Origin of the sequence: Candidatus Defluviibacterium haderslevense (assembly GCA_016712225.1) — a bacterium.
GTDB classification, from domain to species: domain Bacteria; phylum Bacteroidota; class Bacteroidia; order Chitinophagales; family Saprospiraceae; genus Vicinibacter; species Vicinibacter haderslevensis.
In genome coordinates this window covers 1,320,069-1,372,500 of sequence record JADJRL010000003.1, presented here as the reverse complement: position 1 = coordinate 1,372,500, position 52,432 = coordinate 1,320,069, and the positions used below count along the sequence as shown (strand labels likewise).

Genomic DNA, 52,432 nt, shown 5'->3' with positions numbered 1-52,432 from the left:
AACCAGGGAACAGGCTCACAACCGTTTTCTTCATCGTTCAAATAGTCAAGAACTTGTTTTGAGTTTGTGTCACTTTCAAACAAACCGAATTTGTTTAAAGTCAATCCAAATTTGTCTGAAAGTTCTTTACCAATGTCATGGCAATGAAAAGTATGAAAACTACCACCACTTTCAATTCCTATGTAGTCATATCCTATAAGCACTTCACTTTCTTGTTCTTCTATTTCTTTTAAAAGTGTCAACCGCAGTCCGATTTCACCAAACTTTTCAGATTGCGGTTTAAATTCTTTGAGTATGTCGTTTCGTTCCTTTGTGTCAAAGTATAGTGCGAATACTTTAACGTCTTTCATATTGTCAAAGAATTTTCTTTTGTATTCAATTGCTGTTTCAAGGTCTGTAAAGACATTTAAAAATCCGATTTTATTGTCATTAGATTTTTGGTCAACCCAAGTTCTTATTTCATCTATTTGTTTGTTCGAAAAACCGTAATCATTTTTTACTTCATCTATTTGTTGGTTATTGTCGGTTGTCCAACTGTAAGACCAAACGTCAAGAATGTGGTCATTTATGCACTCACTACAAGTATATATCAGATGACCTTTCTCGTCCCCATAAGTTTTAGGTCTAAGTCTGGTCAGGTAGTAGCCTCCTAAATAATATTTTGCTTCTGTCTCGTTCATTTGTTTACGGCCGTCTTTTACACTTGCCACTAACATTTCGCTTTACGCATGTTTTTATAAAACATGCGTTTATTTTAAATAAATAAACACTGTTAATAATTTGATATTCAATTATTTAAATAATTTTAATACCAAGACCAATCCAAACTTTTATAAACATAAATTTGCGCGTCACTCAATAAGTAAATGCCCTTATCTGGTCTTAGTAAGCTATGAAATTCATATACTGGATTTTGTAACAATTTACATCTAAATTCAACATCATTCGATCAACTGAGAACTACTAAGGAAAATACTTAAACGTCCAAATTTATATATTAATACCAATCCCTTCTCCCGCCTTACAAATATATCCAAACTTATTTGGTTGTTTTGTATGTCGTACAGTTTATATTTATTTAAACAGAAACAGGATGCAACTTTTCTTCTGTATTCTAAAAAATTTAACGGTTTTAGGTTTTGTGGAGGGTTTGTATTAGGATTTTTTGAATAAAGGGAACATCAGGTGCTTAAAAACGCCCAAATTTCAGAAATAATTAAGTACAACTCACAAGCAAGTATCTAGGGTCGCTCTACCCTCGAGGTACGGCTGAGGTACTAAGCCTCAATATGCATCTAAAAACGAACTACTAAATCCACAAATCTGTGTGTAAGTAAAGAATTAATCACAAATATACAGGGACTTACTTTCTCACCTAATCACCGTTAAATCTCCCTTGAATATTTCTTGCTTTCCATTATTCGGGTTGAAGTATTCTATAACGACTACATAAACTCCTTCGACAACGCGCTTACCATTAAACTGTCCATCCCAAATGGTATCTCCATCATGACTTACAAAACATTGGGCTCCATTACGATCATATACAGCCCAGCGCAAAATGTTTACCCCTAAGTGAGTGATCATGAATTGATCGTGTTTTCCATCTCCGTTGGGGCTAAAGATATTGGGAATATAAATTCTGACTTCGTTGCGAATACAGATCGATCTTGAAAATTCATCAATGCAACCTAAATCGTTCTGAACTCGCTGTATTATAACGAATTTGCCTGTGTCCAGATATTCATGAGTTAATAAACCAGGTTGCAGAAGATCAAGCGGTGGAGAACCATCCCCAAAATCAATACTACCACTCGTATATCCAGTGGCAAGATCTATGATCTCTATAAGGTTGTTAATATTGTCAATACACTCCTGATTAGGAATCAAATTGAAATTCGCAGCTATAGGGTCTGCACCCGGTAATTCTATATTCTGTTCCTGGCGACAACCTGTTGATTTCTGAATAATTTCTGCCAGATATACGCCCGGTAAATCTTTGAGTCTATTTCCACGCTTTATAGGACTAGTTTGCCATTCTATATCAAAGAATGTAGTATCCAGTTTTAGTTCTACAAAAGTGGTTTCTCCAAAACAAACTTCAGGTCCCTGAATGGTATCCACTACAAATTTTGGATGAACTTTTACAAGAACACTATCGACTAATGGATCTGAACAACCATCCGTTACTGTTACCCTATACCAACTATCTACTAATGGAGAAACGACATGACTGCTTCCAAATCCCAACCCCTGATCCCAATTATATAAAAATGATCCTTTACCGCCAATGGCATCAATTTCAATGGAAGTCCGTTGTCCGGCACAAATCGTGTCGTTTCCACTAAATAATTTTTTACTGATCGGAGGAAGTATACTGATTAATATTTTTTCAGAAGAACTACAATTGCCTTTACCTCGGGTGTAGCTTAGTTCCCAGTTTCCTGATCCAAGCTTAGAAGGATTAATTACCGGAGGAGATAAAATGCCATTAATGTAAAAATCACCACCCGGAGGGTTTAGAATAACGGGTATATCCTGGTCTTTAAAACAATATTGGGCATCCAATCCTGTGATACTGACTTGTGTCCAAGCTTCGACTTTTACTACGGTATCCTCACGACAACCTGCAGGACTAATATAACTAACTCTATGTGTTCCGATTCCAGAAAGACCCGGATCAAACAAACCCTGCAATTCATCTAAAAATCCTGTTCCCTCCCAATGTCCACCCGGAGGTTGGATCTGCAAAATGGTTGGTGGACTTCGGTCACACAATTCATAATTTGAAAACATTATTGGAGTTTCTACTACAAGTTCAAGCGTATCCTGACATCCAAAGGCTGAATAATAGATGGAATGCTTACCGGGTCCCGCCCATTGAGGTACCCAGAAATACTGACTATCTCTAAATTCAATTCCTTTTCCTGTAAAAAATCCCGGTCCATCACTCGGGGTTAATAATTGGATCAAATCAACACTATCCGGATAAGGACAAAAAAGATTATTAACTGGAGCATTTAAATGTACATCATGAATATTAGCGATAAATGTATCTCTGCATTGTTTGAAGTTTAATTGAAAGGCATGTTTTCCCGAAGGTAATGAGGAAATATCAATGCGATTGTTTAACAGATCAAGTTGTCCTGGACCAGTCCAGCGCCCCTGAACAGATAAAAACAAATAGTGGGCTCCCAAACACAAATCCTGATCTGGTCCTGCATTCGGTTTATTTACAAATACGTTGACATCGCGATCACAACCATTTATGTGGTAATTGAAAACATTCCATTGATTTATATTGGATTTGGAAACACTCACTTTGCCTAGAACACTGTCCACAATTCCAGGGCCCCTCCAAAATCCACCTGGTGGATTAAATGTGAATTGAAAATTTTCCAAATAACACAAACTATCTACTGGAGAAATCTGAATACTGTCCGTTACATAAACTGTCTTTAGATCAATACATCCATTGGGTGCTTGATATTGTATCTGGTGGGTTCCAGAACTCAGAGGAGAAAACTTTCCGGTAGAATCTACCCAATTTCCCATCCAACGTCCACCAAGTGGATGATTTCCTTTAAGATCAAAATCCGAACTTCCCTGACAGGCAGCTTCCGGAGGACCGGCATCAATCGGAATGATGTAAAGAGTATCAGAAGTCTTGCATGTGTTAGGCGCTGTGTAAACAACTATATCTCGCTGAATCTGGTTTGATCTGGACCAATAGTTAAAAGGGTAAACACCAGTTCGGTTTTGTGCTGCAGGAATGGCTGCAGCATCAAAAGTTCCTCCCCCCAGATCTACGTTATATTTCCAATTGGCGGCAGAAGCACAAACGGTATCAGATATAGGATTTAAAATTCGGGGTACAGGATAAACCACCACGTTTTTATTTGCGATACAGCCATTAGAAGCTTGATAGCTTATTACAAATGTTCCTGTGTCTATGGGATTGAAAATTCCTATTGAATCTGTATTCTTACCACTCCAAAAACCTCTTGTAGGAGAAGCTCCTTTGAGTTGGAATGAACCACTATATTGACAAGCACTTTGTTGCTGTCCTGCACTAACGGGAATGATATAAATAGTATCCCGAACAATACAGCCATTAGGGTCTACATATGTTACTGTATCCGTGCGCAAACTATCGTTTCCGAGTAACCTCCAGAATTCATAAATACCTGATTTTCGTTGTTGGTTTGGGATGACTAAAGAATAAAAATCACCACCTGGAATATTCACTTGGTATTGCCAGTTTTGGGCGGATGCACAAAAGGTATCTTGAATAGGATTTAAGATTTTTGGATTATTAAAAACTTCAATCGTTCGGGTTGCCATACATCCATTGGGAGCGGTATACAGGAAACTAAAAAGTCCAGTTGTATCCGGAATAAAACTTCTGTTTGGACCCAATTTTGAACCCGACCAGGTTCCTCCGGAAGGTGTTGCACCGTTTAGGGTAATAACAGGTCCACCCAAACAGGCTTTTTGATTTTGTCCTGGATCTATGGGCCAAACCAATACCGTATCACAAATTTTACAACCATTAGGAGCAACATAACACACCGTATCAGATTGCAATCCATTTCCTTTATAGTGGCGCCAGAATTCATAAACTCCAGTGGTATTTTTTTGTCCTGGAAATTTGGAAGGAAAGAAAGTTCCACCAGGTAGATCGACGACATAGTTCCAATTTGAAGCTGAGGCACACACCGTATCTTGAATTCGATTCAGAATCTTTGGAATTTTTAAAGGGATAAACATAAATCTTGCAGTATCCTTTCTACCCGAAACACTATCTGTAACAACAACATAATAATTCGCTGTATCGAGATCGCAGATTTTTATTTTTTTCGTAGTTTGTCCTCCAGGAACCCATAAAAACCTAAAAACCTGTTTAGGGTCTGCATATGGCACCGCTTCAAGTTCTGTACACAAACCAGCACAAACAATACTATCTGCCTGCCGGATGTCTACTGTAAAAGGACAATTGTTCATACTGAACAACACACTGGAAATTAGAGCGTGTTCTTTACCGCATTCATCGATGTATTTGAAAGCAAAATTCAAACGATAGTTAACCGGTTTATCTAAAGGAGGGTCAAATTTTATTCTGACCTTTCGGGTCACACCATTTAAACAGTCCAAAGCTTCGGCTTCAACGATACTCGAAGCCCCAGGGCCAAAGATGTTGAAATTACCAGGAACAATTTGATCACACGGAATTGGATATCCCAATTCTAATATCATTTCAGATAAGGGACAATCAGTGGACGATAGTAGTTTTAGTGATGGCGGTGCTGGTAATTCAAAGATTACAGTCCAATTCATTTTCCAACCATTAGCAGTAATATTGTCATCACTTTTGAAATGTATAGTAACACAGCCACTTCGAGCTATAAATCCAGGGGCAGGGCTTAAGATGCCACTAAGGGTTCCAAGAACGGGCGAATTTCGATCTGGTCCATCATAGATGGTCATCACATCGTATGTTTTCTCGGTAGCAAAAAATTCGAAATTAAGGATAATGGCAGTTGCTCTCGGCACACAAATAGTAAATGTATAATCTTCGTTATGATCGTAGTTTTTATCCTCTCCGGCCTGACTATGGGTAAGAATTCCTTCACAATCATGCACAAGATTGTTTTGCATCATGTACTCCGTCTGAGCAAACAGCATATTGCATGTAACAATCGTGCTAATTACTAGACAGATCAGGGATTTCATTACTTGCAAAACACGGTTCATTATTTCTTTTTAATGATGACATCAGTACTTACCAACTCATTGCTTTTATGACCGCTTCGGTCTATCATATAAATATAAAATCGGGTCCGCTCTTCACTCCGATTTCCAAACACAAATAAACTTGGAAATTCTAGTTTTAAATTTCCTTTGACCGCAATTAACGCGCCTGGTGGTGCGACAGGACCTATATAAAATCCGTCATATTTATTAAGCCTTACATCTCTGATATAAACTGCATAATCATCTGGTTCTTCAAATCCTATGTCTCCATCTCCATCCTGATAACTAATGCTTATGGTGAGGACATCTTCGAATTCGCGAATCGTGTCGTGTGAAAGACTTTGGAATTTAATTTCAGGTGTTACTGAAAATGGCGGCTCATCCGCATTTTCCCTGCAGGAGACTAGAATGGCGGTTATCATGCCAATATAGAGATATGTACTAAAGCCTTTCAAAGGACATATATTTTTTCATGGAAAATACGGCTCTTTCAGAAGGAAGTTCAGTAATCGGATTGAGATGGTCCTTGACTAATGTTTTGAAAAAGACTTGGTTTTGATTTTGAAAAATTTGTTTACTCAAAATTCGCACTTTGTGACTATAATTAACTGAATCCCCATAGAGGCCTATATTCCGCATAGGAGGCTGAACTAATTCCATATTCATAATCAATTGTGTAGAATCATAAACATGAGGATTTTGACTCAATCGAATTTCAGGCATTGAAAAACTTGAAGGATCCTGAGCATCGTGTTTAAATGCAAAAAATAAATCAATGGTGTCGATCAAACTATCTAAAATTAAAGGTCCGTTAAAAAGTCTTCTGTCTATTTTTCCGGTATCACGATAACTCGCAAAACAACCTAGCAGTTGGGCTTGTGGTATACCTACTTTAGGTATCGTACCGTCAATAGATGGAGCCCCATTGCGTATCCAAGTTTCAATTAATTGAATATATTTAGTTTTATTACGACCCCAGTCTGAATCTGGTTCAATCTGGATGGGCATTTGAGGCGAGACAATATTGTTTAATCTTGCAAGTAAAACAGATTCATCCGGGAATAAGGTTTTACACGAACCAAATATTTTCCATCCTGTTTGATGGCTTCTCGAAATACCAAAGTATTATATGAGCTTTCCAATGTTCTGAAGTCAGGATCAAAAGTACCATCGTGACATCCAGCATTGGCACAGGTAGGTTTGAAAATATAATGATATAATCCAGCAATGGAAGTTGAGTCTGGGTCACTAAAAACAAATTTTACTGTGTCTTGTTTGGGGTTATAATTATCAAATGGATTTTCAGGTGGATCAGGTTTTTCACAGGTAATAAATAAAAAAGCCAACCCGCATACCCAAACTATCATTTGTTGAATTCTTGCCATCTTTAATTGATTTAAATTCTGTCAAATAAAGATCTGGCTGAAACATCCAGCAAGCCTGCTTTGTAGACGATTTCTTTAATTCCAAATATATCAGCAATCGTTGGAACGACATCCGAGGCATCTCCCAAAGGAGATTGTTCTGAACCTCGTTTTAGGTTCGCGTCAATACCGGGTCCTACCATTAATGTGAAAATTCTCCGCGCATTTGGGCTTCCGGAATGGTCATAAGCAAACCAATCATTGAGATCCTTAATTGAATTGTTTTCTAAATCTCTTCCGTGCTCCGGCATAACGATCATAACAGTATTGTCTCTCATTTCAGGAATAGCCTGAATCTCCTTCCACAAGAATGCAATTCCATGATCTGCACGATGAATATTTTTTAAATAAGCAGTGAAATTGCCGTGGCAAACATCAATATTGCTGAGATCTACAATTGTCAATCTAGGTTTGAACCAACGCAACAATTCTGCGGTATATCCTAGTGTAACCATATCTCCATTATCCGTAACCGGGGGAGATATGATCTTACCATTTTTTACTTTTTCGAAAGTTTGACGGATGAACTCCCTGATGTTGTTTTCTTCTTCTGGTGTATTGTATAAGTGGGGAATTTCAAGTCCGTCGTTTGTAAAATTTTGATTCAAAAAGCCTCTAATTTCTCGAAACAATGCATAATCTGTATCAGGATGGTAATTTTTGAAATCCATGAAATGTTCCCTTCCTGGAGCGCCAAAAGTGACGGAAGGGGCAATAAAATTTCCAGCATATCGCCGACCATAATCTTTATGGTCCGAATAATTAAGAAGAGATCGCGAACCAGTGAGACTATTGGCAACTGACCAACAATCTGTTGCTTTGAAACCTGCATGTTTTCTTAGGTATTCAAATATTGTAGGAGATGCAGTTCTTTGTCTAAGTCCTGAAGTAGTGTAGTAATTGCCCGAAACCCCCGTACTTAATCCATTGAAATGTCCAGCGCTACCCTTTGAAAATTTCACCTCCGGAAACAAGATGCCTTGTCGTTGCAGGGAAGTCTGAAGTAATGGATTAATCGGAAATGCGCCTACAATATTATTTTTTTTGTCATCTATACCATAAGCTATTTTATCCTCTGGCGGTGGACCATCTAATAAATTGTACATGATATTGCCTTCCACCTGTTCGTTTTGGCTCCCGGCTAAATAACGTTGTAAAACCGATTCCTGCTGACGCAAACCACCTGCGAACTGAACAAAAACAACATGTTTTGCCATCATAGGAGCTTGTTGAGCGAACAAAAGACCGGATGGAAGCAGAAAGGGCATTCCAATACTTCCGGTTGCAGCTAAAGCTGAATTTCTTATAAACTTTCGTCGATTCATAACCCCTTCAAATTAATAGTGAAAATGCTCATTACAAGTACCAAAAGCAAAGTAAAAATGTTCTGGTGTTACATTAGGACGGCTCGAAATATAATTCAACATCCAGTTGAGTTCAGCTTCTGTAGGTTCTCGCACCAGAAATCGCTTATAGGTGGCTCGAATAAAAGCTTCAGGATCTTTGAGCATTTCTTCTTTGCTTGGAATAATAACCTTAGGGTCATTCATGTATTTGCTCAATAATATATCAAATGCTACTTGTTTATCTCCAATGGATTCAATGGCCTTTTGGGCACTCAACATAGAATTAGGGCTGATTGCTTTTTGAAAAAAATTAGTGTATAAAATAGAGATATACTGCGTTATGGATTTAGGTTTTATCTTTTGACTATTGACCGGTAAAATGGTCTGATCATCAATTTCATATACATAAAAATCCTTTTGACAAGAAGCCAAAAAGAACATTAGAAATATGATTCCTAACTTGTAGAAAAGCTTACTTAAATCCTGCATATTCATCAGTCACTGATATTTGTTTTATAATTTCGCGGATGTCGTGATGTTTTAAATACTCGGGAAGAATACTAGCCAGTTCCCTGGAACTTGGGAAGCGATTTAGATAAATTTGAAAAGTCCAAATGACTATACCTTCATGCATTGCGGGTGATTCAACGAGATTGTGGATGAATTCCGTTTTGTTGCTGCAATAATTTCCAAATGCCTGGCCTGGCGAGGATTTTTCAATGATATCAAAAGCAACAGCATATTCTTGATCTGTAGGCAATCTAAATAGTAATTCATTATAAATGGCGCGGATAAAATTGAAGGTATTCATATTGATAATGCCGTAAATGTGGTTATCCACCATGAACTGAAATATTTGATTGTAGCTGATATCTCCATTGTAGAGATCTTCTTGGCTTTGTAACACATTTTGAAGCTTGCGAATTTGATTTAACTTACCATAGAAGTCATCCCAATTACCATTCATGGAGTCTCTCATCGCATCAGACAGAAACAAACCCATATAGTAAGATATTTCCTCATCCGAAACACCTTCAAGACAACGAACTTTAGCCAGATTATACAGATTTAGATAAAATGCCGCCTTATAGGATCGCTCACCGATTCTAAAACTAGTATCCTGCATGAGTCTGTTAATAAGGTCAAGACGTGAATCGCGACTGAGTTCTCTCACTTTCAAGGTATCTACTTCGGGCCCTAATTCCACTTTTAAAGGTTCCCGCCCAATCAAATCAATAAATAACCGATTTACATAATTTTCGATTTTTAATCTTGAGATGTTGGTAACTGATATAGGGTCATTATCGTCTATGACATTAAGATTATCAGTAGTACAAGAACTCAAAAGAGAAATGATGAAAAGAGATAGCAAAGTCTTAAAAGTAAGAACTCTTTTATTATTAGATTGGGGGTTAGATAAGTAATTCATAAAGCTGGGCTTCAAAAGTAAATGTAAGCCTATTTAAATTATATTCAACTGATTTTCTTAAATAATTTGAAAAAGCAATTAAATCCTGAATAATGTTGGAACAATTAATTGCTTTATTTTTAATTGCATTCAAAATTCTCATTTAATTCAAGTGTCTTTTCTAATTTTTTTAGAAAATGGCACAACATCTTTAGCGTTTATATTTATATAATATTAATATATAAACTCTTATCTACTTTTATCGTATCAAGGTGACCTCACCTTTAAGGTTAATCTTAGAAAGATTAGAATCAAGTCCTTCAATAAGGTAAAGGTATACTCCTGGATTCAATGGCTTATTTCTAAATATTCCGTTCCATCCTGTGTTAAATTGTGCTGGATTTACTAATTCACTTTGAAACAATAGTTCTCCCCAACGATCAAATATTTTCATGGACTTAATCTGAATATTAGGATCAGTAACAACAGGAATAAAGTAATCATTGATGCCATCTCCGTTAGGACTAAATAGTGTAGGGATAAACACTTGTCCAGATTCATCTAAAATGAATAGGATGGTATCTATGGCCTGACATCCATTTTGGTCGGTAACCAAAATATATGCTTCACCATTTTCATGAATTTGAATTTCTGTAGTTTCACAGGAACTGCATGAAAATAATGATTCCGGAAACCAATGATAAAACTTAACCACCCGATTCGTATTAGCCTTTAGATTAATGGTTGTGGGCGTTTTGAGATGTAAATCTTTTCCGGCATCTACATTTAATAGATCGGGTTGGATTATTTGAAACAGGATGCTATCAGATTTGCATTTTCTCTTATCCGTGATAATTAAAGTATAGGTACCGACATCTAATTTATTAAGCAGATCATTATTTGTTACTTGAACACCATTGAGAATATATTCTAAAGGGAGTTCAACATTTTTAATGACATCCACATTGATACTTCCGTTTTTCATACCAAAGCAACTAATATGATCAATGGCAACATCGAAAACCATAGGTTCATAAAGAACCTTTGTTACAATGATACTATCACAACCCAGTGAAGTCATTAAAAATAAACTATCTGATCTAACAGAATCTTTAAAACAAGTTGTTTCAAGATGATATTGTATCGAAGATGGTCTCAATTCAATTTTAGAAATAATAACGCTATCGCAATATTGACCTTGCAAATGATTTATGATCGTATTCACTTGATTGGGATCGCAAGTGATTTGTTTTAAATAAGTAGTGTCGGAAGTATGAAATATGTTATTTACGAAAACTACTGAATCACATTTACCTTGAATAGGGTAATATAAAGTATCTATTAATTGAATTGGAATATTACAAACATTTTTATTAATAAAAAGAGTATCAGCAGCAATAAAATTAATTTTTTCAATGACTAAAGAATCACAACCGTATTTGTTGGTGAATAGCGAATTGAATATTCCGGCATTTTGGAATTGACAAGTATTTGTTTCGATATAAAGCGTATCCTTCTGTTTAGGTTTATAATGAATAATAACCAGACTATCACAAGTTTTGGTTTGATAAATTAAAGTATCCTTATAACTATTATTTATTGTACATAAAAAACTGTCCCGATAATTAATAGTTAATGGAGAAAAAATAGTATTGATATAAATAGTAGAGTCGCACGAGTAAATATTTTTATAAACCAATGTATCAATCCCAATTTTTGTGGAATCACAGGTCGTTTGATTTAAAATCAATTCATTTGTGATTGCTGGAATTTGTATAACTTTAATAACACTATCGCAAGGACTTTTAGAAACTATTTGGTAGGTTATCGAGGTATCGATTATTGTGCAATTAAAATTTGTTATTACAGATGTATCGGGTTTGACATATTTATAAGATGAGATGATAAATGAATCGCAACCACGCATATTAATCAGCGTGTCGATGACTAATGATTTTTGAAATGGGTCACATGTGGTATAGGAAAAGTAATTCGAATCCTTAACCGCTGGAATTTTATTAATGATAACTAAACTATCACATCCTGGCAATTGAAAAAATTGAGTATCGATAGAGATGATATTTATCGAACAATCATATTGGGTAAATCTTACTGTATCCGGATTATCCTGTTGTATAAAAGTTGCTGTAGTTTTTGTTTTATTTCCACAATGATCTATTGCATAGAAATCTACAACATTAATTAAAGCAGAAGAATCGCCTTTAAAATTATTTGTCCAGGCAACTGATGAACAATTATCAGTAGCTATTGCAGATCCATGATTTTGCAGCCAATTTCTGAGTGAATCTCTGGCTAAGGGTGAACATTGTAACAAAACATCCTTAGCTGGATTTACTATTTTGGGTGATATCGTATCAATAATAATATATTTAGCTACAAAGCTTGAAGTATTATCACATTCATCCGAAACAATGAAGTCAACGAGTGTCGTATCACATGAATTCGTTGCTATACTGTCGTAAGCATAATCCCAAGTTATTTTTTTACAATTATCAGTTGCCGAAGCTCCTGCATTGCTAAATAGCCACGTTAAAAAAGTATTTTTAGTGTGATTGGAACATAATATAATTTTGTCCTTCCCTGCAATAGTAATATTTGGCGCGACTTCATCTTTTACCGTTATTTCCTGAGTAAAAAGTTTTTTATTACCACATTTGTCAAGAATTTCCCAATCACGTTTTATCAATTGTTCACATTTATCAATTTTAGAAGTGGTTTCTTTAAAGGATATGGTTGGATTCGCATCACAATTATCTGTAACGATTAATTTTGGAGCTTTTGGTACATCACCGATACAGTTGTATATTTCATTTTGTGGCTCATTGGTAATCATTGGTTCTTCCTGATCGCCCGGGCATTCAAAAATTTTAATATCATCTATTAAAGTTCCTGCATAGATTAAATCTCCAACACTACTAAATTCCATATCTGCCATATCTGCCATAGCCATAAACATATAAGATTGCTTAAACCAAGCAACACTTCCAGAAATAGTAACCACCCAACTGACATTTAACCAAGCACCATTGGCTACTAAAAGGGTTCCAGTAGAACTGTGATTGCCTCCATTTTGAGCTGTCCAAAAATCGATTCTGTAGGAATTTCCGGGAGTTAGTCCGGTAAGTTTGTATTTTATTCCACCAAAACCAGGAGATCCATGCAGATCAATAAAATTGGAAGCACCATTGGGATTCCCGGCACCTAAATTAGCGTGAGAACCCTCACAATGATCAATAGTTGCTCTGGTAACTGTCCATTCATCGATCATTTGACCTGCACTATAAACTATAAAACCTCCTATTGGCGGAGGTATTCCGCCTTCAAAGTCCAAGTTCGGAAAATTCATTTCCAAAAATGTTCCACAACAACAAGAACCCCCAAGCTGACTTACATTTGAATTGTTTAAGATATTATGTGGAATAATATGTTGAGAATGTAAATTGAATTGAGATAACCATGCCACAAGTAAAATAGAATGGATAAAAATCTTTTTGTAAGTCATTACGTAAAATTAAACTTAATATAAGTTTTATTTAATATAAACTTTATGTTGTCGTAGTGTAAATTTATAAAGAAATAAGGAGATATGTTTAAAATATTGTTCGTTATAATAAAAAGTGATTCTATAATGTTATAGAGCAATAAACAATATATAACTTTGGGCTTTAATATAAGATACATCATTGAATGAAAAAACATAATTTTTATGCGGGACCAGCAATACTTCCGCAATCCGTATTACAACAAGCTTCAGCTTCAATCATTAATTTTAAAGAATTAGACCTTTCTATTTTAGAAATATCTCATAGAAGTAAGGAATTTGAATCAGTAATGGATGAATCAGAATCCTTAGTTAGGGAATTATTGGGAATAGATGAAGAATATGCGGTATTATTTCTTTCTGGTGGTGCTAGTTCACAATTTTTTATGATTCCAATGAATTTATTACCAGAACATGATACAGCTCATTATGTTAACACAGGAACTTGGTCAAGTGGAGCTATTAAAGAAGCCAAGCTTTTTGGAAATGTGAATGTCATTGCTTCATCTGAATCTGATCAGTTTAGACATATTCCGAATCAGTTCGAATATCCCGATACCGGTGCATATTTACACATTACTTCTAATAATACCATTTATGGTTCTCAATACCATTGGTGGCCTAAGGGATCTATTCCTTTGGTTTGCGATATGTCTTCTGATATTTTTAGTAGAAAAGTAGATGGGAAAAACTTTGGGTTAATTTATGCTGGAGCTCAGAAAAATATGGGTCCTGCAGGTGTCACCTTAGTAGTAGTTAAAAAAGACCTATTGGGAAAAACCGGAAGAAAATTACCAAGCATGTTAGATTACAAGAACCACATGGATAAAGGTTCGATGTATAACACACCTCCCGTATTTCCAATATACGTATCCATGTTAACTATGCGATGGATAAAGGAAATGGGGGGCCCGAAAGCTATGGAATTACGTAATAACGAAAAAGCATTAACCCTGTATAATGAGATCGATAGAAATCCATGTTTTGAAGGAACGGTCAGGAAAGAAGATCGTTCTCGCATGAATGTTGTATTTAAATTAAAAAACTCGGATCACGAAGCTGAATTTTTAAAATTGTGCAAGGATGCAAATTGTGTTGGCCTACAGGGGCATAGATCTGTTGGAGGATTTAGAGCTTCACTTTATAACGCATTGCCATTAGAAAGTGTCAATGTATTAGTAAACGTAATGCAAGATTTCGCTTTGAAATATGCTTAAAGCAAAAACATTCAAAGAATATCAGAACATTCAAATTGATAATATAGATTTATTATTGGAGATCCATCATGAATGGCGGATGTCTGCCAGAGTTTCATTAACCAAGAATAAAGCTATAATACGAATTCCAATTATGTCTCCTAGTTTTGAAAAAACAAAACACATCTTATGGGCAAAAGAATGGATTTATAAAAGATTAACGAAAGATCATTTATATCGAGCGAAATATTTACCCAAAGTTTATGAAACAGGATCACAGTTGACCGTTAGAAATAGCCTTTTTACATTAGATGTTAAAGAGAATATAGAACGAAAAACAGCTACCGGTCGAAGAAGAGGCTATGTCATATACTTGGAATTACCTGCAAATATTACTGTTGAACAGCGTCAAAAAATGTGCTCCAGTCTAATTAGTAATATTATGTCCAAAACATATATAGAAGGATTAAGAAATAGAGTACATGAACTTAATAAGCAGTTTTTTAATAAAGAAATCAATCAAATTAGACTTAGAAATAATCACAGCAATTGGGGAAGTTGTAGTACAAACAAAAATATAAGTATTTCATCCAGATTATTGTTGGCTCCTAATTTTGTTTTGGATTATATTATTATTCATGAGTTAGCACATTTGGTACATCATAATCATTCAGCCAAATTCTGGGCAGAAGTAGAAAGAGCGATGCCTCATTATTTGGAATCCGAAAAATGGCTTAAAGATCATGGTGAGTCTTGTCAATGGTAAATGAACTCTATTTTATCATAACTAACATATTAATTTTCAACATTTTATATTTATTTTTTAATTAAACTTAAAAATAAAATTAATTTGATGCAACGAAAGGCATTTTTACTACTCTTTATCATTGTAGTTCAGTATTAAACGAAAAACAAATGCAGACTTTAGTCGATAGGATAAAACAAGCAGATCAAAAAGCCTACAGAGAGCTTTATGATATGTTCAATATTCCTATGTATAATATTTGTTTACGAATGATGAATCAACCCGAAGATGCCTTAGATGTATTACAGGAAACTTTTATAAAAGTATTTCAAAACATACAACAACTTAATAATGGACAATTACTTCCAGCATGGATTAAAAAAATTTGTATAAACACTGCGCTCAGTGAATTGGATAAAAAGCAAAAACTTCAATTTGATGATTTGAATGATGAAAGTGTTTTATATTCTCTAAATTCTGAGGATGGAGTTATAGATGAATTTGAACATGAATCTAATATGGCTGAAATAATGAATGCTATAGAGTTGTTACCTGAACGGTATCGTATCGTATTTACCTTATACGCCATTGAAGATTATTCACATGAAGAAATAGCTCAAATGTTAGGTATTGTTGCATCAACTTCAAGGAGTCAATATTTAAGAGGTAAACAGAAATTATTAGAAATAATAAAAAAAAATAAACAACATGTCCGATCGATTAAAACAATATATACAACAGCATAAGCATATTATTGACAATAAGGTACCACCTTCTGATTTTTTTGAACGATTAATGATTGAAGAAAAAGGAAAGTTGCATATTAATAGGCCCAAAAAACATAGTGCAAAATTCAACTTTCATTATCTATGGATTGCTGCATCAATTTGTATACTGATTGTTTTTATTTTTTCACTAAATAGTGAAGACGATGGGACGAACCAAACTTTATCTTTAGTTTCAGAGAAATCACTATTACCTCAAGATCAAAAAGAAATTGTTGAGGATAATGTAAAAGCTAATGAAATTGTTTTAGGTAATGAAACAAAAGCAATTGCGGAAAAGACAATGCAAATACAATCAAACAAACAAGTAAATAAAAAAGGCAGAACGCTCAGAGCAAAAACTATTATTCAACAAGAAATCATTGAAAATCCCAATAATATTGAATTGGCGAACCAATTAACGGATGATCATATGGACCAAGAAATAGCTGTTTTAAATGAACCGATCATTACTCAATCGAACATTAAAACAGATGATGCTGAACCATTAATAAAGATTAATGAAGTACCACAAAATGGAAATATAACCCAGCTAAGTTCTTCAGAACCAATAGTAAGTGTAGCTGATCATTCGAATCAATCTTACACTATTGGAAAAGCCATATTTAAAGGGATTATGAAATTAATTTCAAAGAAGAGCAGTGAATGGACTTCGGATGTTTTGAAAATTGAATCCAAGGAGTTGAATCAAAAAACATTTATCGCAGTCAATTATAAAAGTGAGACAGTTGCCTTTCATAAATCGATTAGTATTCCTATTCAATGATGATTTTAATTGTGAAACAACTAATTTTTTAATTTAAATAATAACAAGTATAAAAATTTTTTAAAATGAAAAAACTAATTTTCGTGTTTATTTTGTACAGTGCTATGCACTTAGCAGCACAAGAAACTGTTCCACCATTGGAAAATTTAGCCCCACCATTACCTCCTACTCCACCACCAGTTAATGTTGAGCATGATACGGTCAAAATTAAATTGGGAGATCGAGATATATTAATTATTGAAAGAGACCAGAAGGACAAAAAAAATGAAGTTGATGAAGAAGATGAAATGGATGAAACTGATTTAGATAAAAGTAATAAGGAAAATATAAATCCTGAAAAAAAGAAAAAACGTGGCGCACGCGTTGGATTTTTGGATATTGATTTAGGAGTAAATGTATTATTACATGATAAGAGTCAAGCTAAGAATTTAGTAGATGATTTGGAAAATAAACCATTTAGTTCATGGAGTACAACATTAAATTTTCTGCCTACAACAATTTATTTAGGGACTAAGCATCTGATGCTTTTGACTTCATTTGGGTATCATATTGAAGAAATGACGTTTAAAAATAAAATATCTTTTACACCCAATAAAATATTGGATTATACTAAAGATGATAATATTAAAAGGTCTTCATTTTCTATTCAGCATTTACAAGTACCTTTAATGTTATATACACAAAGTAATAGAATAAAGGGATTAGGGAAAGTAGGAATAGGATTCGGTGGGTATGCAGGAATTTTGGTTTATCAAGAATCTAATGTTAAAAAAAGCGATATCAACCAGAAAATTGAAACTGAAGAAGATTTTGGTTTTAATAAATACAGATATGGAATAACCGGAAGAATCGATATCGGGGCCATTAAATTATTTGCTAATTATGATTTAAGTGATACTTGGAAGGAAAATCAGTTCCAAACATTGGAATGTGGTATTTGGTTTGATTTTTAAATTTAAATTATTTTTTAATTTTTCAATAATGTGGTTAGCCTGCAATATGTATTGCGGGCTTTTTTATTGAAACATGGAATTTTAAAACGCCTATTCAAATTGTTAATATACTTTTGCTAATAAATAATAAGATTTAATCATTAATGAGACATCAGTCTAAACCATTTATTGAATTGGCTCACTCTATTGGATTTGAATCTGTAGGAATTGTTCAAGCACAAAGACTTGAAAAGGAAGCTTTGCAATTAGAGCAATGGTTGGCAAATGGTTTTCATGGAGAGATGACTTATATGGAAAGGTATTTTGATCTTCGAATTGATCCCACAAAATTACTCGAAGGATGTAAATCAGTTATTATGATGACTCTAAATTATGACCAGCCACAAATACACCTTTCGGAGGATCATCCTAAAGTATCTAAGTATGCTTATGGTCAAGATTATCATAGGGTTATTAAGGACAAATGTGACCTATTGTTACATTCATTGAAAGAATTATATGGAGATATAACAATTCGAGCGTTTGTTGATTCAGCACCTATTATGGAACGCGTTTGGGCGGAAAAAAGTGGCATTGGATGGAATGGTAAAAACACCCTCACAATTAATCCAAAAAAAGGTAGTTATTTTTTTTTGGCTTGCATTTTAGTTGATCTTGAATTTGAATATTCTACACCAATAAAAGACCATTGTGGGACCTGTAAAAAATGTATTGAAGCCTGTCCTACTCAAGCAATTCATCCGGATGGCTATCTTTTAGATGCTAGTAAATGCATATCCTATCTTACAATCGAACTTAAAAATTCAATCCCTGAAGGATTTAAAGATAAAATGAATGGCTGGGCATTTGGCTGCGATATATGTCAGGAAGTTTGCCCTTGGAATCGATTTTCCAAACCAACCAAAGTACCTGAATTTCAACCAAACTTGGATATGTTACAATTAACTAAATCGGATTGGTTGGAGATTAATGATGAAACATGGAAAAAAATAAGTAGAAATTCCCCGATTAAAAGAACTAAAAGGGAAGGAATGATGAAAAACATTAAATTTATAAATTAAAGTTTTTATTAATATAACAAGGCCATTCTATAAATAACTTCCTTGGGCAGTAATAAATAGTCTTAAGTTAAATTATAATTCTCAAATTAATTACTTTTACACTTTGTTACAGTACTAGAAACAGTAAGAAATATGAAGCTTAATTTGAAGGTTTGGAGACAAAAAGATAGTAAATCAGTTGGTCGATTTGAAATGTATCAAATTGAAGCGAATGAACACATGTCTTTCTTAGAGATGATGGATGTTCTGAACCAACAACTTATTGATAAAAAACAAGAGCCGGTAGCTTTTGATCACGATTGTCGTGAAGGAATATGTGGTGCTTGTAGTATGGTAATCAATGGAAAACCACATGGTCCGAATTCAGGCACTACGACCTGTCAATTGCATATGAGGTATTTTAAAGAAGGGGAAACCATTGTGATTGAACCCTTTAGAGCCAGATCTTTTCCAGTAATTAAGGACCTAGTTGTAGATAGGACTGCATTTGATAGAATTATTCAGGCTGGTGGATATATTTCAATTAATGTTGGCCAGGCAATTGATGGAAATTCAATGCCCATTGAAAAGGATGTTGCAGGTAAGTCTTTTGATGCGGCAGCTTGTATTGGATGTGGGGCGTGTGTTGCAGCTTGTCCAAATGGGTCAGCAATGTTATTTACTGCGGCTAAAGTATCACATTTAGGTCTTTTGCCTCAGGGAGAAGTTGAACAAAACAGAAGAGTATATAATATGGTTGCACAGATGGATGCTGAAGGTTTTGGTCGTTGTTCTAATGTTGGAGCATGTGAAGCTGATTGTCCAAAGGAGATTTCTTTAGAGAATATCGCACGAATGAATAGATATTATACAAAGGCGATATTTGTTTCAGAACAATAGAAGTCACTAATAATTAAATTTTAATGCATTTTTTAGGTGATGTAAATGATGTGTTCCATGCCATGCATACATCCCAATAGATTCTTCCAATAAAATTTTCTTATTATGTTGTGGATGGATGAACCCTTTTTTGAGGTCTGTTTCATTCAATGAACCTAAGAAAACGGCCCAACGTAAATGAAGACTTTCAATTAGATTTAATGATACATCGATGGGTATCATTTTTACATCTAACATTTCGGACCATAATTTTTCGTTATATGGATTAATAGTAGGGGTATCTTCAGTTGTTGAAAGTTTGTGTCTAATATATGCATTCATATGACTATCAGCAATATGATGAACTACTTGTTGGATGGTCCATCCTTCCGGTCGATATTTGCGTTGAAGGTCATTTTCATTAATATGAGACAAGGTACTTTTGAGTTGATTCGGTAAATCTTTAATCTCATTGATCCAATTCGAACATCGAATCTTATCAATAGTATCTGGAGATTTCCATTTTCCAATTGGGTATTTTAATTCTTCCATGGTTTGAAAATAAGATTAAATTCTTTTGTTAACAACAATTAACAAAATTTTTGAAAAAGGGTTGTAAATTGACCAAACTAATGTGGTATAAATGAGTTATCTGAATAAATAATTAATTTAAAAAGTAACAAAAATGAATGTAATTGATCTATTAAAAAGCTACTTAAACCATGAATTCCTTTCCAAAACCTCAAATTTTATTGGAGAAACAGAGCATTCAACTTCAAAAGGATTAGAAGCTATTTTACCTATACTTTTAGGTGGTGTTTTAAATGAATCAACTCATCAAGATCGGATCCATCAAATTTGGGATTTAATCAATCATAAAGACAACCAAAGCAGTCTTTTAAATAATCTTAATGATTTTTCAATAGAAGACATTTCTAATGAAAGTCAAATTATAAGTAGCTCCTTCATTCAACTTTTATTTGGAGACAATCATTCAGCATTAATAGATGGTTTTTCTAAATTTTCAAATTTTAAAAGTTCAGCTTCTGCTAATAAATTATTAACTATTGCAGGTTCATTCGTGTTATCTTTTCTTAAGAAAAAATCAACTACTGAAAATTATGGCGTTTCAGGCTTAACTACTTGGTTAGGTGGTTATAAACGAGAGATAATAAATGCTATACCGAGTGATTTAAAATCAATATTAAATTTTACCAATTTAACAAACACAGTTAATCAAGAATTCGATTCTAAACCAACATCAGATGAAAATGGAAGTAATTGGTGGATGTGGTTAATAGGGTTGATTGGATTATTAGCATTATTATGGACTATGATGAAGGCTTGTAATACATCTGACAGGGATGATTTGGTTCAAACTAAAATTGAAAATGTAAACAATACATTGAATGATTCAACGACTTTAGGATCTAATACAATAAATTCAAATACAAATGATTTGATGAATTCCTTAGATTCTAGCGTAAAGGCCAAATGGGATCTACTTGGCCAATCGATTAAATTAACCCTCCCAGGAGGAATTGAAATTAATGCACCAGTAAAAGGAGTAGAAAATGCCTTAATTTCTTTTATTAATGATAAATCAAAAATCGTTGATAAAACCACTTGGTTTAATTTTGATAGAATATTATTTGAAACCGGAAAAGCCACATTAAATCCTGTTTCAATGGATCAAATTAGTAATATTTATTCAATATTGAAAGCATATCCATCTGTTGAAATAAAAATTGGAGGGTACACTGATAATACTGGTGATCCTAAAGCTAATCAAAAACTTTCTTTAGAAAGAGCTGAAGCGGTAAGAACTTCACTAGTAGAAAAAGGGGTAGAAGGTATTAGAATGGTAGCCGAAGGTTATGGTCAAGATCATTCTATTGCTGATAACAATACAGAAGCGGGTAGAGATTTGAACCGAAGAGTGGCTATTCGAGTTACAAAAAAATAATTTTCCTTATCAGTTATACATTCGATAAAACCATTCTTTTATTGAGGATGGGTTTTTAAAGATTATTTTCATTATCTTTGATATTATGAACAAGGATTATTTAAGTTATATCATTTTTATTGTTGCACTTGTATTTTCATTTATTTTAGATCTTTTTGTATTTAGTAAAAAAGGTCAGGAAGTAAAATTAAAAAACGCCTTGTATCAATATTTATTCTGGGTATTAATTGCTTTAGGGTATTTTGGATACTTGTGGTTTGAATATGACAGTAATAAAGCTTTAAATTATTTATCGGCATATTTAATGGAAATGTCACTTTCGATAGATAATATATTTGTTTTTGTAATGATTTTTTCATCTTTACAAATATCTAAAGAAAACATTGGTAGAGTATTGATAATTGGTGTCGCACTTGCTGTAATTTTCAGGATCATATTTATTTCTGTTGGTATTATTTTGGTACAGCATTTTTCTTGGATATTATATATTTTTGGAGCATTTCTAATATACACTGGGTATAAATTATTTTCAGAAAATCCAGAAGAAGAAAGTGATATCAAAGATGGTAAAGTTTATCATTTCTTAACAAAATATCTTCGATATACTGATGATGAACCACATGGTAAATACACTATAAATAGAAAAGGAAAAATATTTTTTACCAAACTGGCATTAGCAATTTTTATGCTTGGAATTACAGATATTATTTTTGCATTAGACTCTATACCAGCTGTTTTTGGAATTACAACGGATAATTTGGTAGTATTCTCATCAAATATTTTTGCAGTATTAGGGCTGAGAGCACTTTTCTTTATTTTGCAAAAAGCAGCTGATAATTTTGATTTTTTGCAACAAGGAATTGCTATCGTTTTAATATTTATTGGTATTAAAATGTTTTTAGTGTTTGTTGATATTCATATACCAAATTGGATTTCATTATTGACTATTGTAGCATGCATAAGTGCATCAATATGGTATTCAATATATCACCAACGAAAAAACACCAAATTGCTTTAATAAAATAAATACAATAAAAATATTTTATTTTTTTCTTTTAAAATCTCCTCTTTTCCAAGCTTTAAAAAAGGCTATCCATGCGGTTGGACTTAGTAGATTATTTGGTCTAAATTGACCATTGTAATAATTTTTTTGTGCTTGTTGAACTAAATAAAGTTGACTTGAGGCTTGACCATCAGTTGGGGTAAATTCAAAAAATTTGCGGAGGTTATCTTGAGCTAAGTTTTTTAAAGCAGTTTCTTGAAGTACGTTAGAAATATCCATGGCTAGAAATTCCTGCTTGAAATAGTTTTTATCTGGCCAGGGATAAACAATAGTTTCGGGTAAGTATATGGTATCTCTTGTCATAATTTGAAAAATAGTATAATGAGATTTGCCTAAACTATCCGGTACTAAATAAAATATGGGTTTAAACCCTAAGTAATTAAAAACAAGGGTATCATTTTTTTGAACTGCCATTGAAAAAAACCCTTTACTATCTGCATATACACCCCTTCCAGTACCAATAATACTGATTTCTGCAAAAGGTAATGGTTTAGGTTCTGAATCAATATCGGTTAATACGAGACCGGAAATTTGAATTAATTGATTGCCTTGGGACCAAGATTTGACAAGACAACTAAGGATTAACAATAAAAAGAAATTGATTTTCATTTTCAAATTTTATCTAGCTATAGGGCTTCGATTTAACAAACGAATAATAATCGAATTTTGTTATTGTTCATAATAGGATAGTATATTTACCACATAAAAAGACGAAGATATGATTAAAACGTTGCTTAATCTCGTATTAATAGTATTCCATTTATTTTTTTGTTCTCCATTAATGGCTCAATTAATTAGTGGACCTATGTTGGGATATATAGAACATAGGACGGCAAAAATTTGGTGTGAAATTGGAGCAAAATCTAATGCAACACTTCAATTTTGGCCAATAAACAAAACAGTTAGTCCGAAATCAGCATTTCCTAATTATCATTCTGCATTTGATTATAAAACTATAGTTTTTGATTTGGTTGGTTTAGAGCCTGGTCAAGAATATGAATATCAAATAACCATTGACAAAAAAGACAAATCTGAAAGATTAAAGGGCACTTTTAAAACTCAAGTATTATGGAAATATAGAATTCCAGCGCCGGATTTTTCATTTCTTGCCGGTAGTTGTAATTATATCAATCAACCTATCTATGACAGACCTGGGAAACCATATGGTTCAGATTCAATCATTTTTCTATCTATGGCAAAAGAAAAAGCAGAATTCATGTTATGGTTAGGCGATAGTTGGTATACTCGGGAGGTGGATTTCCAAAGTAAATGGGGTTTATGGAATAGGGCATCCAGAGATCGAGCGGTAAGTGAAATTCAACCCATTTTTAAATCAATGTCTCATTTTGCAATTTGGGATGATCATGATTATGGACCAAATAATGAAGGCTTGTCTTACATTTTTCAAGAGGAATCAAGAAAAGTATTTATGGCTTACACGGCTAATCCAACATATGGATTGTATGATAAAGGAACATACAGTAAAATTTCTTATAATGATGTAGATTTGTTTATGATGGATAACCGCACCTGGCGCAGTTCAGATGATATGTTAAGTAATATTAATAATATTCCAAATTCGGAAAAATTGATGTTTGGTCAAGAGCAAATAAACTGGTTAAAAAATTCACTTTTGAATAGCTATGCACCATTTAAAATTATTGTTACGGGATCTCAAGTAGTGAATGAAGTTGAAGATGGTGGAGATTGTTTTTATAATTATCCAGTAGAGTATAATGATTTAATGAATTTTTTAAATGTACATAAAATTAATGGCGTAATATTTTTAACAGGTGACAAACATCATAGTGAAATAATTAAAAAAGATAGAGAGATGGCTTATCCATTATATGATGTAACGGTCTCATCATTAACAGCCGGTATTTCAAAAGTTAAAAAAGAATTTATAAATCAGTCAAATAGAATTCCAAATACCTTGGTCGAAGAGCATAATTACGGGCGATTTACTGTTTCAGGTAAGCCCAAGGATAGAGTATTGCAAGTAGAATTTGTAAATATATCAGGTCAAGCCAAATCGAAATGGTTAATTTCTGAAAACGATTTAAGGTATAATAAAAAGTAGCGCTAAATGAAATGGTTCAACTATATAATAATATTTCCAATTCGGGTTTATCAGATTTTTATTTCACCAATCCTAGGAAAAAATTGCAGATTCAATCCAACTTGTTCTAATTATATGATACAGGCAGTAAATGAGTGGGGTATTTTTTACGGTGTTTTTTTAGGAATTAGGCGTATAACTAAATGTCACCCTTGGGGTGGAAGTGGAGATGATCCAATTCCAAAGAAAAAAAAATGAATTGGGGATGATACCTATACCTGACCTAAATTATACTGCTTCCAAATATTCCATATTAATTTGAAAGGCACACAAATTCCAGAGATAATACATGAAATGGAGAATAAAATCATTTCATTTCTTATATAAAGGGACATGGCAGCTTGATCTTCAGATTTTAAATTGGAGACTATTTCTTGCAATCCAATTTCATCTATGAAATTTTTAAATTCAGAAAAATAATTTATACAAACAAAAACAGTCGGAATCATAATAAAAATAATAGCTATTTTTATTAATTGATACCATGCATATGGAGTTTGATGCCAAAAGAAGAGCCATCTGGTAAAGGTGATTGAACCTAAAATAAATAAAAAATTAGGCCAAAGAAATTCATAGGTAAGATTATTATAAATAATAGGATATAATATGCATATAGCCATTATTAATGAAATCAACCACCACAAAAATTCATTAAACCAGAGATTTTTGACCATTATTTTTTTGTAAAAATTGGTGATTAATATTAGCTATTCGTTGCATCAAAAGGATCAGAATTATCTTTATATTTTTCAAATATACTATTTGGATTTTCTTTTTTAATAATAAGAGCTATGATGGAAGATATTATAAAGTAGAAAATGAGTGAAAAACAAAATGCAAGAATTATTTTTCCAAAACCAAAGGGATTTGAATTTGCTATATCTTCGATAGCTTTTTCTGTTGCTTCATTACCCATAGTACCTCTAAAATTTTCCATCATTTTAATTTGAGCATTTCGTTGCTCATCGATTAACTCAGGAGCTAGAAAATTATATAAAATAAATGTAAAAACCATTGAAAAAAATGAATAGACTATAGAGCTAATCCAAATGGGTATTAAAGCTTCCTTCCAGGATAAATATCCACCCAATTTTAATTTATGTTCTGAACCCGAAATATACATCGGAATTAATCCCAACAAAAAAATTAAACTTGCAATCCATGAATTGGTTATTAATGAACTACTAAAAAGATAAAGAATTAACTGGATAAGAATATAGGCTGCACCCCAAATCAAACCTATTCTAATCGCATATGGATAATTAATCATAATCAATTGAATTAAATAATATTTGAAATAAATTTATTTTTATTATATACTCCTAAAATTTTTCCTTTTAAACTTTTATTTCTTAATGGACTATTTTTGGAAATGGATTTTATAAATCCATCTGAATAATTCCAATTTATATCTGGATGAAACCAAGTTAATTCAGCGACGACATTTTCTTGCAGGCTTACTTTTTCTTTATTCAGAATTTTTCTTGGGTTGATTGCAACTTTCTCAACCCAGAGTGATGCGTCAATTTCATTGTTTAAAAAAGTTTGAATTAATGAATAGGCAGTTTCAAGTGAAATTGCTCCAAATGCTGATGACTGAAACTCCAATTCTTTTTTTTCCGGATTCATTGGAGTATGATCACTACATATAATATCAATACTTCCGTCAATGAGTCCTTTAATAAGTGCCTCACGATCTTTGGTAGATCGAATGGGTGGGTTAAGTTTTAATTGATGATTAAATTGTTCCAATGAATTTTCTTCGAAAGCCAAATTAAATATTGAAACTGAAGCAAATAAATCCTTTAATGTTAATTTGGCATTCCGAATTAATTGAACAGATTCAGATGTAGATATTTTATGAATGAGTAGTCTGGATTGCGCATAACGAAGAATTTCTATGTCTCTCTGGACGGCAATATATTCAGCAATGGACGGGATACCTTTTAAGCCTAACTTAGTACTTACAAGACCTTCGTGAATCTGGCCCTTGATCCATAAATTATCATCTAAACTTTGATTGATAATTAATGATTTGGGTAATAATTTTAAATATTCTAATGCCCTTAACAATAAGCCACTTTTTTGGATGGATTGATTCCCATCTGAAAAAGCAACAGCACCAGATTGGAACATCTGTAAAATCTCAGCCATTTCAACAGATGCGTTATCCTTACTAATAGCTCCAATCGGCCAAATATGAATTGGGAGTGAATGTGAATTATGGAGTATAAAATGAATTTCGGATTTTGAATGTAATACAGGATTGGTATTTGATAAACAACAAATAGTAGTATAGCCGCCAGCAACAGAGGCATTTGAAAGACTTATTAAGGTTTCTCTTTCTTCAAATCCTGGTTCTCCCGTATGGACACCAATATCTACCCATCCGGGAGACAAAAATGATCCCGCTACATCAAGAATTATTGAATTTTTGTTTGGAACAATATTAGCTTTAATTTCATGGATTGTACCATTTTTAATCCAAACATCTCTCTTTTTTAAATGATAAGGACTTTGAGGGTCAACTATGATTACTTTTTTAAATATATAGTCCATATTATGAAGTCTTCCAATACCTAATTAAAACACTTTCCAAGAATAAAAATAGTAAAGTTCCAAGTATTAAAAGCCACCAGTAAGAATGTTTTTCCTTAGATTCTTTAATTAATGATGTAAAATCATTTATTTTATCGTTATCAAGCAATTTTATTTTATCACCAAGTAAATCAATTAATTGGGACTTACTAAAAATCGATAAATCAGACTCAAGTCTGTTTTCATTAAAGGCAACAAAACCTAGAGATAGCTCATTGTTTTTAAGTTCGTAAATACCAGACTTATTTATTTGATCGTAAACCTCTATATTAAGTTGATTTTGAGCCATTTGGACAGATGGTATGATCTCTTCTGGTCCTGATAATTTTAAAGTCATGTCTTTTAAGACTATATTCTTTTGAATCGGCCATGTTATAACTTGATTTTGACCAATTGTATAGTTAAAATTTGATTTTTTTATTCCAGAAAAAGCTGCCTTAAATAAAAATGGAAGAAGAATCTCTGCATTTTTTACCAAACTATTATATTCAATATTTATTGGAGAAGTACAAAAATAAACAACACCTTGAAGATAAGAATATTTTGATAAATAACTAGTTCCATCTCGATAATTTAAAATGGATTCATGTGGATGTCCGCCTTTAATTAAATAGCTTCCATTGGTATATGGCAATTTAAAATTTGCCTTTGGGTTGCTGAATACATCTTGAAAGATTTCTTCTTCCAAATTAATGGTCCCTACTTCTTTTTTTAATCTTGAAAAACTGATTAAATTTGGAAATTGTAATGAAGTGTTTAGATTTTGATAATCTAGATCTTTTAAATCAGAAGCTGGAAAGATCAATAAATTAGTTCCTTCGCTCATTGCTTTATTTAATTCAGAACCCAATCCTGATGTAATATTCTTAATATCAGATAAGATAATTAGTCTGTAATTTTTTAATGAACTATAATTTAAATTTCCAATATCTAATGAGGTAGTTTTAAAAAAAGGAAGACTATTTATGGCCAATAATAATTCATTAGATTCTTGTTGATCATGAATAACAAGAACATTAATTTCTTCATCAACTTTAAAACTTAAATAATACGTATCATCGAATTGAATTGGAAAATCTTTAATTTTTAGAATTAAATTTTGCCAGCCTGATGTTTGGATATTTATTTTGATGGTATCTAAAATGGTCTTGCCGGCTCTTATAGATAAATTTGAAAGTGGAATATCCTGACCATTTAATTCATATCTCAAGCTAAGATTATCCAAATCAGTTGAGCCATAATTACTTAATTTTACAATTAAAGAATTAACTTGATTTGGAATAATAACAGGCGATGAAAAATAGGCGGTGTCAATAGTAGCATTATTTTCACTAATATTTTGGATTGGAATAAAATTTATAGAGAAGGTAGAATCAATATCAGATGGTTTTAAATCCATTATCTTTTTTTGAAAATCAGAAATAACATATATTTCATGACCCAAATTATTTAAATTATTAAGAGATTGTTGTTGTTTTCTGATTATAGTTGATAATGGATTAACTGTTGGACCTAAGTTAATATTTTCAATTGCGGTGAACGCATCGTCTTTAGATAAAAATCGTAAATTTCTGCCAGATAATTCGTTACTGATAACTTGAAATTTATCATATTCTGAATAAGCTTGAACAATTTCAGTGGCTGTTTTTTTGGATTTTGCAAAAAGTATTCCCTCGTCAGATTTTGCATTCATTGACCAGCTGTTATCTATATAAATACTGACCGCTTTATTAGTTTTAGTTTCTTGATTATTTGTTTTAAAAAATGGTTGGGAAAAAGCAAAAACCAATAAACCAATTGCTAATAAACGGCAAAGTAAGATAAGGAAATTTTTTAATTTATTTCTGGAAGCAGTTTCTTCGACCAATTCCTTAAGAAAATGCACATTTGTAAAATAGACTTGCTTATATCTTCGAAAATAGAAAAGGTGAATGATTATTGGTATAATCAATAAAAATAAGCCCCAAAGAATACCTGGAAATAAAAATTGCATGGTGTATATGAATCCTACCGCAAAACTAATTAAATTATAACGTTTAAAGGATATTTCTTATTTCTGCTGCAAGTTAGTTTTTGTAAATGCATTATTTATCTAATTTATTAATGGCATCATATCCATATAGATTACTTTGATTTCTTAATATTACTTTGTTTAAAGACTGAATTATAAATTTACATATTAATGTTTATTAATATATTTATTACCTTTACCTTGATTTTATGATATCGTATATTAAGGGTCAAATTGTTGTTTGTCAACCTACCAATTTAATAATTGAAGCAGGTGGGATTGGTTATCAGGTTTTTATAAGCCTGCAGACCTACACTGAAGTGTCCAAACTGAAAGAAGCAAAGATATTGACCTATTATCATGTTAAAGAAGATGGACATAGTTTGTATGGTTTTTACACTGAAGAGGAAAGATATCTATTTGTGCATTTAATCTCAGTAAATGGTGTTGGGCCTAATACTGCAAGGTTAATACTATCATCTATGGAGCCTTTCATGATTAAACAGGCTATTATTTTGGGTGATGACTTAAGTTTTAAACGAGTTAAAGGAATTGGACCTAAAACAGCTCAACGAATCATTATTGATCTAAAGGACAAGTTGACAAAAGAAAATCAAGATATGGGTCAGTTGAAAGGAGCAATTGCTCCAGTTAAGCAGGAGGCATTGTCGGCGCTCCTGGCACTAGGCTTTATCCGTGTTCAAATAGAACAGGGACTTAAGCAAATCCCAGACATAGAAGCTAATGAAATGTCTGTTGAGGCGCTCATCAAGTTAGCGCTAAAAAAATTGGCATAATTTACTAAGTATATACGCAAGGCGTTTTTTTTGCGTTATAATGCTCAGGTTGCAATCAAAATGTATTATTTTATTAGGTATTTTGGATATGAGAAAATTGGTTTTATACACATTGTTAAGTGTTTTATTTAATCACATAATTTTAGCTGGAGGGAGAGAACTTCCTGATCTTTTTGAAGAAACCCATTTTAGTATTTCAGATACCATTCCTGCTAAAAATGTAAAAAATGGGTCGGGAGGCGAACAGGATACCAATCCTTTTGACCTAAAGGACCCAAAAATTATTGAGAACACCGTTGAATATGATGCTGAAAGTGGTGAATATAGGACCAATCAAAAGATAGGATCAGAATTCTACAGGCCCTCATCTTATATGAGTTTTGATGAATATATGAAGTTTAAGTCCAGGCAACAGGATAAGGAATATATGAAAAGTCTAGCAGGAATATCTACATCTAAAAAAACAAACATTGGCGTTGTAGACCCTGTAACGAAAATTGAAATTAAAAGAAATTTAGCAGATCGCCTTTTTGGAGGATTGGGTATTCAAATAGAACCCAAAGGAAGCGTAGACCTTACTTTAGGTGGATATTATAATTTTAATGATATACCCAATTTATCCTATCGTCAAAAGCGCAATTATGGGCCTAAATTCGATATGGATATACAAATGGAAGTAGTAGGAAATATTGGTGATAAGCTCAAATTAAATACCAGTCTTAATACTCAATCCAGTTTTGATTTTGAAAATAAAATCAAATTGAATTATGATAGTGAGAAGTTTTCAGAGGATGACATCATAAAGAAAATCGAAGCAGGTAATGTAAGTCTTCCACTTAGATCTACTTTAATACAAGGTAGCCAAAATTTATTTGGTTTTAAGACAGATTGGCAGTTTGGGCATTTAAGACTTACAGGTATTGTGTCACAACAAAAGTCCAAACAAGAAAGTATTAAAACCAAAGGTGGTGGTGTCGTTCAGGATTTTGTGATACGTCCGGATAATTACGATGAAAACAGAAATTTTTTTCTAAGTCATTATAACAGAAATACTTATGAAGAAGCTTTAGCATATTTGCCAGAAATAAATAGCCAATTTAAGATCAAAGATCTTGAAGTTTGGATTACTGAAGATGTTCAGAATTCAAGAGAAACTGAAGTTAGAGATATTGTCGCTTTAACTGATTTAGGGGTACCAGATGGCTTACCCTTTGATATGGATTCCCTTAATTTTAATAAATTTATCCCTGGAAGGGCTGTTCCAAGAGATCTTAACGGAAGACCATTGGTAACAAATACTTCAAATAGTTTACTAGATAAAATACTCAGTGATACATTAAATAGAGAACTGAATAAAGTCGTTGGTGTATTATCCGATCCAGCAGGATTAAACTTACAACAAGGTAGAGATTTCGAAAAAGTTAGAGCTAAGAGGTTAAATTCAACAGAATATACCTATAATGCCGATTTAGGATTTATTTCTTTAAGGATCAGACCAAGACCGAATCAAATCTTAGCCGTTTCTTATCATTATACCTATAATGGCAAACAACAAGACCCACGAACCGGAGCTAATTTTAAGGTAGGTGAATTTTCATCTGAAATAAAATCTGATTCTTTAAGATACAGAGTGCTGTTTACCAAATTATTAAAATCTAGCAGTCAATCTGTTACCTTACCTTCTTATGATCTTATGATGAAAAATGTATATCCGATAGGAGGGTACAATTTAAATCAGACGGATTTCAATTTTGATATTTTTTATGAATCAAAAGATGGTATAGCGAAACGATTTATTCCCGAAATTGACGGATATCCCTTGCTGAATCTGTTTCGATTAGACAATCTAAATAAATCCGGAGACCCCCAACCTGATGGGGTATTCGATTGGGTACCTGCACAAACGATCATTCCAGCGACAGGAAGTGTCATTTTTCCAGTACTTGAACCGTTTGGTTCTTCTTTGAAAAAATTGTTGTCAAATGTCATTATCCCTTTTGATCAGGCCAAAGTTGATTCTTTATTTAATAAATACAGTTATCAAGAATTGTACAATAGTTCACTGACTACAGCCCGCCAAAACTTACAATCCAATCAATTTTTGCTTAAGGGTAATTTTAAATCCGGCAAATCCAATGAAATTTCCCTGAATACTTTTAGTTCTGATCCTAATCTTAAAATTATAGTAAAAGCTGGTGCTTTGGCTTTAGTAGAAGGTGTGGATTATACCGTAGACAGAAATCTTGGCAAAGTAACCATATTAAATGATGCCTATCTCCAAGGAGATGCGAGTATAACAGTTGATTTTGAAAATAATTCCCTCTTCAGTTTTCAAACAAAAACGATGCTGGGGCTAAGAGCTGAATATTCTAAAAGAAAGGATTTTTATGTTGGTACTACATACATGCGACTTTTCGAAAAACCATATACACAAAAAGTTAATTTGGGGGATGATCCAATCAATAATACAATATATGGAATTGATTTTGGGCTTAATAAATCAGCCCCATGGCTGACTAGGGCGTTGGATAAACTTCCGCTGTATAGTACTAAAGAAGATTCTAAATGGTCCCTTCAAGCTGAAGCCGCTTTATTGCAACCAGGTCACTCCAGAGCAATAAACCAGACAGGTAGTGATGGAGGTGTAATTTATATTGATGATTTTGAAGGAAGCGCTACAGGCATTGGTTTATTCTATAATCCAACTCAATGGTTATTGGCTTCAGCACCATTGAAAGATTCTGAAAATTCTGCTTTTAGGGGTGTTAATTCTAAAAATGATCTCTATACTTCAGCAAATAGAGCTTTATTAAGTTGGTATCGGATAGATGATTATGCTCGAACAAGCAACCAAGGAAATGATTCCTATTCGCGAATAGTCCAGGAGTCGGATATTTTTCCAAACAGACAAAGACCCATAGGATATTTCGGTGAAGTAACATTTGATCTTACCTATTATCCAAGAGAAAAAGGCCCTTATAATTATGATATTCCCAATGGTCTTAAGGATAGTTTGGGAAATTTTATAACGGCTGGAATAAATGATAAATATCAATTGAATAGTCCTGAAACCAGATGGGGAGGAATTATGTCAAAATTGAATACTAATGATTTTGAAGCTAACAATGTAGAGTATATTGATTTTTGGGTTTTGAATCCATTCTTGAGTAAATTTGACAATAGTCCGATATCCAATTCAGGTAAACTAATCCTGCAATTAGGAAATTTTTCTGAAGATATTTTTAAAGACGGATATCAACAATTCGAAAATGGTTTACCAACTTCTAATTTGAATTTACCTATTAGTACAACTAATTTTGGCAGGATCAGTCGTAAACCACCCATCACTGGTAATTTTGATAACGATAATAGAAGTGCACAAGATATAGGGTTCGATGGACTAAATAGTATTAATACCAGTGTTCCAAATGGAGAATTAAGTTATTTTTCAAACTATGTTGAAAAAATAAGAGGATTTGTGGCGGCTAATATTTTAGATTCAATAGCAAAAGATCCCTCCAACGATGATTATCTTTCATACAGATCTAGTAAATTAGATAACGAACCTTCCATCATAAAGAAATATAAACGCTATAATATGCCTGAAGGAAATGCCCAAATTGATCCAGGTAATAATATTTCAACAGCATATACTAACACTCCTGATCAAGAGGATGTAAACAATGATAAATCATTAAATGAATTAGAATCATATTATAACTATCCAATTGACATTGTTAATGATAATAATCAAATTAATATTGCAAGTGCAAAGTTTATTACAGAAACAATTAACCCTGTTTCAAATCCAAAAGAGACATGGTACCATTTTAGAATTCCAATAAATCAATATAAAGACAGTGTGGGTCAGATCAGTGATTTTAGATCGATTCAAAGTATGAGATTATTACTTACCGGATTTGATGAAGAAGTAACGTTTAGAATGATTAAATTCCAATTGGGTAGAAATACTTGGAGAAGATACGTAGATAAAGAACGAAGTTGTATTATTGATGCCCCAGATGAGGCACTCATTTTAGATAAGGTTGATATTGAAGAAAATTCCGGAAAACTACCATTTAATTATGTAGTACCTAAAGGAATAGACAGAGAACGATTTTATGGAACCACTGCAGCTGATCTTTTCCAAAATGAAAGTAGTTTGTTATTGCGTAAAAATAATTTTTTACCAAATTGTGAACAATCAGTTTATAAAATTATTGACCTGGATATTCGAAAATACAAACGAGTTAAATTATTTGTTCATGGTGAAAGTTCTCAAGATTTAGTCCCTGGTGATGCAAAAATATTTTTAAGGTTTGGAAAGGATTTTACTAATAATTATTACGAATATGAAATTCCATTAAGACTTTCAAATAAAAGTGTTTTGCCAGGTAACACGACATATGTCGATAGTGTGTGGCTTGCTGAAAATGAATTTGATTTTCCATTGCAGTTATTAGTTGATTTAAAAAACAAAAGAGGAGTATTAGATTCTTTTTCAATGGCTGACCCTGATAAACCAAATAATAGAGTAACAATAAAAGGAAACCCAACAATTGGTTTAGTTAGAGGTGTACAAATGGGAATGAGAAATAGTACGAATCAAGCATTTACGGATCTTGAAGTTTGGTTTAATGAATTGAGATTAATAGGACTGGACGAAAAAGGTGGTTTTGCTACAGTTGCAAGAGGAGAATTGCAATTAGCAGATTTAGGCTCTATCAGTATGGCCGGTAATTATTCCACTGTAGGATGGGGAGGCTTAGATCAGAAGTTAGATCAAAGAGCATTAGATGAGATCCTACAATATGATGCTACTACAACATTGGAGTTAGGAAAATTTATTCCCAAAAAAGTAAATATTGCATTACCCTTTAGCGCTCAATATTCCAGTGGAACAAGAACTCCCCAATATGATCCTAATGATACAGATGTCAAGTTGAAGGATAAATTAAATTCAGCAGCAGGAAAATCGGAAAGGGATTCCATTAAAGATAGAGCCATAGATTATGCAGAAACGAGAAGTTTTGCATTCAACAATGTTAGAAGAAATAAAACTGGAAATAGTAAGGCCAAGCCATGGGACATTGAAAACATTAGTTTAAGTTATGGTCAATCCACATCGTTAAAACATAATCCAGTTGTTTCCGAGGATAAACTACAAACCAAGCAAGGTAGTATTGATTATAATTTCAGTTTGACACCTAAATATATTGAACCATTCAAAAAAATTGTAAAAAATAAAAATTTGAAAATCATTTCAGATTTTAATTTTAATTTAATACCCAATTCACTTTCAGTTAGGAATAATTTAGATAGAAAATATGGAAAAAGAGTGTATCGTTTCGCAGCACCAAAATATAGTACATGGGAGGATGTAAAATTTGGATGGGGAAGAGATTATACTTTGAATTGGGATTTCACGAGACTGTTGAAATTTAATTTTACAGCTCAAAATGATGCAATCGTTGACGAAATTACCTACAATCCGCTTAAACAAGGTTATATAAATCCATTAACAAATAGAGTTGCTTCTGTTGAAGATAAAAAACCATTTGTTAGAAAAAATATTAGTAATTTCGGTAGGACAAAAGATTATAGACACACTATGACATTATCTTATTCATTGCCAACCAGGTCTATTCCATTTTTAGATTGGGTTCAAGTGAGAGGGCAGTATGCTGCTAATTATAGTTGGTCTGCTGGATCTTTGAATTCTATTGATACACTCGGAAGTGTGATTGGAAATGGGCAGAATTTATCTGTTAGTGGTGAATTTAATTTAGTTAATTTTTATAATAAGATAAAATATTTTAAGAGAATTAATGGAGAAAATAGTTCTTCTGGAAGATTTAGAAATTCCCAAAATAGAACCCCTGTTAAGCCTTCTAATAAAAAAGATAAATTGAATGGAAAGGATAAACAACAAGATACACCTAGAGAACTGAGTATATTGGAGAAAGTTGTTGTTCGACCATTATTATTGGTGCGCAAAATTCAACTCAACTATTCTGAAAATAAATCAACCATTATTCCAGGGTTTATGCAAAACACAGAATTACTTGGAATGAATAAAAGCTTTAGTGCACCTGGATGGGATTTTGTTGCGGGTTTTCAACCAGACTTTAGTAAGGGTAAATGGTTGGATCAAGCAGCGGCAAAAGGTTGGATTTCTCCGAATAAATTTTTTAGTCGAGAGATGATTCAAAGGAAAAGCACCACAGGAAGTGCAAAACTAAAATTAGAATTATTCAAGGAATTTAATATTGATTTGAATATAGATCGCAATTATGTAAAAGATCATACTGAAGCATTTAAGAGAGATGAGGTATTTGGTACTCCTGATTTTGCTTTTCAACATTTTACGCCATTTGATAATGGTCAATACACGATAACATATATTTCTGTTCAAACTTTATTTAATAAAGACATAGACAAAGTTTTTGAAGAATTTTCTAATAATAGAACGAAAATATCAAAGAGAATTGGAGACCAGTATGGTATTACCAATCCAAGTAAGAATAGTCCTCAATATAGAGATGGATTCCTTGGAGATCATCAGGATGTCATCCTTCCAGCATTTTTGGCAACTTATACTAAAACAGATCCAGACAAAGTGAATCTGAATGTATTTAAAACGATACCACTTCCAAATTGGCAAATTAATTATACTGGATTATCCAGATTGGGGCTTATGAAAAATTTATTCCAAGATTTCAGCATACGACATGCTTATAGTAATAAAATGTCTATGAATAGTTATAGAACGAATCTGGATTATAAAGAAGACCAAAATGGATTACCAACGACCAGAAAACAGGACACTTTAAATGGTTCATATTTTGCTAAATTGGAAATTCCCGAAGTATCTATTAATGAATCATTTAGTCCATTGATTGGAGTAAATATTAAAACTAAAGGGGGAATAGAACTTGGTTTGGATGTTAATCGGAATCGAAATTTACAATTGAAAAGTGCTATAGATGGACAATTGGATGAGCGAAATACAAAGAACTATACATTTAAAGCCGGATATGTGTTAAAAAATGTCTATTTGAATTTCTTGCCTGGAGTTAAAAAAGAGAAAAAACTTAATAAGAAAAGTAAAAAGAAGAAAGGTGATCCATTAGAAGAAACTGCAATTAAACCCAAGGGTAATGATATGCAATTTAATCTTGATATTGGTATTCAGGACGACATTACTAAAATCCATGTGCTAGATGATAATACAAAAAGTCAGGTGATCAATGGTTCAAAAACTATAAGCATTTCTCCTTCAGTACTATATAATGTCAACAAAAATCTAAATTTAAAAATATTTTTAGATTATAGAAAACAGACGCCATATGCATCTGGACAATACAAAACGCTTAGCTATAATGGGGGTATAACAATTCAGTTTTTATTGAATTGATGGATTATAAATAAGAAAATCTATTCCAATTTATTAGAAATTTATGACATTATGTCATAAACCATCTAATGGTATGGTTTATGAGATATTTATCCTAATTGGCAACATATATTCCATTATTTTTGCAAATCTTATACCTATACTATTATGTTTAATTTTCTAAAAAAGGTCTTTGGAACTAAACAAGACCGTGATGTTAAAGAATACAGCCCGATCATTGATAAAATTAACGCTTATCAAGATCAATATTCAGAATTGACAAATGATCAATTAAGAAATAAAACTTTGGAGTTTCGAAGTCGTATAAAAGACTATTTAACGGACATTGACAATCATATAGATGAACTAAAAACAAGGTCTGAATTAGAATCAGATATACACAATAAAGAAGACCTATATAATGAAATCGATAAACAGAATAAGGAACGTGATAAGCAAATTGAGGAAATTTTACTTGAAATTTTACCTGAAGCATTTGCAGTTGTTAAAGAAACAGCTGTTCGTTTTACAAATAATTCTGAAATTGAAGTTACAGCCACAGATAAAGATCGTGAATTAGCAATAGATAGAAATTATATTAAATTAACTTCAGATGGGAAAGCAGTATATGCCAATAAATGGACCGCAGCTGGGGGTGAGATAACTTGGAATATGGTACATTATGATGTCCAACTTATAGGTGGAAAGGTACTGCATGATGGAAAAATAGCTGAAATGGGTACTGGTGAAGGAAAAACTTTGGTTGCTACACTGCCAGCTTATTTGAATGGTTTGACGGCTGAAGGGGTGCATATCATAACAGTTAATGATTATTTGGCTAAAAGAGACTCGGAATGGGTTGGCCCAATATTTGAATTTCTACAATTAAGTGTAGACTGTATAGACAAGTACAAGTCGCATTCAATTCAAAGGCGGAAAGCTTATGAATGTGATATTACTTATGGGACAAATAATGAATTCGGATTTGATTATCTTAGGGATAATATGGTGCGATCTGTTGAAGAAAAAGTTCAAAAGAAGCACCATTTTGCAATGGTTGATGAGGTGGATAGTGTGTTAATTGATGATGCCCGAACCCCTTTAATAATATCAGGCCCTGTAGAATTGAACGATGAGAGTGAAGAGTATAATACTTTGAAACCTAAGGTGGAACGATTAATTAACGAACAACGAAAAATAGCAAGTCAATTTCTCATAGATGCCAAAAAATTAATTGCCGAAGGTAAAATTGGGCAAGCAGAAGGCGAAGGGGGTCTAGCTTTATTAAGAACTTATAGAGCTATGCCGAAATCCAGGCCATTAATTAAATTCCTTAGTGAAGACGGAATTCGTAATATTCTTCAGAAGACCGAAAATTTTTATATGCAGGAACAAAACAAGCATATGAAAACTGCAGATGAACCTTTACTTTTTAGCATTGATGAAAAAAACCGACAAGTTGATTTGACAGCTCGTGGCGAAGATTATTTATCTAAAGGGGAATCAGATCCAAATTTTTTTATAATACCTGATTTATCTGATGCATTGCATAAAATCGATTTGGATGTGTCATTTACAAAAGAAGAAATCACAAGAAAAAAAGAAAAAATATTAAATGATTATGCAATTAAGTCACAGCGATTGCACTGTGTTAGTCAACTATTAAAAGCGTATACATTATTTGAAAAAGATGAAGAATATGTGGTTATTGATGGAGACGTTAAAATCGTTGATGAGGGGACAGGCCGTATGTTGGAAGGAAGGCGATATTCAGATGGTTTACATCAGGCCCTTGAAGCAAAAGAAAATGTAAAAGTTGGTGAATTGACCCAAACTTATGCTACCGTTACTTTGCAGAATTATTTTAGGATGTACCATAAATTAGCTGGTATGACAGGTACTGCTGAAACCGAGGCAGGAGAATTTTGGCAAATATATAAGCTAGATGTTGTGGTTATTCCTACAAACAGAAAAATCATTCGTGATGATAGAGAAGATTTAGTTTACAAAACTGCTCGAGAAAAATTTAATGCTGTCATTGAAGAAATTGAAAAATGTGTTTTAGAAGGTAGACCGGTGCTCGTTGGTACGACTTCAGTAGATATATCTGAAAAATTAAGTAGAATGCTGCAATTAAGGGGCATTTCACATAATGTTTTGAATGCAAAACAGCACCAAAGAGAAGCTGAAATTATTGCTGAAGCAGGAAATCCTGGTAAGGTAACGATTGCAACAAATATGGCAGGTAGAGGTACGGATATTAAAATTTCACATGCCGTTAAAGAAGCCGGTGGTTTAGCCATTATAGGAACCGAACGACATGAATCAAGACGAGTTGATAGACAGTTAAGAGGTCGAGCTGGAAGACAAGGAGATCCAGGTTCTTCTCAATTTTTTGTATCCTTTGAAGATAATTTAATGAGATTATTTAATTCAGATCGAATTACAGGGATAATGGATAAGCTCGGTCACAAGGAGGGAGAAGTAATGCAACATTCTATGGTGACAAAATCAATTGAACGAGCTCAAAAGAAGGTTGAAGAAAACAATTTTGGAATGAGAAAGCGATTGTTGGAATATGATGATGTCATGAACATACAGCGAGAAGCTATTTATAAAAAGCGCAATCATGCATTATATGGTGATCGTCTAGCGGTAGATTTAAGTTATATGTTCAATTCCACATTAGAAACTATCGTAACAAACAATAAGGTATCCAATAATTATGAAGGATTTGTAAATGATTCCATAGGAATGTTAGGATTTGAACCTGAATTAGATTCAAGTTATTTTTTGGAATCATCACAGCATGAAGTGGCGAATTTATATACCAATCAATTTTATAATTTTTATAGACAGAAAGAGAGCCATATTAAAGAAATATTATTTCCTGTTATCCAAGATGTATATAATAAAGAGCGACATAGGTATCAACGAATAGTAGTGCCCTATGTTGATGAGACAAGAGAACCACTACCGATTGCAGCCGAGCTTGAACGAACTGTTAAATCTAATGGAATTACAATAATGCGAGACATTGAACAATCTATAGCATTAAGTATACTGGATTCGAATTGGAAAGAGCATTTAAGAAATATGGATGAGTTAAAAGAATCTGTTCAAAGTGCATCATTCGAACAAAAGGACCCATTAGTTATATATAAAATGGAAGCTTATAAACTTTTCGAACAATTAGTTTATAAAATGAATCAAGAAATTACTTCTTATTTATCCAAAGGGAAGTTAATGATTAATATTAATCAGGAAGTACACGAAGCAAAACAACAAAAAACAGATTTGAGTAAAGTTCGTACCAATAAAAGTGTAGAAGAAGAAAACATGAGACGTGCTGCAGAACGTGCAGGTCGAGAATCAATTCCACAAATACAAACCGTTAGAAATACAAGTCCTAAGATCGGAAGAAATGATGCTTGTCCATGTGGAAGTGGAAAAAAATTTAAAAATTGCCATGGTCAGGAATAATTTCTTTTGTTTTAACTAACTTTAAGGATGAATTAATATTTAAATATGAAAGGCTTAGTCTTATTTATCATTTTATTTTTATCATTTGTTGATTCAAGTTTAATAGCTCAATCTGGAATTCAGGTTAATGAGGACCCACAGATAAAAGGTATAATGAATCAATATGTTAGAATTAACAGAAGTATAACTCACTTTTCGGGATGGCGAATTACAGTTATATCAACAGCTGATAGAAGGCAAATGGAAGAAAGTAAAATCATGTTTCAAAAAAATTTTAACTATAAGGTAAAATGGGACTATAAGGAACCTTATTATCAATTAAAAGCAGGGGCTTTTACAAATCGAAATGATGCAGCATTTGTATTGGAAAATGTGAAGAAAAAATTTCCGACTGCTTTTTTATCGATAGATAAAATAGCTTATGATGAATTATGAGTATAATTAGCGTTTATTTAATAAATACTGTGATTTTAATAAATGTATAATTCCAATAGGAAAAGTGGGTATGATTGGATTATTATTGGTATATATATCAGTCTATTAATTATTGGTTGGTTCGCAATTTATGCTGCTACGTATAGTTATAATGTCGAAGTAGATTTTTTAGATGCTTCAGTTCCAATTACCAAGCAAACCATATATGTTGTAGTAGCGGTTAGTGTTTTTCTATCTAGTTTGTATATTAATAGTAAGTTTTGGCACACATTTGCTTATATTTTTTACGGTATAGGTATATTTTTATTGTTTTTAGTACTCATATTTGGAAGTGAGATAAAAGGCGCAAAAGCTTGGTTTGTGTTTGGTGGTTTTTCATTCCAACCGGCTGAAATCGCAAAATTTGGAACGGCATTAGCTTTGTCTAGCTTTCTATCTTACTTCAAAGTAAATCTTAAAACAACAAGTTATCTGTGGATTTCAGTTTTTATTATTTTTACTCCAATATTTTTTATTTTATTACAACCTGATGCAGGATCCGCATTAACGTTTTTTTCTTTTTTTATCCTATTATTTATCGAAGGGTTCAGTCCGCTTTTTTATCTTGCTTTTATTTTATGTATCATAGTTTTTATTACAACTTTTATTTTTCCATTAATTTTTGTTATTTTTTCATTATTGGTTTTAGCTATTATTTTTAGCTGGTTTTATTTTAAATCTTTTAAATTTCAATGGCCCTTATTAATTATTTCTGTAATAACTATTCTCACTGTTTTTATTTTATATAATCAAATATTAGGCCTATCCCTTGCTATTGGGGCACTCCTACTGTCTCTAATATTATTATGGAAAGGCAGGCAAGAAAAATTGGTATTTATCATGCCAATTGGTATTATTGGTTTATGTCTTTTTGCGATAAGTTCCATTAAATTATTTGAAGGTTTGGAGGCTCATCAACAAGAACGTATTAAAGTTTGGTTAAAACCTGAGGAATGTGATCCTAGAGGATCTTTGTATAATGTACTACAATCTAAAGTTGCTATTGGTTCGGGTGGTTTTTTTGGAAGGGGGTTCATGAATGGAAATATGACGAAGTTAAAATTTGTACCTGAGCAATCAACTGATTTTATTTTCAGCACTATAGGAGAAGAGCAAGGTTTTGTTGGAAGTAGTATAGTTATATTATTGTATATCCTACTAATATGGAGAATACTGCAACGAAGCGAACAAGAATCAAATAAATTTATAAGTCATTTTGGGATATGTTTAGCGGGATTGATTTTTATACATGTTTTAATTAATATAGGTATGACCTTGGGGTTAATGCCCATTATTGGAATTCCATTGCCATTTATAAGTAAAGGGGGCTCATCATTAATTGGTTTTTCATTAATGTTAGGTGTTTTTATTCGAATGCAGACGAAGTAAATAAGTATGATTCAATTTAATTTAAACCATAAAGATCCTCATTCAAAGGCCAGAGCAGGAACATTGATTACTGATCATGGAAGTATTGAAACTCCTATTTTTATGCCAGTTGGTACACTAGGAACTGTCAAAGGTGTACATCAAAAAGAGTTAAAAGATCAAGTCAGGGCTCAAATTATTCTAGCAAATACGTATCATTTATTTTTAAGACCAGGTATGGATATTATGGCCAAAGCTGGTGGGATTCACAAATTTATAAATTGGGATAAACCACTTTTAACAGACAGTGGAGGATATCAAATATTTTCATTAAGCTCTCGCAGAAAAATTACAAACGAAGGTGTTACTTTTTTTTCGCATATAGATGGCTCGAAACAATTCTTTACACCTGAATCTGTAGTTGATATTCAACGAATTATTGGTTCTGATATCATGATGGCCCTTGATGAATGTACGCCGTATCCCTGTACAAGAAAATATGCAGAGAAGTCCTTAAAAATTACTAAAAATTGGTTAGAGCGAGGTATCATTCAAATGGAACGAACACAACCCATCTATCAGCATGATCAAATATTTGTTCCAATAGCTCAAGGATCATTGTTTGAAGATTTAAGAAGGGAATCAATATTATTTAATAATCAATATCAATGTCCCATTTATGCAATTGGAGGATTGTCAGTAGGAGAACCTGAAGAGGATTTATATAAATATGTAGATATATGTACAGATGTTCTTCTGCCTGAGAGTGGGAGATATTTAATGGGCGTTGGAACTCCAAGAAATATACTAGAATGTATTGCATTAGGAATCGATTTTTTTGATTGTGTCTTACCAACACGTAATGGAAGGCATGGAATTATTTATACGAGTCAGGGCATAATTAATATTAGAAATAAAAAATGGAAGGATGATTTTAGTCCATTAGACGAAGAACTAGGATTAGTAACAAGTCAAGTGCATTCCAAGGCTTATTTACGTCATTTATTCATGTCTGGTGAAATGCTTGGGTCCCAGTTGGCAAGTTTGCAAAATTTATCTTTTTATTTGTGGTTGGTTAATTCGGCTAGGGAAGAAATACTTAAGAATAATTTTACAATTTGGAAAGACGAGATTCTTTCCAAGATAACAAGAAGATTATAATGATTAAGGGATTATTTAAATTGTCCATATTAGATCGTTATATCATAGGAAAATATGTGACGACATTTCTGTTTACGCTTATTTTATTATCTGTGGTTGCAGTAGTATTTGATTTAGCTGAAAGAATTGAAAAATTTATATCTAAGAATATAGGATTTTGGGAAATCACCAGAGATTATTATTTCAATTTTATTCCTTGGATTAACTCCTTGTTATTCCCATTGTATGCATTAATAACGGTGATTTTTTTTACCGCCAGAATGGCTGATCAGACAGAAATCATTCCAATGCTAAGTGCAGGAATTTCGTTTAAACGAATCTTGAAACCCTTTGTTTTGGCTGCATCTCTTTTTACGTTGATACATTTAATTGGCAATCACATCGTGGTTCCAAGAGGCAATAAGACATTGAAGAATTTTGAAAATAAATATATAAAATCAGGTAACATTTATCAAAAAGATAAAAATGTACACATTTATGTTGCTCCTAATGTTGAAGCATTTATCCATTATTTTCAAGTATATGATTCAAGTGGGACCGATTTTCAACTAAGGAAATACGAAGACACTAAAGTAGTTCAAATATTAACGGCAAGACAAATAAAATGGAAATCACTACCTCATATTTGGGAAATTAGTGACTATGAAATAAGGACTTTTATAGATAGTTCTGAAACTTTTGATGTTTTTAGGGGTGAAAAACTGGATAGTTCTATCAACTTACAGGTATCGGATTTTGTAATTTTAACCAATAAGAAGGATATGATGCCAACGGCAGAATTAAACCAATTTATTATTCGTGAACAAGAAAAAGGTTCAGGAATTACTAGATTGTATGAAGTTGAAAAACACAGAAGAACAGCTGATCCTTTTACCACACTTATTTTAAGTATTATTGGTGCTTGTATTGCAACAAGAAAAGTTAGGGGAGGATTAGGATTGCATCTGGCATTTGGTATCATTTTAGGGGTTGTTTTCATTTTTTTATCTAAATTATCGCTTACTTTTGCCAACAATGAAATAATGCCACCTATTGTGGCTGTATGGATTCCAAATTTTGTATTTTCATTTGTTGCACTTTATTTATATAATAAGGCGCAAAAGTAAAACGTTGAATATTAATTGTACTATTGTTGAAATTTCAGTTTAAATTGAAAGTTCAGAGCCATTTGAATAAAAGCCATTATATATTATTTAGCTGATAATCAATGCAATAGGTTAAATTCAAGTAATTTTATAAAATATTAACAAAATTTTGTTTAATAAAGTATTTAAAATCATTAAACAAAAGATTAAATTTGACAAAATTTTTAACATGTCGACAGTAGAGTTCTTCAATCATTTTGATCAGCAAACTCAAACGCTTCATAATTTTGCGTTTAGTTTGACCCGAGATTCAGAAGATGCAAAAGATTTGTATCAAGAGACGGCCTTTAGAGCCCTTTCGAATAGGGATAAATTTCAACCTGGCACCAATTTCAAGGCATGGTTGATAACCATTATGAAAAATATTTTTATCAATAACTATCGCCGAAAAATGAAAGGCGGTATAGTTAATGATAATAGTGAGAATCAATATTATCTTAATTCACTTAATAATTCTATATTAAATAGTGCTGAATCTGATATCATGATGCACGAATTAAATGAAATGGTTGATAGTCTAGATGATGCATTAAGAATTCCATTTTTAAGATATTTTCATGGATTTAAATATCAGGAAATCGCGGATGAATTGAGTTTGCCATTGGGTACTGTAAAAAGTAGAATATTCTTTGCCAGAAAAGCACTTAAGAATATGATAACATCCCATTATAAAATTTACGAAGAGGTAGCAATTTTGGAAAATTAACAAATTTAAAAATATAAAAAAAGGGGTACAAAATTAATTTTGTACCCCTTTTTTTATATTAATACTTTACTTCTGTAAAATTAATTTTTTAGTAATTTTAGAATTTCCATTTTTTAGTTCAAGGAAATATATTCCATTTTCCAATGAAGTTAAATTAAGTTCAGTTGATTTTTGAAATATTACATTTTTATTGACTAATACCTTTCCTTGACTATTCATTAATTTCAAATTGGTGTTGCCATAAACCATTTCATTTGCTACAATCGAAAGAACTCCCTTAGATGGATTAGGATAAATAAGTATATCTAAATTATCTTTATGATCTTTTGTACTTACAGGTCCAATATTTATTTTAAATACAGCAATCCCTAACCATCCTCCAGTACCATCACTTACTATAAATGAAAACTCATCCGATTTATTTGATGATCCATCATGTGAATACGAAATTTTTCCACTATCGATATCTTTTTGAGTAAACGTACTACCATAACTTAAAAGCACTGGAAATGCCACTCCATTCAATTTAAGTGAACCATGATTAGTTGGTGAAACCAGGGTATAAGTTAATTGATCAGCTGTATTATCTGCATCCTGAGAAAGTAATAATGGACTATCTATAACTTTAGTCTCACTTACATTTAATTGTAATGGTCCATTATTTATTAAAATTGGTGAAACGATATTCAAATCAGCACAATATTCTATTTCAAAATTATTGATCCTTCCAATTGATCTTAATGATGATTTTGCAGTTGCTTCAAGTGTCCAATCGCCTTTAACGTCTTCTCCTTTAAATTTATTTAATTTTTCCCATGCCCGCATTCTTTTTTTATTTGTTGGTGGGCAACTAATACCGGATACTGCTTCGTCATCAAAGGAACAATCAAAATCTAAACTATTTGCACAATTATAGTTAAATAAATTTACACGAGTCCCTTTTGGACTTATCAATGTTAGGCTAACATCGCTTACTCCGTCTGCATTAATTCTAACATTATTTACATTGACATCAGATATTTGACCACTTGTATTTACAGTAGATACAGCTGATCTTGTAGAATTTGAAAATAAGTCAACTGGATTTCCTTCATACGGAACTTGAGTACATTTTTTATTAACAGTTTGAAAAACTGAAATTTCAGAAGCGGTATTACTTCCACAAAAGTTAGATGAAAATAATCTCCAATAATATATTGTATTTTCCTGTAATACTATATTTGGTCTAATGGAATCATTTAATATTCCTTTTTGAGAATAAACAATTGTGTTTCCAAATGTTGGTGATGTGGCAATTTCAAAATCATATGCATCAGCATTGATACTTTTTACCCATTTAAAATATGGAATTTCCAAATTATTTTTTGATCCATTTAAAGGCCAAACTAATTTTTGATCTGTAAAATCATTTTTAATAGCAGAAATGATTACATGATCCCTTAATGTATCTCCATTTGGAGTTATAGCCGCAATAACTACATCAAAATTGCCTTTGGATGTAAGATTATTTAAATTAATTAACAAGTTAGTTTCGTCTGTTGGACCTAAATTATTTTTAGCAAATTGATAAGTTGATCCCTGAGGAAGACCGCTTTCAATGAATAAATTTAGATCACCGGTAAATCCTCCAAAAGAACAGGTCTTAATTAAAATGTTAGCGTTATCTGGTAAACATACATTGACGAGATTTGGTGCTACGCCAAATTGTACTTTTGGTGTTGTAGATTCAACAATTGAAATATCGATATCTGAAATATCGAAAAATATATTGTCTGCGGATTTGATGATCACCCTTACTTTTGAATTTGTTGCTAAATCATTTGGAATGTCCACAAATTCACTTCCATCGTTTTCAGTATTAGATTTTAGAATGATGGGATTATTATAATCGCGACCTTTGAAAAAAAGTATGTCTACTTTTTGACAATTAACAGGCGATTTATTGGTATTTGCAACATCCCATGTAATTAGATTACAAACACCTTTGATTAATTTATCTGCTAATACATTTGGAAAACTAACCTTAAAAGGACCGGCATCTTCAGTTACTTTTAGATTGAGTTGTTCCCAGCTACTTCCTCCTGCCCCAGGGTGATTATCCCGAACCACATATCTAAAAGTTAGATTACGAGTATTTCGAGGTAAAACTTCCCTATTGTCTACATTGTCAAAATTAATTATGGCATTCCAATTAGGTAAAACCCTATTTGGGTCTTTACTTGGAAAGAGCACCTTAAATAATGGTCCTGTTTCAGATACTGCACCAAGTTGATCACCATAAGGACCGTTATCAAATTGTTCCCAACTGTAAGTAAGCGAAGTATCTTCCATATCTGTTGCTCGTCCTTTTAATTCAAAAGGTGTTGAAATTGGAAGATACAAGCCTTGTTTAGTTAATATTTCAGGAACCGGATAGGTATTGGTAGTATTTTCGCTCACACCACATGTAATTACATTTCGAGTGAAAGAAATGACTTCTTGTAATGAATTAGCATGGAAAAAATTCGGATGTGGAGGTCCTCCCCCTTGAATGTTTGTAGCACCACAAAGTCCACTATATGACATGATAGTGGTTCCGCTGCCCGGTTCATATTTTTGTGAACTAACACCATTATTACAATTTGAGAATGTGTGTTCTGCAGAAAACTGATGGCCCATTTCATGGCAGAAGATACGCTGAGCTACATAGGCCACATCGGGATCGTACCAACATGTAACACCAGCACCCTTGCCTGTTGGTGAACAAACGGAAGATAACGATGCTATTCCACCAACGTCGGAACATGAAGTATGGAATACATGACCAAATTCATAAAAATTCGGTCCAATTCTTGAATTAGTAACACTAGAATTTATACCCAATAAAATTCCACCCATACTTTCAAAATCATTATATGGGTCAGTATCAGGATCTAAAAACACTATTCGATCATTTCCAGATACCATATCAAGATGTATGGCAAAGTCTTTCTCATAAACGGCATTGGCATAAGTTAATGCTTCAGCCATTTTGGCAAGACCATTAGCTACTGTTCCACCACCTAAATTAGATCTTGAACCCCATTCGCCTGTACAAGCAATGGCTATTCTTAATTTACGCAAAACAACAGGTCGATTTCCAAGAACAGATTGGGCTAATTCCGCAAGTTTGTCAGTTGATTCGTAAGAATTTTCAACTTTATTCTCATGGGTTACACCACAACGTAATTCAGGTAGATTAAAGTCCATATCAATATCAGAAGCAAAATAGGAAATGTAATGATTTACAGATTGTGGAGAAACAGATTCAATGATAACATCACCACTTGGAGTTAGCACAAAAGCTTTAAAACTTGTAGGAGTAATACAAATTCTAATATAGTTTATACCGTCAGTTCCACAAAAAGTCTGAATTTCAGGATATTTTGCTGCCAATTCTGGTTCCATAACGGGTGATTTCATTATTTGGAAATGGTTCAATTTTCCATTTGGCATAGGTAATTCAATCATTCGGGTTCTTCCGGTAATATTCTGTTCAGGAATTTCATCCCTTAAATATTTATTTAATTGTAAATGATCAACAGAATATGCTTTATAAGATTTTAAATAGTTTATCGTACCGCTTTTCAATGGTTTAGTTTCCTCATATGTCATCCATGAGGGTTGTTGAGCGCTAAGGCTTACAATGAAAACAAGTGTTAAAAGAAAAGTAAAGCTTTTTTTCATAAATTTTAGGTTTAAATGGCTACAAAAATAATCATTGAAAAACAATAACTTAGTGAATTTTCAAAATAGGAACAAAAGAGATCCAAACATTATTCAATTCTCAACTCACAAAACGTTTGAAATGTGCTTGTGTATATATGAATTCATGAGTTTTTTTAAATTAATAAGAATTATTTTAAAATGTAGCACGCATCATAGCTCTTCCGGTATGTAAAGGATCGGATATTGCGGTTTTCCGACCCGAATATCCCAATTGTAGGGTAATTAATTCAGATAATCGATAATCGATATTCAAATCCCAAGATCCATTATTTCCATCTTTAAAGCCTTCAAGCATTATATATTCTACTGCATTGCCAGCCTGACCCTGATAATGGATTTGAATCCATTTGATCTCAGTTCTTATAGAAAGTTTTCTTTTCCATGATAGATTCGTATTGAAAGACCATTGATTTATCGTAGCTGTTTCATAAGTAAACATTTTTTCTTCAGCTTTCTTGATTAAATAGTTAATTTGAAATTTGTAATTATTAGTAGGTCTAAAATTTATCCCTGCTTCCAATCTGTTTGTATTGATTATATAGTTTTGCAGCTCATATGAAGGCGTATTTTTATGTTCATATTTAATTGCACCTAATCCTATAAGGTCAAATTTTTGCTTGATGGTCCATCTCATTTTTAAATTATTTTCTCTACCAGAATGTTCATCTGTACCGGAAATTAATAAGTTACGTTGATTGTTTTGTATACGAGAATATTGGATTTCATAGATAGGATTTGCCCTATTTATGAAAAATTGTTGGTGCAAAAAATTTTGAAATGAAATGGAACTTGAATCTTGATTTGAGAAAGGATTAATTTGTTGTTTAAATGGACTATTTTGATCTACTTTATTGATAAAACGTAATTGAGAATCAAAGGAAAGTTTTTTTAACAAATAATGTTGGTTTTTATTGATAAATAATTTGGCGCCATCGAGACTAATGATTTGATTTAAACTTGATTGATAAATTTGAATAAAATCTGAATTGAAAGTTTGTTGCCTGATATATTGGGCCGTATCATTGTTGGTCGATAAAAAATATTCATTGATCTGACGAATCCCATCATGGTTTGTATCGAGATATATATATTCTCCTTGTCCAGGTTGAACTTGTAAAAATATGAATTCTTGTCTTTGCTCTACACCAGATTGAACTGAGTATATATTTTTTATTCTTAAGCCATTTTTTAATAAAGACAGCGTATGTTCTAATTGACTTAAAAAGTAAAATTGACTTAGTGAATCATTGATTTCTTTTGAATTGTAGTGAATATTACGTCCACTAAACTGTGCATCCCAGATTCCAGTCTTTGATTTTGGGATAGTACTGCTTATTACTACTTCATCAGAATTACTAAATGGTGAGAATTTATTAGTTATGATCGAGTAATCGGTTCTGTGTTTAAATTCTACCTTACCTAACCACAATTTATCGTTTTGAAATTGAACACCAACTTTACCTTGATTAAAATAAAAACTAGTTGGCAATAAACTATCAGAACTATTGATGTTTTGAGTATTTTTTTCTTGATCAAAGGCTGATATTATAGTCCATTTTTTATTTATAAAACGTTGATATTGAATTCCTGGTCTTATAAACTTGGTTTGTTCATCCATTGTATTGGTTTGTAAATAATCAAATTTAACAGATAAAAGATTTAAACTATCCATCCAGGATAAATTAGATAAATGTCTAATTCCATTATATTGATTCATTCTTTCATAAACTTTAAACGTATAATCCAATTTTATAAGATTTCCAAATTTATAAATAGCAGAAGTGGAGGATAAATGCTCATTAACCTGAGTTAAGTTTTTTATATTCCAATCGCGACTGTATTCAGTATTTCGAAATGGGTTTAATGGTACAAACCGTTGATTTAGAAATTCATAATTGGTTTGAATTTGGATCGTTGATTTTTTGAATTTCCAAATTGGGGAATTCAAATCGATCAGACTCGCTAAGCCATTATTGTCTTCATCGTCAACATTCGAAATTCTGTTTTTATCTAAAATTGAATTAGAAATTTCAAGTCTTAATGAAGCTTTCTTTTTTGAAACATAATTTAAACCAGCAGATAGTAGCGTTTGACTTCTAGGAGCTATTAACGGAGTAGATGGATCATAAGCTCCTAATGGTTTTCCAGTTATAGGATCAACTCCAACCCATTCATAAACACGACCATTGGCATTGGTTAATTTTAAATTATATTGACCTTTCCCCGGCCCTAAATCTGTGAAAGTAGCTTGATATGCAGAACTGTCTGCCATTGAATCGAAGACTAATATTTTGAATGGTGTGTTTTTTCCTTGAATAACAATTACCGTATCCACAATTCTATAATAGACTCTGTTTAATGAAAAATTTAATCCGGCTTTAACAATACTTGATCGGACGGCAGAATTATAATTGTCTCCACTTAATTGCAAAATGTGTTGATCTAATGAATCCAGATCTGTAGCTATAGCAGGTTTTTTACTATCTTTTTCATTAAATACATTGAAAAATCCATTCCACCCACCTTTTGAAACAGAA

Annotated in this window: 36 protein-coding genes (2 of these 36 only partly in view); 19 read left to right on the top strand and 17 right to left on the bottom strand. The window is 32.5% G+C overall.

Annotation, left to right across the window (positions count from 1 at the left end):
• The 9 genes from IPK88_05550 to IPK88_05510 form a co-directional block, all read right to left on the bottom strand.
• A protein-coding gene (locus tag IPK88_05550) for a hypothetical protein (GenBank protein MBK8242870.1) crosses the window boundary here: on the bottom strand, positions 1 to 716 show its 5' portion. 34 nt of this gene lie to the left of the window's left edge; only the first 716 of its 750 coding nucleotides appear in the window; it begins with the start codon at positions 714 to 716; the stop codon falls past the left edge of the window.
• Positions 717 to 1,371: 655 nt separating this feature from the next.
• Entirely contained in the window at positions 1,372 to 5,754 is a 4,383-nt protein-coding gene (locus IPK88_05545; GenBank protein MBK8242869.1) for a gliding motility-associated C-terminal domain-containing protein, read from the bottom strand.
• Positions 5,754 to 6,209 (bottom strand): hypothetical protein, encoded by a 456-nt coding sequence (locus tag IPK88_05540; protein ID MBK8242868.1) that lies wholly within the window; start codon positions 6,207 to 6,209, stop codon positions 5,754 to 5,756. The genes IPK88_05545 and IPK88_05540 overlap by 1 nt, the downstream gene beginning before the upstream one ends.
• Entirely contained in the window at positions 6,196 to 6,762 is a 567-nt protein-coding gene (locus tag IPK88_05535) for a hypothetical protein (protein ID MBK8242867.1), read from the bottom strand. The genes IPK88_05540 and IPK88_05535 overlap by 14 nt, the downstream gene beginning before the upstream one ends.
• Before the next feature lie 20 nt (positions 6,763 to 6,782).
• Positions 6,783 to 7,139, bottom strand: a complete 357-nt coding sequence (locus IPK88_05530) for a hypothetical protein (protein ID MBK8242866.1) — start codon at positions 7,137 to 7,139, stop codon at positions 6,783 to 6,785.
• A gap of 11 nt (positions 7,140 to 7,150) precedes the next feature.
• Positions 7,151 to 8,503, bottom strand: a complete 1,353-nt coding sequence (locus IPK88_05525; GenBank protein MBK8242865.1) for a hypothetical protein — start codon at positions 8,501 to 8,503, stop codon at positions 7,151 to 7,153.
• Positions 8,504 to 8,515: 12 nt separating this feature from the next.
• On the bottom strand, positions 8,516 to 9,019 hold the full coding sequence (locus IPK88_05520) for a hypothetical protein (protein MBK8242864.1): 504 nt from the start codon (positions 9,017 to 9,019) through the stop codon (positions 8,516 to 8,518).
• Positions 8,997 to 9,953, bottom strand: a complete 957-nt coding sequence (locus IPK88_05515; protein ID MBK8242863.1) for a hypothetical protein — start codon at positions 9,951 to 9,953, stop codon at positions 8,997 to 8,999. Before IPK88_05515 ends, IPK88_05520 begins: the two co-directional genes overlap by 23 nt.
• 238 nt (positions 9,954 to 10,191) lie before the next feature.
• Positions 10,192 to 13,455 carry a gliding motility-associated C-terminal domain-containing protein gene (locus tag IPK88_05510; GenBank protein MBK8242862.1) on the bottom strand — a complete coding sequence of 1,088 codons (3,264 nt, stop codon included), beginning with the start codon at positions 13,453 to 13,455 and terminating at the stop codon, positions 10,192 to 10,194.
• A gap of 185 nt (positions 13,456 to 13,640) precedes the next feature.
• Here IPK88_05510 and serC point away from each other — a divergent pair, with 185 nt between their 5' ends.
• The 7 genes from serC to IPK88_05475 all read left to right on the top strand — a co-directional run bounded on the left by serC (position 13,641) and on the right by IPK88_05475 (position 19,879).
• Positions 13,641 to 14,711, top strand: coding sequence for a 3-phosphoserine/phosphohydroxythreonine transaminase (gene serC, locus IPK88_05505; protein ID MBK8242861.1), 1,071 nt, complete (start codon positions 13,641 to 13,643; stop codon positions 14,709 to 14,711).
• Positions 14,704 to 15,456, top strand: coding sequence for a M48 family metallopeptidase (locus IPK88_05500; GenBank protein MBK8242860.1), 753 nt, complete (start codon positions 14,704 to 14,706; stop codon positions 15,454 to 15,456). Before serC ends, IPK88_05500 begins: the two co-directional genes overlap by 8 nt.
• Before the next feature lie 149 nt (positions 15,457 to 15,605).
• A complete protein-coding gene (locus tag IPK88_05495) occupies positions 15,606 to 16,181 on the top strand; it encodes an RNA polymerase sigma factor (protein ID MBK8242859.1) in 576 nt (191 codons plus the stop codon).
• Entirely contained in the window at positions 16,144 to 16,986 is an 843-nt protein-coding gene (locus IPK88_05490; GenBank protein ID MBK8242858.1) for a hypothetical protein, read from the top strand. Before IPK88_05495 ends, IPK88_05490 begins: the two co-directional genes overlap by 38 nt.
• A 65-nt stretch (positions 16,987 to 17,051) precedes the next feature.
• Positions 17,052 to 17,939: an outer membrane beta-barrel protein gene (locus tag IPK88_05485; GenBank protein ID MBK8242857.1), complete on the top strand. Its 888-nt coding sequence runs from the start codon at positions 17,052 to 17,054 to the stop codon at positions 17,937 to 17,939.
• A 143-nt stretch (positions 17,940 to 18,082) separates the two neighbouring features.
• Positions 18,083 to 19,000: a tRNA epoxyqueuosine(34) reductase QueG gene (gene queG / locus IPK88_05480; GenBank protein ID MBK8242856.1), complete on the top strand. Its 918-nt coding sequence runs from the start codon at positions 18,083 to 18,085 to the stop codon at positions 18,998 to 19,000.
• A 132-nt stretch (positions 19,001 to 19,132) separates the two neighbouring features.
• Positions 19,133 to 19,879, top strand: coding sequence for a succinate dehydrogenase/fumarate reductase iron-sulfur subunit (locus tag IPK88_05475; GenBank protein ID MBK8242855.1), 747 nt, complete (start codon positions 19,133 to 19,135; stop codon positions 19,877 to 19,879).
• 6 nt (positions 19,880 to 19,885) lie between these two features.
• Here IPK88_05475 and IPK88_05470 read toward each other — a convergent pair whose 3' ends face one another.
• Positions 19,886 to 20,410, bottom strand: coding sequence for a putative metal-dependent hydrolase (locus IPK88_05470; GenBank protein MBK8242854.1), 525 nt, complete (start codon positions 20,408 to 20,410; stop codon positions 19,886 to 19,888).
• A 133-nt stretch (positions 20,411 to 20,543) separates the two neighbouring features.
• On the opposite strand from IPK88_05470, the gene IPK88_05465 reads away from it, so the two are divergent.
• Both IPK88_05465 and IPK88_05460 read left to right on the top strand, forming a co-directional pair.
• Positions 20,544 to 21,824 carry an OmpA family protein gene (locus IPK88_05465; protein MBK8242853.1) on the top strand — a complete coding sequence of 427 codons (1,281 nt, stop codon included), beginning with the start codon at positions 20,544 to 20,546 and terminating at the stop codon, positions 21,822 to 21,824.
• A gap of 85 nt (positions 21,825 to 21,909) precedes the next feature.
• Positions 21,910 to 22,842 (top strand): TerC/Alx family metal homeostasis membrane protein, encoded by a 933-nt coding sequence (locus IPK88_05460; GenBank protein ID MBK8242852.1) that lies wholly within the window; start codon positions 21,910 to 21,912, stop codon positions 22,840 to 22,842.
• A 24-nt stretch (positions 22,843 to 22,866) separates the two neighbouring features.
• Here the strand turns inward: IPK88_05460 and IPK88_05455 are convergent, their stop codons facing one another.
• Positions 22,867 to 23,496: a carboxypeptidase-like regulatory domain-containing protein gene (locus IPK88_05455; protein MBK8242851.1), complete on the bottom strand. Its 630-nt coding sequence runs from the start codon at positions 23,494 to 23,496 to the stop codon at positions 22,867 to 22,869.
• Positions 23,497 to 23,605: 109 nt separating this feature from the next.
• On the opposite strand from IPK88_05455, the gene IPK88_05450 reads away from it, so the two are divergent.
• Both IPK88_05450 and yidD read left to right on the top strand, forming a co-directional pair.
• A complete protein-coding gene (locus IPK88_05450) occupies positions 23,606 to 24,970 on the top strand; it encodes an alkaline phosphatase D family protein (GenBank protein ID MBK8242850.1) in 1,365 nt (454 codons plus the stop codon).
• A gap of 6 nt (positions 24,971 to 24,976) precedes the next feature.
• Positions 24,977 to 25,207, top strand: coding sequence for a membrane protein insertion efficiency factor YidD (gene yidD, locus IPK88_05445; GenBank protein ID MBK8242849.1), 231 nt, complete (start codon positions 24,977 to 24,979; stop codon positions 25,205 to 25,207).
• Between the two features lie 14 nt (positions 25,208 to 25,221).
• Here the strand turns inward: yidD and IPK88_05440 are convergent, their stop codons facing one another.
• The 4 genes from IPK88_05440 to IPK88_05425 are packed head-to-tail and all read right to left on the bottom strand — an operon-like array spanning position 25,222 to position 29,600.
• Positions 25,222 to 25,683, bottom strand: a complete 462-nt coding sequence (locus IPK88_05440; protein ID MBK8242848.1) for a hypothetical protein — start codon at positions 25,681 to 25,683, stop codon at positions 25,222 to 25,224.
• A gap of 29 nt (positions 25,684 to 25,712) precedes the next feature.
• Positions 25,713 to 26,279, bottom strand: coding sequence for a DUF4199 domain-containing protein (locus IPK88_05435; protein MBK8242847.1), 567 nt, complete (start codon positions 26,277 to 26,279; stop codon positions 25,713 to 25,715).
• Positions 26,280 to 26,290: 11 nt separating this feature from the next.
• Positions 26,291 to 27,568, bottom strand: a complete 1,278-nt coding sequence (locus IPK88_05430) for a dihydroorotase (protein MBK8242846.1) — start codon at positions 27,566 to 27,568, stop codon at positions 26,291 to 26,293.
• A 1-nt stretch (position 27,569) separates the two neighbouring features.
• Complete coding sequence (locus IPK88_05425; protein MBK8242845.1) at positions 27,570 to 29,600, bottom strand: BatA domain-containing protein; 2,031 nt, start codon at positions 29,598 to 29,600, stop codon at positions 27,570 to 27,572.
• A gap of 227 nt (positions 29,601 to 29,827) precedes the next feature.
• Here IPK88_05425 and ruvA point away from each other — a divergent pair, with 227 nt between their 5' ends.
• The 8 genes from ruvA to IPK88_05385 all read left to right on the top strand — a co-directional run bounded on the left by ruvA (position 29,828) and on the right by IPK88_05385 (position 46,148).
• A complete protein-coding gene (ruvA, locus tag IPK88_05420; protein ID MBK8242844.1) occupies positions 29,828 to 30,415 on the top strand; it encodes a Holliday junction branch migration protein RuvA in 588 nt (195 codons plus the stop codon).
• An 88-nt stretch (positions 30,416 to 30,503) separates the two neighbouring features.
• Positions 30,504 to 37,832, top strand: a complete 7,329-nt coding sequence (gene sprA, locus IPK88_05415; protein MBK8242843.1) for a cell surface protein SprA — start codon at positions 30,504 to 30,506, stop codon at positions 37,830 to 37,832.
• A 147-nt stretch (positions 37,833 to 37,979) separates the two neighbouring features.
• A complete protein-coding gene (gene secA / locus IPK88_05410; GenBank protein ID MBK8242842.1) occupies positions 37,980 to 41,294 on the top strand; it encodes a preprotein translocase subunit SecA in 3,315 nt (1,104 codons plus the stop codon).
• 45 nt (positions 41,295 to 41,339) lie between these two features.
• On the top strand, positions 41,340 to 41,729 hold the full coding sequence (locus IPK88_05405; protein MBK8242841.1) for a hypothetical protein: 390 nt from the start codon (positions 41,340 to 41,342) through the stop codon (positions 41,727 to 41,729).
• 42 nt (positions 41,730 to 41,771) lie between these two features.
• A complete protein-coding gene (gene rodA, locus IPK88_05400) occupies positions 41,772 to 43,157 on the top strand; it encodes a rod shape-determining protein RodA (protein ID MBK8242840.1) in 1,386 nt (461 codons plus the stop codon).
• Between the two features lie 9 nt (positions 43,158 to 43,166).
• Entirely contained in the window at positions 43,167 to 44,297 is a 1,131-nt protein-coding gene (tgt, locus tag IPK88_05395; protein ID MBK8242839.1) for a tRNA guanosine(34) transglycosylase Tgt, read from the top strand.
• On the top strand, positions 44,297 to 45,403 hold the full coding sequence (locus IPK88_05390; protein ID MBK8242838.1) for an LptF/LptG family permease: 1,107 nt from the start codon (positions 44,297 to 44,299) through the stop codon (positions 45,401 to 45,403). Before tgt ends, IPK88_05390 begins: the two co-directional genes overlap by 1 nt.
• 208 nt (positions 45,404 to 45,611) lie before the next feature.
• Complete coding sequence (locus IPK88_05385; GenBank protein MBK8242837.1) at positions 45,612 to 46,148, top strand: RNA polymerase sigma factor; 537 nt, start codon at positions 45,612 to 45,614, stop codon at positions 46,146 to 46,148.
• Positions 46,149 to 46,214: 66 nt separating this feature from the next.
• On the opposite strand, the gene IPK88_05380 is transcribed toward IPK88_05385, so the two are convergent.
• Both IPK88_05380 and IPK88_05375 read right to left on the bottom strand, forming a co-directional pair.
• Complete coding sequence (locus IPK88_05380; GenBank protein MBK8242836.1) at positions 46,215 to 49,853, bottom strand: T9SS type A sorting domain-containing protein; 3,639 nt, start codon at positions 49,851 to 49,853, stop codon at positions 46,215 to 46,217.
• Between the two features lie 175 nt (positions 49,854 to 50,028).
• Positions 50,029 to 52,432 carry the 3' portion of a hypothetical protein gene (locus tag IPK88_05375; GenBank protein ID MBK8242835.1) on the bottom strand. The gene runs 1,076 nt beyond the window's last position, so 2,404 of the gene's 3,480 nt are visible here — the last part of the coding sequence; its start codon lies off the right edge, out of view; its stop codon occupies positions 50,029 to 50,031.

What these genes read in the sequence shown, in the direction of transcription:
- IPK88_05485 (MBK8242857.1), top strand. Translation starts at nt 17,052, where the DNA reads ATGAAAAAACTAATTTTCGTGTTTATTTTGTACAGTGCTATGCACTTA.
- IPK88_05525 (MBK8242865.1), bottom strand. Translation starts at nt 8,503, where the DNA reads ATGAATCGACGAAAGTTTATAAGAAATTCAGCTTTAGCTGCAACCGGA.
- IPK88_05520 (MBK8242864.1), bottom strand. Translation starts at nt 9,019, where the DNA reads ATGAATATGCAGGATTTAAGTAAGCTTTTCTACAAGTTAGGAATCATA.
- serC (MBK8242861.1), top strand. Translation starts at nt 13,641, where the DNA reads ATGAAAAAACATAATTTTTATGCGGGACCAGCAATACTTCCGCAATCC.
- IPK88_05535 (MBK8242867.1), bottom strand. Translation starts at nt 6,762, where the DNA reads ATGCCCATCCAGATTGAACCAGATTCAGACTGGGGTCGTAATAAAACT.
- IPK88_05475 (MBK8242855.1), top strand. Translation starts at nt 19,133, where the DNA reads ATGAAGCTTAATTTGAAGGTTTGGAGACAAAAAGATAGTAAATCAGTT.
- IPK88_05390 (MBK8242838.1), top strand. Translation starts at nt 44,297, where the DNA reads ATGATTAAGGGATTATTTAAATTGTCCATATTAGATCGTTATATCATA.
- IPK88_05380 (MBK8242836.1), bottom strand. Translation starts at nt 49,853, where the DNA reads ATGAAAAAAAGCTTTACTTTTCTTTTAACACTTGTTTTCATTGTAAGC.
- secA (MBK8242842.1), top strand. Translation starts at nt 37,980, where the DNA reads ATGTTTAATTTTCTAAAAAAGGTCTTTGGAACTAAACAAGACCGTGAT.
- IPK88_05495 (MBK8242859.1), top strand. Translation starts at nt 15,606, where the DNA reads ATGCAGACTTTAGTCGATAGGATAAAACAAGCAGATCAAAAAGCCTAC.
- rodA (MBK8242840.1), top strand. Translation starts at nt 41,772, where the DNA reads ATGTATAATTCCAATAGGAAAAGTGGGTATGATTGGATTATTATTGGT.
- IPK88_05450 (MBK8242850.1), top strand. Translation starts at nt 23,606, where the DNA reads ATGATTAAAACGTTGCTTAATCTCGTATTAATAGTATTCCATTTATTT.
- IPK88_05530 (MBK8242866.1), bottom strand. Translation starts at nt 7,139, where the DNA reads ATGGCAAGAATTCAACAAATGATAGTTTGGGTATGCGGGTTGGCTTTT.
- IPK88_05545 (MBK8242869.1), bottom strand. Translation starts at nt 5,754, where the DNA reads ATGAACCGTGTTTTGCAAGTAATGAAATCCCTGATCTGTCTAGTAATT.
- IPK88_05515 (MBK8242863.1), bottom strand. Translation starts at nt 9,953, where the DNA reads ATGAATTACTTATCTAACCCCCAATCTAATAATAAAAGAGTTCTTACT.
- IPK88_05470 (MBK8242854.1), bottom strand. Translation starts at nt 20,410, where the DNA reads ATGGAAGAATTAAAATACCCAATTGGAAAATGGAAATCTCCAGATACT.
- ruvA (MBK8242844.1), top strand. Translation starts at nt 29,828, where the DNA reads ATGATATCGTATATTAAGGGTCAAATTGTTGTTTGTCAACCTACCAAT.
- IPK88_05510 (MBK8242862.1), bottom strand. Translation starts at nt 13,455, where the DNA reads ATGACTTACAAAAAGATTTTTATCCATTCTATTTTACTTGTGGCATGG.
- IPK88_05430 (MBK8242846.1), bottom strand. Translation starts at nt 27,568, where the DNA reads ATGGACTATATATTTAAAAAAGTAATCATAGTTGACCCTCAAAGTCCT.
- IPK88_05405 (MBK8242841.1), top strand. Translation starts at nt 41,340, where the DNA reads ATGAAAGGCTTAGTCTTATTTATCATTTTATTTTTATCATTTGTTGAT.
- IPK88_05460 (MBK8242852.1), top strand. Translation starts at nt 21,910, where the DNA reads ATGAACAAGGATTATTTAAGTTATATCATTTTTATTGTTGCACTTGTA.
- IPK88_05435 (MBK8242847.1), bottom strand. Translation starts at nt 26,279, where the DNA reads ATGATTAATTATCCATATGCGATTAGAATAGGTTTGATTTGGGGTGCA.
- queG (MBK8242856.1), top strand. Translation starts at nt 18,083, where the DNA reads ATGAGACATCAGTCTAAACCATTTATTGAATTGGCTCACTCTATTGGA.
- yidD (MBK8242849.1), top strand. Translation starts at nt 24,977, where the DNA reads ATGAAATGGTTCAACTATATAATAATATTTCCAATTCGGGTTTATCAG.
- IPK88_05425 (MBK8242845.1), bottom strand. Translation starts at nt 29,600, where the DNA reads ATGCAATTTTTATTTCCAGGTATTCTTTGGGGCTTATTTTTATTGATT.
- IPK88_05440 (MBK8242848.1), bottom strand. Translation starts at nt 25,683, where the DNA reads ATGGTCAAAAATCTCTGGTTTAATGAATTTTTGTGGTGGTTGATTTCA.
- IPK88_05500 (MBK8242860.1), top strand. Translation starts at nt 14,704, where the DNA reads ATGCTTAAAGCAAAAACATTCAAAGAATATCAGAACATTCAAATTGAT.
- IPK88_05455 (MBK8242851.1), bottom strand. Translation starts at nt 23,496, where the DNA reads ATGAAAATCAATTTCTTTTTATTGTTAATCCTTAGTTGTCTTGTCAAA.
- IPK88_05490 (MBK8242858.1), top strand. Translation starts at nt 16,144, where the DNA reads ATGTCCGATCGATTAAAACAATATATACAACAGCATAAGCATATTATT.
- sprA (MBK8242843.1), top strand. Translation starts at nt 30,504, where the DNA reads ATGAGAAAATTGGTTTTATACACATTGTTAAGTGTTTTATTTAATCAC.
- IPK88_05385 (MBK8242837.1), top strand. Translation starts at nt 45,612, where the DNA reads ATGTCGACAGTAGAGTTCTTCAATCATTTTGATCAGCAAACTCAAACG.
- IPK88_05465 (MBK8242853.1), top strand. Translation starts at nt 20,544, where the DNA reads ATGAATGTAATTGATCTATTAAAAAGCTACTTAAACCATGAATTCCTT.